This window comes from Pelotalea chapellei, from assembly GCF_018531195.1.
GTDB lineage: Bacteria > Desulfobacterota > Desulfuromonadia > Geobacterales > Pseudopelobacteraceae > Pelotalea > Pelotalea chapellei.
Genome location: NZ_JAHDYS010000003.1, coordinates 230,686 through 288,356 on the forward strand (window position 1 = coordinate 230,686; position 57,671 = coordinate 288,356).

The following is a 57,671-nucleotide window of genomic DNA, read 5'->3' on the forward strand; positions in this document are numbered from 1 at the left end:
ATGCAGCCCTAATTTATTAACAATGATAAATTCCTTCTGGAGCATGTATTACCGGTTCCTTTGGATTTAAATAGCTGCGTCGAAGCAGCTCTATTTACTATCATGACATTATCATGCCACGTTCGACACGAAAATTAAAGAAAGCCTTCAGAGCAGCTCGTACTCGGAAAGCTTTACAAATCTGAATCCACGCCGCCTTAACTCGGGTATGGCTGACATCACTCCATCAGCAGTTTTACCTGCAGGATGATTCATGTGCAGGATAGCGATATCTCCGGGTCGCGCCTTAAGCAATGCTGATCTTACCTGATCCTTGGTATATGTGGCCCCAGCATCCCCTAGAATGGAAAACCCGATCACTTCATGCCCAAGGCTACGGGACACCTCAACAGCTACCTCATCATAATAAGCGGTACCTGAACGGTAGTAGCGTGTTCGTTTTCCGGTGAGAGCAGCAACTTTGCGAGCATTCTGTTCAATTTCATCCACCAGTTCTGCAACATCCCTGGTACCATCAATACCATAAACCCTTCGACCGGTGATGGATGCAGGCTTGTGCAGCAAACCGTGATTGGCTATCTCAAACAATGGATTTGCAGCAAGTTTTTTGAAAATTTCCGGATTTGCATCTATCCAGCGAGCGTTGATGAACAAAGTGGCGGGAATACGTTCTTTTTCAAGATAAGTGATCAGGGCTGCGTCATAGCCTTTTCCCGAGCGACTGCCACACGCATCCAGCGTCAGTGCAAGAACATTTTCTCCGGTATTGAGCCTGGTCCGGACACCAGTAGCAGTTTCAGACCATTCCAACGGGGTGCGTGCTGTGGCGGCAAAACGTTGCCGCAGAACTTCCAGTGATTCCTCCCTCTGGTCACCCAAAGCCTGCAACGTCCAAACACCTAACACCATCAGCAGTGCTGATAAAAAACATTTCATATTGTACTTTTCCTGAAAAAACTCCGCGTAAATCAGCTTAAAGTAGGCCTATCGAAGAAATTCTCCTGCATTAATAATTCCATCCCTGCCGTTCTTTTGCAGTTCTACCGCCAATTCCGTTACTCCCATGCGTCCTCGCTTTGAACAAAATTCAATAACCATGGGAAGGTTAACACCTGTCAGCACCTCTACTTGACCGTCTTTGAGAAAAGACATGGCCATGTTGGAAGGAGTGCCACCGAAAAGGTCTGTCATGATGATGGCGCCATCTGCACGTGCCTTTTCAACAGCAGCAACTACTCGTGACATGATGTGGTCCGCAGACTCGTTGGGAGCTACCTCCACTTGTTCACATCCTTCAATGCTGCCTATGATCATTTCAGCCGAACGCATGAGCGCCCCGGCCAATCCTGCATGTGTAACCAGAACCAAACCTGTCATTGTTGCCCCTTTTCTATATCCCGATGTGAAACGCGCACTATCGCCCCTGTAGATTGCAAATGCATGGCGGTAGCCTCTGCAATTGCAACGGAACGATGCCGTCCTCCGGTACAGCCTATGGAAATTGTAAAATATGCCTTCCCCTCCTGACGGTGGGCAGGTACAAGCATATCCAGTAATGGAAAAAAATGATCGAGGAACTGGGCGGTCTGCAGGTTATCGAGTACATACTCACGAACCTCGTCGTCACGTCCGGACCCTGGTTTGAGTTCAGGCACAAAGTAAGGATTGGGCAAAAAGCGCACATCCATGACAATGCTTGATTCCAACGGAATCCCATAACGAAAACCAAAGGACTGCACATCAATGACAAAGGGTGCGTCGCGACCATTCCCCCTGACTATGTTCAGGATATAATCTTTGAGCTGATGAACATTGAACTCAGAGGTGTCAATAATGCGTGTCGCCAGTCTCCGGAGAGTAGAGAGCTGGTCTCGTTCTACGCGGATTCCTTCGCTGACGGTGCATGTTTCGCTGACAGGATGGCGTCTGCGAGTTTCAGAGAATCGGCGGATCAAGGTTTCATCAGCAGCCTCGAAGTAGAGAATTTCCAAGCTATGGCCATGTTTGTTGATCTGACGGAAAACACTCTCATACCCTTTGAAAAACTCCCGACCACGAATATCGGCAACCAGTACGATACCTTTAAAGTCCTCACCCGATTTTTCTATGAGATCAATAAATCGTCTGAACAGGCGCACCGGCAAATTATCTATGCAATAGAAATTTTCATCTTCTAGAGCACGAACAGCTGTTGATTTGCCGGAACCGGACATTCCGGTGATAACAATGATTCTCATGATCTTACTCTACCTCATTGCCAAGGGGCCGTACTTCCATGCGTGAAAGCAAACGTTCCTGGAAGTCCCGGGCAGAGTGGTAGCCCATTCCTTTGAGGAGAAAATTACGTGCTGCAACCTCAATAATTGAACCAAGGTTACGACCCGGCCGAACCGGAATGATAATGTGCGGAATATCAACTCCCAGGATAGTAATATGCTTGTCATCAACTCCCAAACGGTCATATTCCTGGGCCGGATTCCATTCCATCAATTCCAGCATCATATCAATGATCTTTTTTTCGCGGATGGAAGAGACACCATAGAGATCTTTGATATTTATGATCCCCAAACCTCTAATTTCCATTAAGTGCTGGATAGCCTCCTCAGATTGTCCCACCAGTGCAGCCGGCACCTTTTTCTTGATAAACACCATATCGTCAGCAACAAGACGATGACCGCGAATAATCAGGTCGAGAGCGCATTCGCTTTTGCCGATTCCGCTTTTTCCGACCAAAAGGATTCCGACTCCCAAGACATCGACCAGTACACCATGCATATGGGTAGTGGGAAGCAGCCGTTCCTCAAGAAATCTGGTGATAAGAGAAATAAATGTGGAGGATTGCAGAGGTGAGCTGAGTGTCGGAATACCGGCCGCTTCGGCCGTTTCGAGAAAGAAAGCTGGGGGAACAAGGCCTTTTGTGATGATGAAGCATGAAACGGGAAACGAACAGAGGTTTTTGACGCATTCCAGGGCCAATCGATCATCGATCTGATTGAGGTAGGAAATTTCTGTATTGCCAAGCACCTGAATCCGGTCGGGATGCAAATGCTCTGTGTAGCCTGCCAATGCAAGACCAGGTTTTTGAATGCGCGAGCTAAAGATACGGTTAACCAACCCGCGTTGGCCGGCCAGCAGAGCCAGACCTAGCCCGTACTCATTGTCGTCTAATAATTCCTGTATGGATAAACTGATTCCGTCCACGAAAGGCCTCTTATAGATCAGGGCGAAGAGTTGAGACTGGAGTTACCCGGCCTACAGAACTCCAGTCTCAACTTCTTCTCTATTAGCCCCTCTGAGGCTCAATCAGGCCGTAATTGCTATCCTTACGGCGATAAAGCACATTAATCTCATTGCTGACTGCATCAGTGAAGACGATGAAATCCTTGTGCAGCAGATCCATCTGCATGACCGCTTCTTCAACTGACATTGGCTTGGCTGTTTCTGTTTTTGTTCTGATAACAACAGGTTCAACACTGGTTTCAATGCTTTCAGCCTGATAGATTATTTTAGAAATCTGTCGTCCGCGCTCATCCCCATTAGGTTTGTGGGCTTTGATTTTTTCTTTGTAGCGCTTGAGCTGACGCTCGATCTTGTCGATAACAGCATCCACTGCAGCATACATGTCATTTGTTGATTCGGAAGCTTTGGTGCTGATTCCTTTAGCAGAGATAACTATCTCTACGATATGACGGATTTTCTTTTCCACCGTGAAATAAACCTGAGCAACAACTGGCTCATCAATATATTTCGCTACCCGGTCAAGTTTTTCCTCAGCATAGGACTTTAGGGCTTCGCTTTGTTCCATGTGCCTGAAAGTTGTTGTTACTTGCATACCTTCCTCCTCGTGTTGTTGTCGTATTCACATTTATTATGACATACCGGGACTATAAAGCCCCGCATGGTTGTGGCTGTGGCTACCACTCCCTAATTTAATTAAAAGTGTCGCTTTCGCTCAGAAGATGACCCTATCCGCAACACCTCTCGATACTTGGTGACCGTGCGACGCGCAATGTTAACAGTTTCACCGGAAAGCATTTCAGCAATTTTCTGATCAGACAGCGGCTTTCGAGGATCTTCCTTATCGATTATTTCTTTAATACGGCATTTCACACTCTCAGATGCTACAAAATCGCCGCCACTGGTTGATAATCCACTGTTAAAGAAATATTTCAGCTCGAACAACCCCTGGGGAGTTTGCATGTATTTATTCGTTGTGACGCGGCTTATGGTGGATTCATGCATACCAATATCATCCGCAACATCCCGCAAAACGAGTGGACGGAGATGTTCAACCCCCCGATCGAGAAAATCACGCTGAAACCTGATGATGCTTTTGGAAACCTTGTAAATGGTACGCTGACGTTGTTGAATGCTTTTAATAAGCCACATTGCAGAGCGCATTTTTTCACCGATATATTCCTCGGCGCGTGAATCTACGGAACCATTGGTACGTGCGTCGGCATAAAAGGGACTAACCTTAAGGTTAGGCAATCCCTCTTCATTTAGCATGACTACATATTCATCCCCCACCTTGGACACAAAAATGTCAGGTGAAATGTAATGAACATCTTCAGATCCAAAGGTTCTGCCAGGTCGTGGATCCAACCCTCCGATAATCTTGGCGGCGACTAACACCTGATTGATATCGATAGCAAGGGCCCGGGCTATTTCCTTGTATTTGCGGGTTTCAAGATCCTTTAGATGGTTGAGGAGGATCTTTTCGACCACACTATCCTCCATCCCTAGAAAACGTGCCTGAATCAAAAGACATTCGCGCAGGTCACGGGCACCAACACCTGTTGGGTCAAATTCCTGAATGTGTTCCAGCACAGGCAAAACCGATTCCTCGGGAACTGTACACGCCTGGCTTATTTCCTCAATAGAAGCACGAAAGTACCCACCTTCGTCAATGTTACCAATTATTTCTTCACCAATATGAACTTCTTCCCTGGTAAAGTGCCCCATATGGAGTTGCCATAGGAGATGATCAATCAAGGTATCTTTACGAGTCAGAAGATTTTCAAAGGAAGGCCGTTCGTCTTCGCCGCTGTACTGTTCTCCGGAGCTATAGTTGTAACCGTCAAGATAGCTGTCCCAGTCTCTCAAAGTGTCGTCGCCTGTCTCCACCTCGTGAAACTCTTCGTTCTTATTGTCAGGTTCTATTTCTTTTTCGGTTGATTCCAAAGATTCGCTTTCACGAATCTCATCAGCTTCCACAGCCTCTTCCAAAAGAGGATTTTCCTCCAGTTCCTGGCGCACCACATCCTGAAGCTCAATGCGGGTCAACTGGAGGAGTTTGATGGCCTGTTGCAGCTGGGGTGTCATTACCAGTTGCTGGGTCATCTTCAGTTGTTGGCGCATCTCCATTGCCATGCAAAATCCTTGTATTCAGCAGATAGAAAGATCAGAGACGGAAATCATCTCCCAGATATACTGCCCTGGCTTTGGTACTGGAAGCGATTTCATCCGGAGTACCATATTCAAGAACCTCACCGGCTGACAGTATATAAGCCACGTCGCATACTCCCAGTGTCTCACGCACATTGTGGTCGGAAATCAATACACCAATATTTCTCTTCTTCAATGACACAATCAAGCTCTGAATTTCTGAAACAGCTATTGGGTCAATTCCCGCAAAAGGTTCATCCAACAGAACAAAGGATGGACTCGTTATTAATGCGCGCGCTATTTCCACTCTGCGCCGTTCGCCACCAGAAAGAGCATATCCCTTTGAACCCGCAATATGAGTTATTCCAAACTCCTCAAGCAACCGTTCCATCCGGGCTTTACGAAGAGTGCGATCCGGTTCGACAGTTTCTAAAATAGCAAGCAAGTTATCAGATACCGATAATTTTCTGAATACAGAGGCTTCCTGAGGCAAATAGCTAATGCCTCGTCGAGCACGCTGGAACATAGGCATTGCTGTTATATCAGTGTCATCTATAAACACCTTTCCTCGATCCGGCTGGGCAAGTCCGACAACCATATAAAATGTGGTAGTCTTCCCCGCACCATTCGGGCCCAGCAAACCTACTACTGTCCCAGCCCGTATGGATAGGTCCACCCCGTTTACCACTTGACGACCAGCATAACTCTTTTGCAGGCCTGCGGTCCAGAGTCGTGTTTTTTCAGCGTGAACCATTAGCCTTCCGAGATGGCGATTGAATGACCGCCTCTACACGTTTGTTGGCCCCACCTGTGACGATACTTCGATCTTCATCAATAAAATAGGTTATAGTTTCTCCCGAAATGGTATCAGATCCTTGGACAACCTGGGGATTACCGGTAAGGGCAATGCGCCCTTCCTTGCTATGATAGATCGCATGGGAAGCTATACCAGTGCGATTTTGTTGCACAATACGAACATTTCCCTGAGCCTCAATTTGTTCTACCTCGCCCTTTGTGGTTCCATAGTTAATGCTGACCCTGTCGGCATAAATAGTAATGTCACCTTGTTTGGCTACAACTTTGCCAGTAAAAATCGCTGTCTTGCCCTTATTATCTGCAGCAAGTTCATTGGATTTGATGGTGATTGGCAGACTGGAGCGGTCCTTTTGCAGAGCAGAGGCTGAAATTGCGGGAGCAACTGTGCCGCCAAATAAAACACATAAAGCAACTGCAAATACTGAAATATAACTGATTTCTCTCACGCTACAGACCTTTGACTGTTGCATCAACTGTCTCTTTAAAATGAGCGACCTGTTTTTTAATGCTCATATCCATTCCCCTGGCCTTCAATTCAAGTCGTTGATGCTGAAATATCACTAACTCAGAAGTTATTAGTTTCGAACTTGATGCTACATAGTTTATAGATTCAGTCGAAAAACGCGCACCTGTCTCGGTCTCTACTTGAACATTTCCAACAAGTCTCACATTTTTTTGTTTGCTCGAATATTGACCTTTTAGGGCAGTAACCATAATCTTTCCGGCTGAAGGTGTTTTTGCAAATTCCATTTTCACCCCGGAAAGGTAGATCATCTCTCCGCTCTTATCGTACTCGGCACGCTCGGCATCAAGCTGCCACACAATATCTTTGTCACGCATTTCAGTGAAATGTGCTTTCTGCAAAGCTACATCTATATTCTGGGGAATCTGCCGGGAAACAGGTCTCGGCGAGGCCGAGTTTTTACTCTTCAGGAAGATGGCAGCCACGATACCAACAGCCGCAACCAAAACTGTTGCGACAAGCGCAAATCTAATGTACCGAGACCATACCATATAGTGTGTTACTATAACACTGCGACCAAAGGCTGTCCAGCAAAAGGTCTAACAGGCTCAAGTGTTGGCATAAAGATTGAATGCACTACAACTCATATCGGGCGACCACTTCTTCCCACCCGCCACGCGCCTTGATTATCATATCGCACACTTCACGCACTGCGCCTTTTCCACCCGCACAAGATGTCACATAATCTGCTAAATTTCGCACCTCCTGGAGCCCATCTGAAGGGGAGGCAGAAAATGCAACACGGCGCATAACCGGCACATCGACAATATCGTCACCAATATAAGCAATTTGATCATCAGATAAACCGGTTTTTAGTTTAATTTCATTATAACATTCAAGTTTTTTCAGCGCCCCTTGATAAACGATAGAGATTCCGAGTTCACGGGCGCGAATATCAACTACAATTGAGGTACGACCAGTTATGATACCTATTTCGACTCCATGTCGTTGTAACATTTTAATGCCATGGCCATCCTTGACATTAAAAAATTTGCTTTCAAGGCCATTACCATCATAAATGATACGACCATCAGTCATAACACCATCAACATCAACCAGTAACAAACATATATCCTTCAGTTTTGCATTCATCAGGCAATCCCCGCGCGAAGAATATCATGGAGGTGAACTATACCACATGGCGTACAGCAACTATCATTTTCGAACACAAAGAGGGATGTAATGGAATGCTGTTCCATCACCTGAAGTGCTGCTGCCGCCAGTTCGTCACGCTTTATCCGGCGCGGATTAAGTTTCATTAGTTCACCTGCTCGCTGTCCAAATATTTCGAGGCCTTTTTCCAAGGCTCGTCGCAAATCACCGTCAGTAATTACTCCACGCAAGTATCCTGCTCCATCAATAACTCCTGTCACTCCCATGCGCTTGGCGCTGATTACAAACAACACATCTTTCATCAAAGTATCCTCGGCAACCAACGGAAGAGCATCACCGCTATGCATAAGATCTTCGACCCGCAAAAACAATTTTTTACCCAAAGAACCACCAGGATGAAAAATAGCAAAATCTTCAGCCTTGAAACCGCGTTGAACCAAAAGTGAAACAGCAAGAGCATCCCCCATAGCGAGTGTAGCAGTGGTAGACGCAGTAGGAGCCAAGCCGAGGGGACATGCTTCTTCTTTTACGGACACATCAAGAAACACATCACTGCTTCGCGCCAAAGTAGAAGATGGATTTCCACTCATCCCAATTAAATGGGCACCTAATCGCTTTATTACAGGAAGAATCCGCAGCAATTCTTCAGTTTCACCACTATTGGAAATGGCAATGACCACATCGCCCTTCATGATCATTCCTAGATCACCATGAATGCCTTCGGCAGGATGGAGAAATAATGCCGGCGTACCCGTTGAAGCCATGGTCGAAGCTATTTTTTGGCCAATCAATCCGGACTTACCCATACCACTCACCACCACACGCCCTGTGGCTGCCAATATAAGCTCTACCGATTTTTCAAAAGATGTATCGATTCTATCTGCCAAAACCAGAAGAGCTTCCGCCTCGGTTCGAATAACCCGCCGTGCCTCATCTGCAATCATGTCTACTCCGATATGATAAATTTGCGACTTGCATTTTACAGCATGCCCTGTTTATGGCTAAAGAAGCTGTATAGTAAATACTAAAATGTGAAAAATAGCAACCCCAAGAGGAACCCAAGAACAGGCCGGACGCCCATCAGCTCCGCTTTTGATGCTCAAAATGATCCGGTGGGGACAGCCAGAAAAACTTTGCTATAGTTTCGGGAGAAGACTCTTCAATGGGTATTAACAGAAAGGCAATCCATGAAATCTTATCTCGAACTACTTACCGTTTTTGTCATTCAGCTTTTCATAATCGTCGACCCTTTGGCCTGTATTCCCATTTTCCTTGCCATTACCTCAAGCCGGACTAAAAATGAACGCCGCATCATGGCGCGCAGAAGTTGTTTCATAGCCTTTATTGTTTTAGCTTTTTTTGTGGTGGCAGGGAATGCAATATTAAGTTATCTGGGCATAACCACCTCTACCGTCCAAATCTGCGGAGGAATTCTACTCTTTATCATAGCCCTTGAATTCCTTCGGGGAAAAGCGACAACAACAGAAACCAGCACCCTTGAGGAACAACTTGCCGAAGAAAAAGAAGACGTTTCCGTTACCCCCCTTGCCATACCGTTACTGGCCGGTCCGGGAGCCATTGCTACAACCTTCGTGTTTGCAGGCAGGGCAAATGATGTTCTTGCCTATATCACCCTTGTAGCTGGTTCAGCCCTTGTTTTCTGTGCAGTGTATTTCTGCCTCTATTGGGCTGACGATGTGGCCAGAATTTTCGGCACCCTTGGAATGAAAATAATAACTCGGATAATGGGTTTCATACTGGCCTTCATAGCTGTACAGTATGTGGTCGATGGGATCCTCAAACTGTTTTTTCACGCTCCATAACGGAAAAGGGACGAAGCTGGCGCTTCGTCCCTTCCTGACATCATGTACTAAAAAGGATTATTCTCCGCTGGTACCTTCTGCCGGTGTGCCATCGGGGTTGAGGCCAAGCGCCTCTTTGCGTGAAAGCTTGATCTTGCCATTTTTGTCTACACCGATACATTTGACAAGAACCTTATCCCCTTCATTAAGCACCTCAGTTACCGTTTTAACGCGCTTTGTGTCCAACTCTGAAATATGGACCAAGCCATCCGTACCGGGCATGATTTCCACAAAAGCACCAAAATCCATGATCTTCTTGACGGTACCCATGTAGAGACGACCTTCTTCAGCTTCGTCAGTAAGACCTCGGATCATCTGAATTGCCAAATCACAGGCTTCTTTGCTGGTGGAGGCAATATTGATGCGTCCGGTATCGTCGATATCGCAGGTAACGCCGGTGGTTTCGGTAATATTGCGGATGTTCTTGCCGCCGGTTCCGATGACGTCACGAATTTTATCAGTTTTAACCCAGATTGTGGTGATGCGTGGCGCAAAGGACGACATCTCGGGCCGGGGAGCAGCCAAAGTTTCGGCCATCTTGCCAAGAATATGCAAGCGCCCCTCACGCGCCTGCTTGAGAGCCTGTTGCATGATCTCCTTGGTGACACCACCAATTTTGATATCCATCTGCAGTGCGGTCACTCCGTCGACTGTGCCGGCAACTTTGAAATCCATGTCACCCAGATGATCTTCATCACCGAGAATGTCGGACAAAATTGCAACCTTGTCTGCTTCTTTGATCAGACCCATGGCGATACCAGCCACCGGTGCAGTAACGGGAACGCCGGCATCCATCAAAGACATACTGCCACCACAGACTGAGGCCATTGAAGAAGACCCGTTGCTCTCAAGAGTCTCGGATACTATGCGAATTGTGTAAGGAAAATCATCGTGTTTGGGAAGAACTGCTGACAATGCCCGCTCGGCCAGCATCCCATGGCCAATTTCACGACGGCCAGGCCCCAGACGAAAACTGGTTTCGCCAACGGAGAACGGCGGGAAGTTGTAATGCAGCAGGAAGCGCTTGCGGTACTCGCCGTAGAGCGAGTCCATGCGCTGCTCATCGCTGGAGGTTCCCAGGGTAGCAGTAACCAGCGCCTGCGTCTCACCACGGGTGAACAGCGCCGATCCGTGGGTACGAGGAAGCAAACCGGTTTCAGTGGTAATGGGACGGATAGTGGTTGTGTCGCGGCCGTCGATACGAATGCCGGTTTCAAGAACATCGGTGCGAACACGTTCATATTCAAAATCACCCAGGAAAGCCTTGATCTGCTTGCTGCTCCCTTCAAACTCTTCCTTGAGTGCTTCAACAGTTTCAGCCTTGATCAGGTCGATCTGGTTATGGCGCTCCTGCTTGGATTTGATTTTGACTGCTTCAGAGATGCGGTCATAGGCGAGTTCGCGCACCCGGGCCAGCAGGACCTCGTTTACGGTTGGAGGCGCTATCACGCGCTTTGCCACCCCAGCTTTTTTCTGCAGTTCTTCCTGGGCCTCAATCAACGGCAACATGGCTTCTTTGGCAAAAAAGATAGCATCCAGCATGTCTGCCTCGGACACGAATTTCGCCTCTCCTTCGACCATGATGACCGCATCACGGCTGGCAGCCACTACGATTTCAAGATCGCTTTTTTCGAGCTCTTCGGCAGTGGGGTTGCAAGTGAATTTACCATCTACACGGCCGACTTTGACACCGGCAATCGGACCCTGGAACGGAATGTCTGAGATCATCAGGGCTGCAGATGCGCCAAGCATCGATAGAATGCCCGGATCGTTGTCCTTGTCGGCAGACACGACCGTTGCCATGATCTGCGTATCATTGAGAAAGTTTTCGGGAAAAAGCGGACGGATCGGACGGTCGATCAGACGACAAATCAGAGTCTCGGGATCTGAAGGACGAGCCTCGCGCTTAAAAAAGCTGCCAGGAATTTTTCCGCCAGCATAGGCCTTCTCGGTATAATTAACAGTCAGGGGAAAAAAATCCTGACCTTCCTTGGCTTCTTTCTGGGCCACCGCGGTCACCAGAACCATCGTATCGCCGCTTCGTACCATTACTGCGCCATTAGCCTGTTTGGCCATCTTGCCGGTGGAAATGCTGACCATTCTGCCACCGAACTCAACACTTACAACGTGTTCCATAATCATCTCCTGTTGTCTGTTGTGTTGGGGCCGTCGTTACAATCTCTCTGCAGGTACATCGTTAAAACGTTGCTTCGTACAATGACTGTTCCTGTTTTCTGCAAAGAGACTCTACCCACGCCCCCAACGAAAATGAAAAAGGGCCGATAAGCCCTTTTGGAATACAGCATACTGAAAAAACAAATGGCAATATACCCCATAGCAAGGGCATATTGCCAGTCATTACCTGCGTATGCCGAGTCGTTCGATAACCTTCTTGTACCTGTCGAGCTCCTTGCCTTTCAGGTAGTCCAGAAGGCGCCTCCTCTGGCCGACGAGCTTCAGAAGCCCTCTACGGCTGTGGTGGTCCTTTTTGTGAATCTTGAAATGCTCGGTCAGATAGGTGATCCGCTCCGTGAGAATTGCAATCTGCACTTCGGGAGAACCTGTGTCGCTGTCATGTTTTTTAAAAGAATTGATTATTTCCTGTTTTTTTTCGGTTGCCAGCACTGCCAACACCCCCTTTCGATGGTTCGATAAATATATGGGTTACAGCATAATTTATGTGCAATCCGCAAGCTGAAATTAATAGCATACCAGCATCTGCATGTAAAGCATTAAGTCAATTGAAGACCCTCTTCAAAATAAGATGCACTGTACCCTCTGATGACAGTTCACAGTTCGCGACAGCAATGAGCTCCCCATTTCGGGAAAGACGCACCAGAGAGCCGATACTTACGGCAGAGGTACCAGCAGCCTGTAAATCCGGCCATGTTGGAGAACGTCCATGCCTGATCTTATCGCACTCAGAAGCGGTCAGCACCACGTCAGCAAGATGCCCGAGCGCGGCATGAGGAGAAAGGCACAGCTTTTCCAGCGAATCATCACCAACTGCATTTTCCAATTGTTCCAAAGTGACTGCTGCTTCAATGGTAAAAGGTCCGCTTGCGGTTCGCCGCAATTCCTGGAGAGCAGCCCCACATCCGAGACTTGAACCGATATCGTCAGCAAGAGAACGAACATAGGTTCCGCGTGAACATTTCACATCAAATGCGGCATAGGGCTGATCAAACAAAGTAAGTTCAAGAGAAGTGATTTCGATCTGGCGCGCCTTCCGCTCGACCTCTACTCCTTGGCGGGCAAGTTTGTAAAGCGGCTGGCCGTTTTGTTTAATAGCAGAAAACATCGGGGGGGTCTGGCTGACACTTCCTGTAAAATGCATTAGAACGTTTACAAGGTGTTCCCGGCTGACCTGACCAGGATCAACTTCAGCCAGTACAGTGCCGGTAGTGTCAAGGGTATCTGTAGTTACACCCAATCGCATGACAGCTTCGTATTGTTTTACACCTTCATCAAGAAAGGGAATTACTTTGGTGCCATCATTGACGGCAATTGGCAGGACACCTGTTGCAAAGGGATCAAGTGTACCAGTATGACCTACTTTACGAGTGTCTAGAATGCGTCGCACACGACTTACAACATCATGTGAGGTAATTCCAGCAGGTTTATCGATTACAAAAAAACCGTTGATCAAAGACTGGCTTCCACTGTCCGGTAAACTAGTTCCTTAACTTCTTCGAGGGAACCGTCCAAAGTGCAGCCAGCCGCATTGTGGTGACCTCCGCCCCCAAGAGCGGCCGAAAAAGCAGCTACATTCACCTTCCCTTTTGAACGGAATCCTACCTTGAATTTTAATTCCTCAATCTGCCGAAAGAAAACTGCCACTTCAACACCCTTGATAGATCTGGGGTAATTAACAAAACCATCAGTAAATTCGGCATCAGCAAAGGTATTCTTATACATGTCAAGGGTAACAGTAACCGAGGCAGCTAACCCGCCTTTAAACAACTCAAGAGTGGCCAGTGCAAGGGATAAGAGCTCAAGACGTTTCTTAGGCTGATTTTCATAAAGCTGCTCAGCAACATCCCAGGCATTGACACCACAATCAATCAGTTCACCGGCAATAGTGAAGGCTTCACGATTGGCGTTGGAGTACCGGAAAGAGCCGGTGTCAGTAATAATGGCCACATACAGACAAAGAGCTGTCTGAAAATCAAGTTCAAAACCGTACGCCGAAACAATACGATGAACAAGTACACCGGTTGCGGCTGCAGTACTGTCAATAAGGTTAAAAGCGCCAAAATTTTCACACGAAAGATGATGATCAAGATTGATCATTTTCCCAATACGGCTAAACCGGCAAAATTCTTCTCCCGCACGGCGAAGCTCACCTATATCGAGAACAAAAGCTACATCAAAATCCTGATCGGGAATGTGGGGTTGAACCGTTGCTGCGCCAGGCAGAAAGGAATAGAGATCCGGAACCGGATCACGGTAATGAACGCAGACTTCTTTTCCAATCTGGCGCAGAAAAGAAGCAAGAGCAAGTGTGGAACCGACCGCATCACCATCAGGTCCTTCATGTGTGGTCAGCAGAAAAGATTGATTGCAGGAAATTTCATGCAATATATTATGAATCGTCTCCGTCATGCTCCCTGCCGATTTCTCTGAGGATAGAGTCTATCCGGTTACCATACTCCTGCGAATGATCATATTTAAAAATGATCTCGGGAATATGGCGGATAGTTAATACGCGACCTAACTCTTTGCGAATGAAACCTTTGGCACTGTTAAGGCCGGCTTCACTGCTCTTTCCGGAAGCCTCATCGCCTATAGCGGTAAAATAGATGCGTGCCAGACTCAAGTCTTCCGTAATGTCAACAGCAGTTATGGTAACAAAACCGATCCGGGGATCATTCAATCCTCGTGACAAAAGAGATGATACTGTTTCGTGAATCGCCTCGGCAACTTTTTCCGAACGCTTGCTCATAAAAAACCTCGAAGGGCAAGGACGGAAAATCTTTCAGATTAACCTGTCCCGCCCATGTCACAGCTTGGTAGCTATCTTTTCAATCTCGAATGCCTCAATCAGATCACCAATCTTGACATCATTATAGTTTTCCAAACCAATTCCGCATTCATAACCGGTGGCAACCTCTTTGACATCATCCTTGATGCGGCGCAATGAAGAAAGTTTGCCCTCGTAGACTACAACATTGTCACGCAGCAAGCGGGCCTGACCGTTTCGCACCATCTTCCCGTCAAGCACATAACAACCGGCAATATTACCGATTTTGGGAACAGAAAATACTTCGCGAATTTCTGCTCTTCCCAGGTACTTCTCCCTGAGAGTCGGTGCAAGAAGGCCTTCCATTGCTTTTTTCACATCCTCAACTGCATCATAAATAATACTGTAAAGCCGGATATCAACGCCTTCCTTCTCCGCCATGAGCTGAGCCTTGACTTCGGGCCGAACGCTGAAACCGATGATTATGGTGTTGGACGCGGCAGCAAGATTCACATCTGTTTCGGTAATGGCACCAACTCCGGAGTGGATAACATTGAGACGAACAGCATCTGTTGACAGCTTACGCAAAGACTCACCGACTGCTTCGACAGAACCTTGCACATCACCTTTGACGATGACATTAAGATCCTTGACTTCCCCACTCTGGATCTGTTTGTAAAGATCCTCAAGAGTAATTTTAGAGTGTTTTGCCAATTCGGCCTCACGCTGCTTGATCTGGCGCAGAGTGGCAATTTCCTTGGCTTGTTTCTCATCCTTCAGCGAAACAAATACGTCACCGGCATCTGGTACGCCAGACAAACCGATAACTTCGACCGGCCGGGAAGGTCCTGCTTCAAGAACCTTTTCTCCACGATCATTCTGCATTGCTCTGACACGGCCAGAATGAATACCCACAACGCAGAAATCACCAGTTTTAAGGGTACCTTCCTGCACCAGGACCGTCGCAACAGGACCACGCCCTCTGTCAAGCTTTGCCTCGACAATGGTACCTTTGGCAAGTTTGTCAGGATTCGCCTTCAATTCCATGACGTCAGCCTGAAGCAGAATCATTTCCAGTAGTTCTTCAAGGTTAAGACGTTTCTTAGCCGAAACCTCAACCATGGTCGCATCGCCTCCCCATTCAGAGGCAACCAAACCAAACTCCATCAACTCTTGCTTCACTCGCTCGGCGCGAGCATCAGGTTTGTCTATCTTGTTAATAGCCACAATGATTGGAACTCCAGCTGCCTTGGAGTGATTGATGGCTTCGCGGGTCTGGGGCATGACGCCGTCATCGGCAGCAACAACAAGAATAACTATATCGGTTACTTTTGCCCCGCGGGCACGCATGGCGGTAAAAGCTTCATGGCCAGGAGTGTCGAGGAACGTGATCTTACGACCATCCAGTTCAACATCATAGGCGCCGATATGCTGGGTGATGCCTCCTGCCTCTCCGGCAATGACGTTTGCTTCTCGAATAGCATCCAGTAGAGAGGTCTTGCCGTGATCGACGTGACCCATTATGGTTACAACGGGAGGACGCTTTATCAGTGTTTCCGGTGCATCAGGAGCAGATTCATGAATTTCATCAAGGTCAACAGCAACGTTTTCAACTTCATAACCATACTCAGAGGCAAGAATTACAGCAGTATCAAAATCCAGCGCGTGGTTGATCGTAACCATCATACCCATTTTCATGAGGGACTTGATAAGGTCGGTGGCCTTTATACCCATACGTTTGGCCAATTCCCCTACACTGATGGTTTCTGTAATCTTGATAATACGTTTGATGGCCTTGGGAACGGTTATTTCAGTCTTACGAGTTTCTACCGCACGTTCCTTGCCCTTTTTCTTTCCCTTGTAAACAGGATCAAATACCCGCTCACGTTTTTCAAGGATCTCGTTTTTACGTGGTTGCTCCTTCTTTTTTGCAGGTGGAGCACCTTTCTTACCTTTATTTGCATCAGCATACCCACCATTACCCTTACCGCCGCCAGGCTTGCGGCGATCATCAGCAGCAGGCGGTGCTGCCGGAGCAATCTGCACCTGTTTCATGCGTGAGCGATCCGGCTCCGGTGAAGTCGAAGCTGGTGCAGGCCTTCTCTGAGCTTGCTGATCAGGGCGAGGCGCAGCAGGACGCTGGGTCTGTGATGTCGTTGCCGGGGACTCTTTGGTAACAACCCTGGTTGGTCGTGTAGTTACGCCAGGTATTTCCATGCGACCGAGAATTCGTGCCTGATTCGGATTGGCCTTAACCGGCTCTACAGCTGGCTTGGGCTTTTCAACAACAAGCTCTTCCTTTGCAACGACTGGCTGAGGGATGTCCACTACAACCGGAGCCGACGGTTCCTGTATGACAGGTGCAGGAGCAACTTTAGCAACCACAACTTCAGACTCAACCGGGGCAGATGGAGCAGGCTGCGCAGGGGGTGCGGAAACAACTGGTGTTGGCGGAACTTCGACGGGCGCCTCATGGACGACCATGACTTCCGGGGTTTCTTCCACAGCCGGTGCAGCTTTTGCGCGACGACGGATTATATTGGTGGTGACCCTGACCTCTTCGGTGCCGCTGTCTTTCGACTGGGGTACGGACAGCTTCTTGACCACATCTTCATCAACCATTGATGTGGCTGTTTTCGCATCAACACCGATTTCTCTGAGACGGGTAATTACTTCCCGACTCTCCAGCCCCAGCTGTTCTGCCAGGCTGCTCACTCTAATTTTTGTCATAGGCCTACACCTCCCCCAGGAAGTTTCTGTATCGTTTAATTTCATTAGCAAGTTGGATAACAAAACCACCCGGCTTGACAGCGATCGCGCTGCGTGGTGCCTTACCGAGTATTGCACCGAACTCATCCTTCGTCAGCAGGCACTCGCATGGTATGCCGTGCACTCTTGCCAACACCACAATCTTTTCACCAATGTTTTCAGAAACATCGGATGCAACTAGTACAATTCCGGGTTTAATCTTTCCACGTATGGCATCACTGACAAGAGAACCACCAGAAATGACTTTACCAGCCCTATTTGCCAATCCGAGGAATCCAAGGATACGGTTGCGCATCAACCGACCAACCAAAGCAACCATATCAGCCGGAGGTAACAGATTTACCTCTTGCTTAAAGGATCTATTGAATGTGCGAAGTTTTGCTGCAGTAGCCAGACATTCCGCTTTAATGCACGTATAGGAGCCACGACCTGGCAAACGTCCGTCGATATCCGGCACCACTTCGCCTTGAGGAGATAATACAAAGCGGATCAGTTGTTCCTTATCATGAACTGTTCGACATCCCAGACAACTACGCTGAGGCTTTTCTTTCTCCTGCGCTCGGGACATACTCTCCTGCTACTCCGTTTTTTCTTCAGATGCAGCTGCTTCAGTGACCTGCTCAACTTCCTGCACATCCGTCTCATTAAACTCCTGCCCAGGAGTTTCTGTCCCGTCATATGAGGAAAATTCCTGAAGCTCAGCCTCAGCTGCCTTAGCTTCGCTCTTGATGTCAATGCGGCAACCAGTGAGACGGGCTGCAAGGCTCACATTCTGTCCTCGTTTGCCGATTGCAAGCGACAGCTGATCCTCAGCCACAATAACTTCCAATGCACGGCTATCTTCATCCACAAAGACCTTGGAAACTTGCGCTGGTGAAAGGGCATTACACGCAAAACGTGCGATATCTTCTGACCACGGGATAATATCGATTTTTTCACCGCGCAGTTCGGAAACAACATTTTGCACCCTGGCTCCTCTCATGCCAACGCATGCGCCCACAGGATCCACATCGGAATCATTAGAGGAAACTGCAAGTTTGGCTCGGCTACCTGGATCACGCACCACAGCGTTAATTTCGACAATTCCTTCGGCAACTTCAGGCACCTCAGCCTCGAATAATTTTGCCAGCATACTTGGATGGGTACGTGACAGTATTATCTGTGGACCTTTGGTTGTCATGCGAATATCCGTGATAAGAGCCCTGATCCGGTCCCCGGGACGATATACTTCGCGAGGCATCTGTTCCTTGGAAGGAAGAACAGCTTCAGCACGTCCCAAGTCCACCAAGAGATCACCTTTTTCAAAGCGCCGTACCATACCGGTTATAATTTCCCACTGACGATCACTGTATTCGTTAAAGATCGTCTCACGCTCAGCCTCACGCACTTTCTGAATAATGACCTGCTTGGCTGTCTGCGCAGCAATTCGGGTAAAGCCGCTGGCGTCCAGTTTTTCTCCTAATGAATCTCCTATTTCAACATCAGGATCGACCTCGCGGGCTTCTTCTATATCTATTTCTTTATAGGAATCCACAACTTCCTCGACAACAGTCACAAACTCGAACAGTTCCACCTCACCTGTTTCGGGGTTGTAATGGGCCTCAAGGTCACGGGTATTGCGATACTTCTTATTGGCTGCGGTCAAAACCGCCTGTTCCATGGCCTCCAGGACCACCTGGCGGTCAATTCCCTTTTCCTTGACGATCTGCTCAATGGCATGTTTGAGACTGATGCTCGTTTCCACGGTTGCTCCTTGCTGACTATATAAATCAGATCAAAATTCGAAATCCAGGTTTGCCTTGGCAACCCGTTCCAACGGTATAGAGGCAGCCTGCCCCTCAGTAAGCTTCATAATTACATTTCCATCCTTCAAACCCTCGAGATGGCCGAGAAACGTCTTTCTCTTGTTTCCAGCATCGTCCTGAAAGGGTTCATAGGTGCGTATCTTTATCAAGCGGCCTTTAAAGCGCTCATAATCGGCTGCTGACTTAAGCGGGCGATCAAGTCCCGGAGATGAAACTTCAAGGCTATATTCACACGGGATGAAATCTTCGACATCAAGTACAGCTGACAGCTCACTACTGAAGACGGCACAGTCATCAAGAGTAACGCCTCCCTCTTTATCGATGAACAGACGAAGTATGGCATCCCTACCGCTCCGTTTGTATTCGATATCAACCAATTCCAGCCGAAGCGATTCAAGTATCGGCTGTGAAACCAGCCGTACACGTTCGCATATGTCTTCACGCTGAAGAGCCATAAAAAAACCTTTTTAGACAACAAAAAAGTGAGCCTTTCGAGCTCACTTTCCAGGTGAACAATAATTTTAAAAAAATTACCATGGTAAACAGTCGATTGCAAGCGTTTTTTCAGTTCTGGCGCGGATTACTTGATACAGACCCTACGCACCTCATGGATATCCGTCAGGGTTTGAAAAATCTTCAAAATACCATCCTGCTTCAATGTAGTCATCCCATCCAGAACAGCCTGTTCATGAATACGATCCGTATCAGCCCGTTTCTTGATAAGGCTTTTCTGCTGCGGTGTGCAATCGAGGATTTCATGGATTCCGAGGCGCCCACGATAACCGCTCTGACCACACCGTTCGCATCCAACTGCTCTGGCCATGACCAAATCAGAACTCACCAAACCGGTATTCTGGAAACATTCTCTGCCATACTCGTCAATGATCTCATCCAGCTCAGAGGAGTCAGGTTGATAGATTTCTTTGCAATGCGTGCAGAGACGACGAGCCAGACGCTGAGCAAGCACACAGACAAGGGAATCTGAAAAGCTGTAGGGATCAAGTCCCATTTCCAGAAGCCGGGTCAACGTTTCCGGAGCGGAGTTTGTATGCAGCGTGGAAAAGACAAGATGCCCCGTTAGAGACGCTTCGACCGCGGTGGTGGCTGTCTCCTCATCACGCATTTCACCGACCATGATTACATCAGGGTCCAGACGGAGAAAAGAACGCAATGCTGTGGCAAACGTGAAACCAATCCGTGGATTGATCTGCACCTGCCGTAATCCAGCCTGTGTAATTTCAACCGGATCTTCAGCGGTCCATATTTTGCGTTGGGTAGTATTAATCTGAGCAAGACCGGAATGAAGGGTGGTTGTTTTTCCTGAGCCAGTAGGACCAACAACCAATACCAGCCCATAAGGACTCGCAAGAGCTTTTCTGAAAATCTTCAAATTACGCTCTGTCAGTCCCAGATCATCGAAAGACAAAGGATCGCCGCTTGCAAGCACCCTGATTACAACATCCTCCAACCCACCTACAGTCGGCATGGTTGCAACTCGCAATTCAGTATTCAGCGGACCGAACTTCTTAAAATCTATCTTGCCATCCTGAGGCTTACGGCGTTCAGCTATATCCAGATCAGCCATGATTTTAATTCTTGAAGGTATTGCGAATTTGTACTTATAAGGAATGCGCTGATAGATTGAACACTGCCCGTCAATTCGGGTACGGACCACAACATCTTTTTTGCCTGGATATGGTTCTATGTGAATATCTGAAGCCTTATCTATGCAGGCATCATAAATGATCTTGTTAACCAGCTTAACAATGACACTATCTTTCTCAGTGACTTTTTTGGTCTCTTCCTCAACTTCCGGCTCATCCGTGACAGAAGTTTTACTTAAGAGTTCAATGATGCTGTCAGGAACAATATCAAGATTGACTTCATCCTGAGCGGTAACAGCATTTGCGATATTCACGTTATAGAGACGCTTGAGCACCTGATCAATATTGGATTCTGTAGCAATGGCAGAGATAATCTTCAAACGGATGCTATCTTCCAGTTCCCGGATTTCGTGCTGGCTGAGAGGGCGCGCCATTGCAAGAGTAAGAGTATTGCCAATTTTGAAAATAGGAGCTATCCGCTGTTTCTGGGCATACACGGCACTAATGTAGCTTGAAAGAGAAACATCGATGTCAGCAGCATCAATTTGAATGTAGGGAAGATCATATTGGTTCGCAAGTGCCTTAGAAAGTTGCGCTTCGTCAACATAACGTAATTTTAATAGAGTTTTTTCTAGTGAAAGGCCGTTCTGTTTGCTTATCTCTCGGGCATGGGAAAGTTTCTGCTTATCAATATAATTGCCATAAAGAAGGATATCGACCAGCTTACGGCGTTTGTTTTTTTGATCAAGGATAAAACTCAAGTCACTTTCGGTCAGAAATCCCAGCTTGCGAAGCAACTGGCCGAGGGTCTGGTCCTGAAAAACTTTCTGTAACTCAAGAGCTTCAGTCAGCTGTTCTGGAGTAATCAGTTGCTGCTCTATTAAAAGTTCACCAATTTTTTTTGAGCTCATATTTCTCTCAGACAGCAAAGGATCGGAAAAGATTCAGTAGAAAACCACAACAACATTACAACAATCATTTGTGCTCGTGCACCTGATAACCGTTTTCTCTTAGCATGTCACGGACAACCTGGTTCAATTCTAAATCCGTAAGGAAAAGAGAACCACCGGGAATATCATCACCTTCCATTTTGAAACCAGAAACCTGTAAGGAATAATTCAAATCTTTCCGTGATAAAAGAGCGTTTTGGACAAAGCTGCCACGTATATTCATACGCGAAAGAATTTTTTCAGAGATTTTTCGAAAGTTATCCTGAGCTTCAAGGATTACCACTTGATATCCCTTTGTTTCAAGGATACGAAACAGAGTATATGTTACCGGGTCACCATCAAAACGGGTAATGACATAGCGTCGACCGCCTCGTTCAAAATAACGTTCAGCCAGTACAGAAAGGGAAATACCATTATTATCCGCTGCAAAGACATCCAGTGTTCGATCAACATGATTGTTTATCGACAGAGCCTGAAGAAGTGCATCAACAACATCAGACTGTTTCTTTGCCGTCACCTGATGAACCTGTAACCTGGATGCAGATGAACTGAATGTTTTCGAAACTGCAAAAGGTTCGTGAACAGTAAAACCTTCTTTTTTAAGAAAGTGCGTCAGGCTGTCGGGTAAAGGACTTTCTGAGCTATTAATCAAAGCAACATCTTGCCGAACCAGACTTTCCGGCGTTTTTTCCACCTTGAAATCTGCTTTTACAGTCAACTTCGGATCACCCCCGAACACTACACTGAAATCTTCTTCCACCGAATAAAACTTTGCCGACTTCAGCATATCGGCCAGAAATTGTCTGTTGTCGGATGAACCGGAAACGATACGCACAGTCGGATCTTTTTCAGTAATTAATGAGCGAACCAATGGCGGGATAGAAGCAGTGGGATCCACTACTATTTTGGCACCGTCCATAGAGGCATAAACAGGGTATCGTCTCGAATCCAGCGTCAGTGAGAAAGAAGGAGATTGGACTGAAATGGGACTTTGAAGATCCGTTCCACTCGGCACCAATTTATCCCACACTTCCTTGATTTGAACCGCTGCTTCCCGGCCCACAGGTGCAGAGGGAACATCGAGTCTCAAAGCCTGACCGAGGCTGCCACTACCTTCCTCAGTGCGCAACCCTTCATTTTCCTCACCAGGCTGGACATTAGGCAGAACCTTATCCACAGAGCGTCTCACATCGGGTATGGTTATTTTCTGCCCAATCCTCAGCCGCTTGATGTCATGGATATTGTTTTCACGACAGACTTCATCAATGAAGGCTTCGGCCTGATCGTTACTTAATCCGTAGTCACGCATAAGGATTTTGAAAAGATGATCACCAGGCTTGATCGTATAGACGGTGCCATTTTTTCCGCTAGATTTCGAGAAGTGATGTACCTTGCGCTTAGCAGCTTTCTTGATTGTCCTTGTAGCTGTAGAAGCACCTAAAGCTTGAGGGTCAAGCTCGAATTGAGGATCCATTGCCGCCTCCGCCAAACAGCCCCCCCCCAAAAAAACAGCAATCAGAAAAACAACAATTTTTTCAGTTCTATAGCAACATGATCTCATTACAGCTCCGCAAGAAGTCTTGACAAGTGACTTTAGAGTTTAATCAAGTGAAACAACAAAAGCCACTATTGCATCGGATGTTTTTTTTCGGTAAACGATCAGTTCAGCTTTATTGCCAACCGTGCCATGCTGAACCAGATATCCCTGATATCCCTGTTTACGTTCCCTTTGTCCGAGGGTGTAGGTATTGGTACCAGCTAACTCTTGAAGTACTGATTCCAGAAATGTCTTATCAATTGTCTTTCCCTTGCCAGCCATAATCTGAACCGCTTTAATACGGTCACCCGTCCGGAAAATTCGTACTTCGCGGGAGGGATCAACAAATCGTTCCCATCCTGGTTTTCTCGTCGTATATGTCGTGTCCTTAGTCTTTTGGGATACAAATGAAGGCAAACCCGCACCACCTGCGGGAGCTGGTTTGGAAACAGCAGTGTCAGCCCGGGGAATTGCTACCGGTGAAGCAGCTGTTTTGTCTTGGAGTGGTCTGACACCAGTAACAACAGGTTGGGGTACTTTTTTTTGTATAAATTTCAAGTTACCCGGTTTGGTCGAGAGTAGGAACCAGCCAGCCGCTCCTAATACGCAGACTGCACCCACAGCCATCGCCGTATTACGCCATAAACTGGATTGAGAGCGATAATTTGCTTCAAATGCCAGCAACAGTTCCTCAGGAATAGGATCATTTACTGGTGTAGGCTTCCCACTGACGTTAAAGTTTGCAGGGGAAACCGGAGCATTCGGAGATGAGGGACGGGACGATATCGAAGATTTCTCGCCTTGTGAGGCTGTTGCAGCAGGAATAAGGGGTGCCTTAAGCTGAACTGGTTGTGCCGTAGAAGTGGTGACATTCGACCCGCCAGGATCAGAACCGGAAGTGGTGGATGTGACAGGCTTTTGTTTGGGAGAACCCGAGGAAGCGGGCCTGGCCTGAGTAAGTCCCGTGTCTTTCATCTTAACATCTGCCACCTCAGGAGCTTTGGCCGGGGATGACGTGGGCTCTATAGCTGACAGATCAACTCTTCGTGTAGCTTCAATCAGCATGGCAGCCATTTCATCTGTGGTGGAAGTGACGAGAGCTTCAGATTTATCAACCTGCTCGGATTCAGCCATTTCCGGTAATTTTTCAGGACCATTCATATCGGAAATGAGGTCATCCACCATTTTATTGGCGACTTCACGTTCTTTTGACAAAACGCTGACAGATGCAGCCACGGTTTCGGCATCCATTTTTGGAAGAACAAATACTTTCTTCCATTGCTCACCAAGGATAGTTTTGAGGGCAGAAAGAATTTCTTCAGCCAACTGTTTCTCAGAATGAGCCAGATCAATGCATTGTTCGAAAAGCGCTTTTCCATCCGCCTTCACATCCCCTTCATGAAGCAGGATAAATTTAGGTGCCTCTTTTCCTAGCAACATCTGGATGTGACGGACAACATTTTCCCCTGCAACATCACAAATATGATCCTGAATGACAACTGCGGCAGGACGTTTTTCCAGTACTTCTTTAAGTCCGAGATCAAAGTCATCTACAACATCAACTTTTGCCTTCAGCTGTGGCTGCAAAATATTTTTGAGCTTTCCTATTTTAGGGTTACACGATATGAAGAGCAGATTGAGCATGAATCACCTTCAGCGAGATTTTAGATTATTGACATAGCTTGGAGAGGCTTGTCAATGTCCGTAGGAAGATTGTGTTTGGACAACATTAATTAGATAGAGTCAAAAGCAGCATGAACAATGGAAATCTGTTCTTGTGCATGCAGACTGTGAGAACCTGTAGCCGGAGCACATCCCTCCGGACGGCTGACATGTCTTATGACATTACAGCAATCCGACAATTTTTGACGAAGATACGGCAATGGCCCCATATTTTCCGGTTCTTCCTGTACCCACACAACGGAGGCATCGGAAGGCAATCGCTGCAGAAATTCCTGAAGCAGATCTTTGCGAAACGGATATAGTTGCTCTATTCTGATAATGGCAACATCATGCGCCTGGCGCTTATCACGCTCCTCCAGCAACTCATAGAAAATCTTTCCGCTGCAGATTAAAATTCGCCGCACACCTGCCGGGTCATCTGCATCCATGATCACCTCGGAGAAATGTCCGCCGCAGAAATTATCAAGGCTTGAGATGCAGCGTGGATGCCTCAATAGACTTTTGGGGGTAAACACTATCAGTGGCTTGCGAAAAGACTGTTTTACTTGGCGGCGCAGGAGGTGAAACATCTGACTGGGAGTGGAGGGGGTGGCAACAAGCATGTTCTCCCGGGCACAGAGTTGCAGATAACGTTCGATCCGAGCACTGGAATGTTCCGCCCCCTGGCCTTCGTATCCGTGAGGCAACAGCAGTACCAATCCGCTTGCCCGCTTCCATTTACTTTCACCACTGGAAATAAACTGGTCAATGATTACCTGCGCACCATTTGCAAAATCACCGAACTGAGCCTCCCACAGTACCAGTCCTTGTGGACTTTCCAGCGAATAACCATACTCGAACCCAGTCACAGCGAACTCCGAAAGCAAACTGTCCCAAGCTTGAAAACTGGCGATTCCTGTGGAAACAGCGGTCAGTGGTGCATAGGTATTTTCACTGTTCACGTCATGCAGGACCGCGTGACGGTGATTAAAGGTTCCTCTTCGTGAATCCTGCCCTGAGATCCGCACCGAGATTCCTTCCTCCAGCAATGTGGCATAGGCCAAAGTTTCGGCAGTCCCCCAATCAATAGCTTGTTCTTTTACCACTGCATCATGCCGTTTTTGCAGCAACGTGCTGATCTTGGGGTGCAGAGAAAAATCGGGAGGTATCACTGCCAGTCTATCTGCCAGAAGATGCAGTTTTTCAGCAGTTACGCTCGTCTCCACGCGCATCGGTAAATATTCTCGCTCAATTTGGCTCCAATTATCCAGATAACCACCATCTTCTGCCTGTGGTGGTTTTACATAGGAGGTTTCCAACCGATCGTTTACCTTTGTTTCGATTCCACGCACCACATCAGAAGGAATTCCCTCCTCAACAAGCATCTCAGCATAGATTCTGCTGGCAGGCGGTCGATCAACAATCTGGCGATACACCAGCGGCTGAGTGAAAGCCGGCTCATCCCCCTCGTTATGCCCACGCCGGCGATAGCAGATTAACTCCACCACCACATCCCGGTTAAATGTCTGACGGTATTCAAGAGCCAGCTGCATGACATGCACAGCAGCCTCGGGTGCTTCGCCTTGCACATGAAAAATGGGACATGCTAACATTTTGGCAACATCGGTAGCGTAGTGAGTCGAACGAGCATCCTTGGGAAGAGTGGTGAAGCCAATCTGGTTGTTAAGTACGATGTGGAGGGTCCCGCCAGTGCCATATCCTTCCAATTGGGACATATTCAAGATTTCCATGACACTACCCTGCCCCGCAAAGGCTGCTTCGCCATGAACCAGTACCGGAAGAACCTGTAACATCCCATGAGAGCCAATTCTGTCCTGAATGGCGCGGCACTTGCCTTCAACCACAGAATTAACAGCTTCAAGATGGCTGGGATTGGCGGCCAGAGTCAAATGTACCGTATGATCACCCAAAAGCATATCTTTGGAATAACCACGATGATACTTGACATCGCCATCGCCTGGCAAACCGACCGAATCGGTGTCCCGAAATTCTGCAAAAATATTCTCGTAAGGCTTGCCGAAGATATGAGTCAGTACATTCAAGCGTCCGCGGTGGGACATCCCCATCACCACATGTTCGATTCCATGGCCAGGACACCACTGCACCACTGTATCAAGTGCAGGAATAAGTACTTCACCACCCTCAAGAGAAAAACGTTTCTGGCCTGCAAACCGTCGATGCAGGAATGATTCGAACAGTGTGGCCTCCTGAAGTTTTTCCAGGATATGAAGTCTGTTCGCTACAGAGAAGGTGGCGCGGTTATTGGACGGCTCCATCCGATCAATCAGCCACTGCCGTTCATCCGGATCCTGAATGTGCATGAACTCAACACCGATTTCCCGACAGTAGGTTTCGTGGAGGGTAGAGACAATTTCACGCAATGTGGCAGTTGGGTTCATGAAGCGGCGGGTGGCAAATACACTTTCCATATCGGATTCATTCAGACCAAAAGCCTCTAGAGACAGCAAGGGATGGCTCAGCAGGCAAGGGGAAAGGGGATCGATACAGGCCAGTAAATGACCTATATCTCGATAGCGATATATGAGGGATTGTACGGCAGAATGCTTCAGCGCCTGCTCTTGGAGTAACGATTCTGAACATTCGACTGATTCAGCAAGGTGGAACCCACAAAAAAAAGCCTGCCAATCCGGAGAAACAGATGCCGGATCTTTACACCATTCATTGTAGAGAGACTCAATCCAGTCACCGGAAAGGTTGGCAATAAATGCACTATCTATGGGTGTACTCATGGAAGACCTGCCATAGCGTATTTAACTGATTTCCGTCCGGAGTTCCGGATGGAAACTAACTAACGAGACTATCACAACTAGAGTTTACTCTGAAAAAAAATATGGGCAGCAGGCAAGATGACCAGGCAGCGGCACAGGCATTGTTCGACATGTTGACATTCCTTCGCCCTCTTCTATGCTTTTATAAACACCAACCATATAAAGGGAGGTCTGACATGACAGAAAAACTGAAAACAAAGACTATGATCTGATCAGCGTCATCTACAATGCCTCACAAGCTACAGAAACCTGTAGCCAATACATCAAGGATGCTGAAAAAGAAAGGGATCAGGAGGTAAAACAGTTTTTCAATGAAGTAATGGAAACCAACTCCAACCTGGTCCAGCGCGGCAAGCAACTGCTGAAAAACCGTCTGCAATAGAGATAGTAATGTAGTAGCAGACTCTACTTGCAGATAAAAAAAAGGGCTTACAGATTTATTTCTGTAAGCCCTTGTTTTTTATGGCTGGGGTACCAGGATTCGAACCTAGAGTGACGGAGTCAGAGTCCGTTGCCTTACCATTTGGCGATACCCCAATAAAGTGAACCGGTTTTATAGCAAATCATGCTGATATTCGTCAAGCTCTTTTAGACCAACGCCGCAGCGGCGCCCGCTTCCATGGCTTTTATATTTGCCGGTATCAGCCGATGATTACGTTCTGGAAGCGCTTTTTTAAGCGCCTCTCCCATAGAGGCGAGCGACAGTGCGCCAGTTGCAGCACCATATGCGCCACAGGCGACCATATTGACCATGCGCACATCTCCCAGATCGAGGGCGATCTGGTTCATCGGAACCTTGATGATCCGGACATCTGGAAGGTCGAGAGTCGTACTGTCAACGAGGGTCGAATTAACAACACAGACACCACCAGGCTTTATTTTTGCGGCATATTTATCGAATGAAAGCTGGTTGAGAATCAGAGCGACCGAGGGATGACCCACAACGGGCGAACCGGTGTCGCCTTCGGCAAAAACTATCGTGCACATGGCTGAACCGCCACGCTTTTCTACACCGTAGGCAGGAAAGAACGAGACGTTGTTGCCTTCGTGGATAGCAGCGTAGGACAGCAGGTTGCCGGCAAGCAGAACTCCTTGGCCGCCGTAACCGGATATGAAAACATCATGACGCATGGGAGACTCCTGATCTACAGATTTGCAGTGTTGCGATACACGCCCAACGGGAAGTAAGGAACCATCTCATCTCCAACCCGTTGATTGGCTGCCAGCGGATTCATTCCCCAATTGGTGGGACACGCGGCCAGGACTTCAATGAACGCAAAGCCCTTTTTCTCCACCTGATAACGAAAAGCAGTCTTCATCAACTTCTTTGCCTGCATGACATTTTTGGGGCTATTCACTGCCACCCGGGCAGAAAAACCGACTCCTTCCAGCTGAGCCAATAGTTCTGCCATGCGAATGGGGTAACCATCCTTGCTATGATCTCGGCCATAGGGGGAGGTGGATGTTTTCTGCCCGACCATTGTGGTGGGCGCCATTTGTCCTCCGGTCATGCCGTAGGTCGTGTTGTTGACGAAAATGACGGTAATGTCTTCACCACGGTTGGCAGCATGTATGATCTCCGCAGTGCCAATAGCAGCCAGGTCACCATCACCCTGATAGCTGAACACGATTCTGTCGGGGCGGGCACGTTTGGCACCCGTAGCAACAGCCGGGGCCCGGCCATGGGGCGCTTCGATCACATCGACATCAAAATAGCCGTACAGAAATACCGAGCAGCCCACGGAAGCCACTCCGATCGTCTCCCCACGCACTCCGAATTCATCCATGGCCTCGGCCGCCAACCGGTGAACACTGCCGTGATGGCAGCCGGGGCAAAAATGGGTTTGAATGTCTTTCAGGCTCTCGGGCCTACTGAATACCTGTTTCATTATAAAACCTCGAAATGGGGACCAGGGACGAGGGATTGGAGACTAAATCTTACCAACAGCCTCAATTTACCCCGATCCTGAATCAACGTCTGTAGTTTTTGGCAATCTGCTCGAACAATTCTTCCGGGGTGGGCAGGGAGCCGGCTCCCGGAGGGCGGCCATAGAAATCAACCTCAGTATCACGTGCCACGGAGAGGCGCACATCATCCACCATCTGGCCTGTACTGAGCTCAATGTCCAGGAAGCGTTTACAACGTGTGGACAGATCGGCGTAGGCTTTAGACGGAAACGGAAACAGTGTAATGGGGCGCAACAGGCCCACCTGCATACCCTCGGCACGCGCCATAGCAACGGCTGTACGTGCGATACGGGCCACGGAACCGAAAGCGGTTACAATAAGAGTTGCATCGTCAGTCTGCAGCTCTTCCCAGCGACACTCTGCATCAGCCAGTTCCTGATAGCGTGCATGCATCTTCCAGTGATGTGCCTCCATCTCACCATCTCCCAGTTTGAGAGATTTGACCACCTGTTGCAGTTGCCCCTCCCCTCTTCCACGAACCGCCCAATCCTTGGCGGGGAGTGTGGCGACAGGGCGTGGATTTGCAACCAGGGATTCCTTCATCTGCCCGATCACAGAGTCTGCCAGAACCATGGCTGGGATGCGGTATATATCAGACAGGTCAAAGGCCAGCATGGTAAGGTCGTACATCTCCTGCACCGAAGCCGGGGCAAGCACGATAATGCGGTAACCGCCATGTCCGCCGCCACGGGTAGCCTGCCAGTAATCTGCCTGGGAAGCATCGATACCGCCAAGCCCGGGACCCTGGCGCATGATATCGACAATCACGCCAGGCAGTTCCGAACCGGCCATATAGGAAATACCCTCCTGCTTCAAGGAAATGCCCGGACCCGATGAAGAGGTCATGCAGCGCACTCCGGTGGCCGAAGCCCCCAGCAACATGTTGATCGCGCCAATTTCGCTTTCAGCCTGAATGAACTCACCACCCAGGCGAGGCAGCTCACGAGAGAGGTACTCGGGAATATCGCTTTGTGGGGTAATTGGATACCCGAAATAATAGCGGCAGCCCGCCTCGACCGAGGCCATGGCAACTGCTTCGTTCCCTTTGACAAAAAGTTTCGTAGACAATCCCGCCTCCATCTGAATACTCATTTCTATTTAGTTTCCATCCGGAAACTCCGGATGAGAAACTATTGGTTTCCGATTCGGAAAAGAGAGATTTTTTGTCCTGGCAAGGAAATCGAGGGATTGCGCGGAGGCGTACATCGGTACGCCGCACAAGTAAGTCCGAAGATTGACGCCGCCAGGGCGAAAAAGAACCCTTTCCGGACGAAAACTATTTAAACACAGTAATGGCCACGTCCGGACACATCTCCGCGCACAATGTGCAGCCGGTGCATTGCGATGCATCGGAAAACACAGCAACTGTAAATCCCATGCTGTTGGGTGAATCACTCAACGCGACCAGCTTTTTGGGGCAGGCGATGGTACACAATCCACACCCCTTGCAGCGAGCTTCATCTATCACGATATGCGGCATAAATGGCCATTCCTTGTCGAAAATTTAAAGAGGTGTTTATATCAGGTTCATCTTTTCAGGTCAACACGCGGAGGGCTATTCCCAGAAAATGCCGGTGGGATCCTTCGTAACTTCATCTACCAGCTTTTCTAGTACATCCCTGTTTCTTCCGGTGGGATAAGGTTGTCGCCTGTTTTTCCTGTCATACCAGTACAGGGTCCAGGTGCAGGCTGTTGGTGAAAATTCGAACTGTGCCACTTTGATATGGTTCCACACCCCAGGATCCACAAAAAAAGGCCTCGATTCCACCAGTGTCACTTTGTTGCCGCTGACCGCATATTTCAGTTCAACATTCTCCCCTTTATAAAGGGTGATCCTGTGACTGCACAGCCGCTTCAGCAATGTGTTAACGCTCTCTCTCTCGTTGTCAGGCAATGCCATCTCTTCTCACAATCAGCACCGTTCGGTGATGGAATTCACATCTTTTCCCTGACACTGTTAACTTTATCTTCCATTGTCTGATACCGATCAGTCCTGGTTCCCAGCTTGATGGTCGTAGTTATGCGTGGACTGCCCATTTCGTGCAAAGCCTGATGACACCGCTTAATCGCAGCAAATACCTCATCCCAGTTCCCTTCGATATTGGTCCCATATGAATGCAGCGCGACTTTAAGGCCAGCATCAATGAGAATTTTTTCGCATGCTGCTATATATGGAGACAAGGAAATCCCCACACCTAGGGGAACTATGCATAAATCAACAAGAACCTTCATCTGAACAACTCCTTCTGATATGTTATTGTGTCTCATTAAAGCAGCAACACGCCGTAAAACACTACATCACCACAAAACACACTCAAGATCAACCATTTCCAAAAAATGAAAAAGCCCACCGTACGATGTCGTACACTGGGCTTGATAACCACCTCCACAATCTTCAGAAAAACAGCCAGTTTTTACGTAATCTGTTCAGGCCTGTCGAAAGAAACCGCAAAAGCATCTTCCATGTCCGTGGTATAGCAGGAAAACTGAAGACCTATTTGGGTGGAATGATGTCGGGATACGTTGCACCTGATTTCCCGCAGACAGTGATTGATGGTATCAAATAGTTTGATGGTGCATGAATCACCCAAATCAAGGGCATCACCCAGAGAATCGTAGCAGTTGATCATAGCGCCCGATGGAGAAATATCCTCCAGAAAGCAGACTGTACTTCTTCCATTATGACTCAAGACCAATTTCTCGTAACTCTTGATCCTTTCACCCTGTCTGCGCGAACAGCTCATGTGAACCTCCTGTGGTGCCTGAACTAACCGCTATCTCCAGTGCTGCCGTCTCAGGCAATTATCCCACACTGCGGTGCAAAGGCAAGGCTCACTGGCCCATCAACAGCACACTCACCCTACCCTTTGCCCATTAGACCGCGAATGGCGGCCGGCAGATCTGACGGCAAAATTACCAGTTTCGCATTCGGGGATGTGGCAATCTTCTGCAAGGTATTGATGTAGCGATCCCCCAGCAGGAACACAGCCGGAAGATCTTTGTCCTGAATCGCTTCGCTGATATCTCCAATAGCCTTGGCTGAAGCCTCCGCTAGCCTGATCTGCGCCTCTGCCTCACGCTTGGCAGCCTCCAGCCTTCCCTCAGCCTCACGGATAGTGGCTTCGCGCTTACCTTCCGCTTCCAGAATGGTGGCCTGTTTGAACCGATCTGCGCTGGCCTGCTGCTCCATGGCCCGCTGCATTGATTCCGATGGCTTGATATCCTGAATTTCAACGGACTGTACGTAGATACCCCAGGCAGCAACCTCCTTGGAGATATTGTCCTGCAATTTGGCCTTGATGTGCTCTCGCTCGGAAAGGGCGCTATTCAGGTCCATCTGCCCAATGATGGCACGCAGCGATGTCATGACCAAGTTCTGGATGGCATACTCGTAGTTCTGGATTTCATACACCGCACGGGTCGGATCGGTGACTTTGATGAAGGCGATGGCGTTGGTGATGATCACGGCATTATCCTTGGTGATCACCTCCTGTGCGCCAACGGACAGCACATCCCCCTTGGTGGAAACGCGATAGGCAACAACATCGATGTACGGAATGATGAAATTAAGTCCCGGCTTCAGGGTTGAGTGATACTTCCCCAGTCGTTCGACAATCCATTCCTGACCCTGGGGCACTGTCTTAACCCCGGCAAAAAGAGTTGCGGCAACAACAACCAATAAAACACCAAAAATTATTATTCCCGGCATATGCCTCCTCCTGTGGACCTCATCATATTTTTACAACCTTGAGCATCTGCCCCTCAATATCAACAACACGTACAGAATCCCCCACCTGCAATATCTGCTCGGAATAGCAGCTCCACTCATCTGCCCCCAGCACCGAGATGCGAAATCTAACAGTACCCTTTCCGTAACTGTCGTCCGTACCACGGATGATGATACCTGTTTCGCCGACAATCCCCTCCTTGGACATTCCGGCATGAGTTCTGTTTTTTTCAGGCCGGAGATATTTGAACCACATCAGGGTAAAAACTATGGAAGCCACACTCCACAGAAGAATCTGCCCCGCAACAGGGAAGCCTGACCAGACCAACACAAGCACACCAACCACCAAAGCACCCATGCCGAACCAGATAATCGTAAACGAAGGCACAATCAGCTCCAGACCGATTAGACAGAAACCGGCGATAATCCAGTACCACCATTCCAATTGCATAGGATTCCCCTCACGATTTCAAGCTTTGAAGCGCCACAAAGAGTACGAGAACAGCCCTTCATACCAGTAGTATGTAGCTTGCAGTCGCGAGTGTAGCATACGCCTTACAACTTCAAAAAGTTTTACTTGCAAAACATCATGGATTCGCGGCAGTATTCTTAATTAAAGGAGGGAAGACAATGGACACAGTCAGCATAGCAGGAGCGGCACAGTTGATGAAAACTGCCCAGACGCAGCAGGTACTTTCAACCACCTTGATGAAACAGGCCGCTGAACAGCAGAACCAGATAGTGAACATACTGGCCCAGAATGCACAGCAAACCCCGCAACCAGCAGCCGACAGCAATTACAACTTCTCCACCTACGCCTGAATCTGTTAAAGCGAGCAAAACGAAAGCCGGCCTCATCTTTGAGGGCGGCTTTTTTGTTGCCAACACTAGAAGCCTGTCGAACTTAGGGTAAATCTACTACTACGACTTCCTAAGTCCGACAGACGCTTAGCTGATTCAATTACAGCACTTTCTGTTCTTTCATCGTTTTAACCATCCTGCCGATAAACGACTTGATCATCTTCTCATCAGAACCTCTGATCTCAGTCTCGGACGATGCTGACCAGATCAGTCTGTTATCACCAGCAGCATAGAGATTGGTTTCCATGAGAGCATATTCGTCCTCATCCACATAGCCTGGAGTATAGACCATCTGAGAACCATATCCATAATAGTCCGGCCAAGTTCCATAGTAGGCAGGATAATGGTCCCGCCATGCCCCATAGTAAAATGAACTGGGTGTATGGGTCATGGTTCCCGGCACATAAGTTCTGACTGTCTTCCTGTTTCCAAACCGTGTGATCAAAACAGCATCAGCACCCGATTCCTTGACCTTTGCGGCAATAAGTTTCTCATTGCCCTGTTTCTGATCCGGAATAATGGGATAGCTGGCGATGGCATTGATGTCCGCTTCCCTGAGCCGCCTGACAAACTCATCTTCAAAAACCCTCCTGTTGCTGGGCTTTTTCGCTACTCCCACCACCATAATCTTGCGTGGTGGCCCCTGATAAGACTGGTCTTTCCAGTGAGAAGTTATTGTTGTCGAGCTGCAGCCCCCTGAAAAGAGAGCCACTACCAGTCCTGAAATTACTGTCGCAAGCAGAGATCTGTTCATGGTGTTTCTCCAAATCGCATAGTGGCATCCGCCGAAGAGTAAATTTGTATCACTGCCGAACCGACTTGATCACTTCCGGACCGGCGATGGAGCTGACTGTGGCAATATCCACATCAGGCTCAACACTTAACAGGCTGAGAGCACCTATAAGCACTCCGAAACGGTCTGATCTGAGATGATTATCCAGATCCGCCCTTGTTCTCCACGCCTCCCGAAAGCAGAATTTGCTTTCGTCTTCTACATCAGAGTAATAATTGCAGCGTATGCAGCCTCGTTGTCGGCGGATCGGCCCAAGAATAACCTTGACAGTCTGAAGCACCTCCTTGCGCTTTTCAGGCGGTACGTTCATGGTAATAGTGACGTCAAGCATGGTCCTTCTCCTTGCACTGATAAAGCAGTTACTCTCAACTTTGATGGTAAGGATTCGCGCGAAAACAGCCCGGTTTAAAGCCGGGCTGCTTTCTCTGCCGTTTCCAGCATCCTACCGTGGTGAACCAGGAGTCATTTCAGCCTGAGTCCGTTGGATTGCAGCCTGAACCGGACGAATTACCTCTTTCAGCTTGTTTCCCTCCTCTTTGGCTCTCTGGACAACCGGAGTGATAGCCTCAACTCCCTTGGGAGTCATGTCCGTGGAAAGATACTTTTGAATTTCTTTAATATCCTTCACATATGCATCCAGTGCTCCCCTCATCCCCACACTGGAAGCAGAAATCTGGGAATATGTCTCACGCAACTCAGTGCGCCGCTGCTCGCTGAGCGCCTGAATCTGAGGATTGGTATAACGATTTTCCTGCTTGTCCCATTCCTCAAAATAATTATTGCCACGGGATTTCATCTGCTCTGTATGCCTGTCGAGGCGTTTGGCAGTTTTATCCATTTTAGCGACATTTGCAGAATATTTCTTGAAGCTTTCAGTGATGTTAGGTTGCCCGGGATTGACAAGATCATCCAGTGATGCATTGGTTGCATCTACCTGCATGGCGGCCTGGTCAATGTCGGTTTGTACATCCCGCATGCTGGTAGTTGTTTTTGCCGCCCGGTCCGCACCGGTTGTTGCGCATCCGCTCATGATCGAGAGTGAGCCGGCGATGCAGGCCATTGCCAGGAAAAGAGGTAGTTTCTTGAAGTTCATAGTGATTTCCTTTCTGGATGTGAGATAGACGGAAAACTCCGGTCACAAGAAATTTTACAACTTACGTGCCACGGTTCTGATGCCGCTTTAAGTCACTTAAACTGCAGACTAATCTGTAAAAAATGTTATGCGGGAAACTAAATTCTGTCAGCGAAGTCCATCACATGCAACAGAACTGCGACATGTGATGGTCCCGAGGAAACCGGGTTGACGATATTTTTGTCATCCAGAACTCGATAAGCTCAAAGCCCTGTGGTAAAAGGATATCATCAGCAGTCGGCTTAAAAGGTATCGTGAGAGGGAAAATGGCTAAGAAGCTTTTCATAGCCGCCATGGATAAAAACAGCGGCAAAACCACCACCTGTATCAGCTTGATGCATCTTGCCCTGAAGAAATACCGGCGGGTAGGCTACATCAAACCTTTTGGCGGCCAGACCCTGACCTTCCGAAGGAAACTGGTTGACAAGGATGCTGCACTGATGGCCCAGGTCTTCGAACTGACCGGAGATATCGAGATGATATCACCAGTAGTTATCCGTCCTGAGACAACTCGACAGGTTATTGACGGGAAAATATCACCCGCCGCTCTTCAAGAGCGGATTCAACTGGCTTTTGAGACTCTTCAACAAGAGTGTGATTTTATCATTATCGAAGGATCGGGACATCCTGGTGTCGGCTCAGTGATGCAACTGTCGAATGCCCGCATCGCCAGACTACTGGATGCACCGCTGCTGTTGGTAACAGGAGGCGGTCTGGGAAGCGTGATTGACAGACTCTCGATGATTCTTGCATTCTTCGAGAAAGAACAGGTCGATGTGCGCGCCATACTCGTAAACATGCTGCTTGCAGATAAACGAGAGCAGACCCTCGATTATTTGAGACGCGCCCTCAAGAATGAAGGCTTTCACGTCATTGGCGGGTTTGACTACCATCCATTGCTGGCAAACCCGACCCTGCGCCGGATTTCGACCCTGCTTGGACTGCCCCTGCAGGGTAACAAGCGAGAGCTGCAAAGGATCATCTACAAGGTGCTTGTGGGAGCAGCATCAACCCAGCGTGTAATGGAACTGCTTACTGAGCCCTCCTTGATACTGGTCACCAGCAGCCGGGATGAGTTGCTGGTAACTCTGGCCCACCTCTACAAGATGCCGGAATATCGCTCGCTGGTTGTTGGCCTGATCATCTCCGGCTCCACCCCTGTCAGCCCGATCACCCAACAGATTCTGGATCGCAGCAAAATCCCCTACATGCGCAGCGTGCACAAGGTCAGCACAGAGCTGTACCAGATTATCAGCAAAGACACACCCAAGCTGATTCCGGAGGACCGGGAAAAACTTGATCTTATCCGGACACTGGCTGAGCAGGAAATTGATTTTGACGCTATTGATGAACTGTTTGCCCCAAATGAATTGCAGAACAAAGGAAAGAGAGGTTGACATGTCAGGTACGAATCCGATGCATTGCGTGGTAGTGGGAGGGCTTATCAGAAACAGCGAAGATAAGGTCCTGCTTATAAAACATCACAAAAGAGGATGGGAAATTCCCCAAGGCAGGCTGGAAGAAGGAGAAACTCTGATCGATGCGCTGCATCGCGAAGTCCTTGAAGAAGCTGGTGTCGAGATTGAGGCAGGCTCTCTGGCAGCTGTCTGGTCCATGATTACGCCCCCCTCTGCTCTTGTTTTCACCTTTCTGGGCACCTACAAAAGCGGTGATTTAACCCCCTGCGAGGGAGACAGCACAGAAGCCTGCTGGGCGTCGGAAAGCGATGCTTTGGAGATGGTAACCGGCACAGTCATGAGGGAACGACTCAGAGCGCTGCTGGACTATGACGGCACCCTCATGTATCGGGCATACACAATAAAACCCTACCAGCTTCAGCTCGAACAGAATTTTTGTTCAATCTGAAGTGCAGCACCGGGGAACGTTTCCGAAAACCTTGTTTCACGCAGCGGCGCAGAGTTTCGCAGAGAAAGACATACAAATTCTTGGTTTCATCCAACCCCTCTGGTTTAGATTCTCTCTGTGTTCTCTGCGCCTTGCCTAGAGGCACCTACTTCCGGCTACGCAAATCGATTCTAAAAAAACGGGCCACTCTAGCCAAAGAGCGGCCCATTTTCATCACAGACTGTTGTACCTGCTTCAGCTCCTACACCGCAGCTGAGCTCAGCTTCCTGCCGCAGAAGATATCCAGCGCGGTCACTCCAGCCACAGCGGCTGCGGCCACAGCGGCATTTTTCCTGTAGTGAGATTTAGCTTTGCGCGCCTGCCCCAAAGTTGCCAAATCAGCCACATCTCCCACCACTCGAGCCCATACCCAAGGCCCCTTGTTTTTCCGCGACAGCAGCCCTATTCCAGTGGCTACCTCACGCAGGCCATACAATTGAACCAGTTTGGTTCTTTTCTTCATACCCAGCGCCTTGGCCAGTTTTCCAGGCGCCACCAATTCGGTCACTCCCAGCCCGATGCTGAACACTCCCAGGCCTAGTGCCAGATTACGTACGTTCATGGTCTGTTCCTCCCGGTGAAATGAGTGTTACTGCTTCCGTGTGTACTGCTCCTTAAAGTATAACAGGCCTGGAAGATCAGTCACTGAGTCAACACGAATGCGAGAGGTCTAGGGCGACCGGCCGGACTCCCCTACCCGGAGACTTTATCTATTCTGCTTCCCGCGGATATATCACCAGGTGCCGACCAGGCTCGCGCCCTTCGCTCATGGAGAGAAAACCATGGCCGGAGATGATGCGGTGCTGCATTTTGCGCAACAGCGGCGGACGCGGAGACAGTTTAACCTCCACCCCTTCGCTGCTCACTTTGGCAATAGCGGCATTGATTTCCTCCACCAGTCCGGCAGCTTCATCTTCAGCCTCATCATCAAACAGGTGGAAGACCCGCTCAATCAGCCTGCGCATCTCATTGGCCGTGTTGCGCTTGATGAAATGAAGCTGGACATGGTTCCCTGCCACCAATTTCTTCAGTCGCTGATCATCGCTACGCGAGCGCAGCGCAATCACGATATCTGCCTGTTCCGGCCCTCCCACACTGCGGGCGTCCAGATGCAGACTGCGGATCACCCGTTCCAGCAGATCGCGGGAAAGCGCATAGGGATAGATTCGCAAAGGACCTTCCCGAACCGGCTCTCTTTCCGGTATTGACGCCTGAGGGGGAACAAATGAGGCTGAAGATTGCGCCTCGATTTCACGCACATGGATCTGACCATTGGCAGCCTGTTCGCGGTGTTCGCCAGGCATCGAAAAACCACGCAAAATCGCATCCACCGCCGCTGCAGTATCTCGATGCACGATCAACTCGTTCCGATCGACCATCTCCACCAATATCTCGAATGTCGGAGGTGAGCGCCGCTCGCTGACCGTCTTGGTGGTTCGACGGCGACGGGCCTCTTCGTCACTGAGAGTCACCACCTGCACACCACCCACCAGATCGGAAAGAGTCGGGTTCTTGATCAGGTTTTCCAAGGCACTGCCGTGGGCTGTACCAATCAGCTGCACCCCGCGCTCGGCGATGGTCCGGGCTGCTGTCGCCTCGGCTTCGGTGCCGATTTCGTCAATAACAATTGCCTCGGGCATGTGATTTTCCACTGCCTCGATCATCACCGCATGCTGGCGTTCCGGGCGAGGCACCTGCATGCGTCGGCCCGAGCCGATACCCGGATGGGGAATGTCACCATCACCGGCAATTTCGTTGGAAGTATCGATGACAATTACCCGCTTTTTGAGATCATCCGCCAGCACTCGAGCCATCTCCCGCAGCTTGGTGGTCTTGCCGACACCGGGACGTCCCAGGATCAGGATGCTCTGACCGCTTTCCACCAGATCGCGCAACAGTTCAATCCCGCCAAAGATTGCCCTGCCGACCCGCAAAGTCAGACCAATGATCTGTCCCTTGCGATTCCTGATGCCGGAGATACGGTGCAAGGTGCGCTCGATCCCGGCACGATTATCATCACCGAACTCCCCGACCAGGGCGGTTACGTGTGACAGGTCCTGCTGGCTGACCGGCCTTTCGGAAAGACACAACACCTGGTCCAGAAAACGCGCCTCCGGCAGACGTCCCAGGTCCATGACCACTTCGATCAGATTTTCCAATGGCAATGATCGCAGGCCAGCCTGCAACTGCGCCGGCAGGGTCGCGACCAGCAGCATGGTATCGTCCTGTTCTTTGATACTCTGTTTATGGCCGTTTTTCATCTCATCCCCTTATAAAAATCAGCCATTCACACTTCAATCCGGAACAGTGCGCCATCTTTAACATTACAAACACTCAAGGTTCCATTCATATTCTTCTCTATGATGGTTTTACACATGAACAAACCAATTCCGGTTCCCTGCTCCGGCCCCTTGGTCGTAAAATAGGGCTCAAAGACTTTATCTATGATCTCTTCAGGGATACCGCCGGCATTGTCGATAATAGTTACCACTGTCTTGCTTCTCTCCTCGAAGACCTTGATGCAGATTTTAGGACTATCGACATTGCGAGCTATCAATGCGTCTCTTGAATTGATCAGGATGTTTAAAAGGACCTGGGTAAACTCGCCCGGATAACCAATCACAACGGGATCTCCGGTCCTTTCTACGTCCGTTTGAATCAGATCCTTTTTAAAACGTTCCTCAATCACAGACAAAGTTTTATCCAGAGCTTCCAGTACTTTAAACTCAACTTTCTCCTTGTCAGGTTTAAAGAAATTCCTGAAATCATCGATGGTCTTCGACATCTGCTGAATTACTTTCATCGTCTTGTTAACATTTTCGTCGATATGCTCGCTGTTCAAATCCCCCAGCTGCTTGATCATCTGCAGTTCCTGTGCAAGAAGTCCCAGTATGTTGAGCGGCTGCCTCCATTGATGAGCAATATTGCTGATCATCTCCCCCATGACAGCCTGACGACCCTGGACAATCAAAATCCTGTCCTTCTCACGCAACTCCTTCACGGCATCCCTGACCCGCTGTTCCAATATTTCGTTCAGGTGCCGGTATCTGGCCTCACTCTCTTCCAGCTGGTGATAGGAAAAATAATTTTCAATTGAAGAAGATACCAACCCCACGAAATTGCCCATGCTGAGAAGCGTGCCGTTGCTGTCGTCCACTTTCCGATAGAATTCGGAGTTCGCAGCCGTGTTACCGACCGCAAGCAGTGCCACGGGACGTGGTCTGTGAGCACCCAATGGGTAAACAAAATACTCGTGCATGTGCAACGTGGTCAGACATTCCAGCCCCTGCGTTTCCGTTCCTGCCTTACACAGCAGATATTCGCTTCCCGCAAACAATGGCGCCAGAAACGGATCATCCTGTTCTATGCTGAGGCCCGCCACCTCGCTATCCTCCGCTTCTTCGTAATAACCATCCAGGGAACAGACCTGATATGTGCCGGTTGGCCCCTGCACAAAAAAAAGTGCCCGCTCGTAATTCAAGTTCTGAATGACATAATCAATTGTAAGCCTGCAAATTTGCCTCATATCGAGGCGAGCATTGAGTTTTCTGTTCAACTGGTAGAGATCTTTATATTCCTTGAGCTGAGCATCCAGCTCCTCCTGAAATTCATAGAGCTTGCTCTCAGCTTTGACCAGCCGCTTTACCTGCTGGGCAAGGATCTCGTTCTCCCGCTTCAGTTCATCTATCGCTTGATTGCATCGCGGGATATCGCTAACTTTTTTTTCGTTCATATAACCTTCAGAAGATCGCAGCCACTACCGCCGTGAAGTTGTGAAAACAATTACAACCAGAGACAGGTCCGATCTCACCATAAGTATAAAAACCGATCCAAGGGACATCTCCTCCGATCTGCTCCTGAAGAGATCTGATCAATTCTGTCTTCTCCTGCTCCCTGAAGACCACTTTTCCCCGCCCCATGCATTCGAACTGCAGAACGAACTTGGGATTACCGGTTCCCTCTTTCGCCATTATCTGGCGTGAGATATCCTGCAGTCCGTTGCGAATCAGCTCCTTGTCACGGCGAACTATCCAGAATTCATTACCATCCTGAACATCCGATTGGATCTTTACATATCCTTCCTTGTCCTCCTTCTCAATCATGTACCGTACAACATATTCCCCATATTCCTTCTTGATGGTATCCGGAGTTTTGAAACCGAGACACAGGTTCAGAGACATCTTGTTCCATTGATCTCTCCAGCCATCCTCAACGTAATCCTCAAGCGCATTCAGGGCCGGAATGCCGTCAATTTCATAGATAATGTTACCTTTGCTGCGGGTAATCGTGTGTCTGGTCCCGATCGGGACACAGCCATGACTTATTCCCGAAGCAACCATTCCAGGACCCGACATGAGAACGCTGGATATACCCTGGGAGAACACCTGATCGTCATGATACTGATAGGTTCTTCCGAAAGTCCAGTTATCGGCAGCCAAACCGCCAAACAATGGAAGATGGACTTCAGCACCAAGTGCTGTTTCGAATGTCCTGCAAAATGGATCGAAATCAAAAAACAGGCCATCTGCAAAGATAAAACAAGCTTGAGTGTCAGCTTTCAGTAGCGGCTTTATTTCTCCCGCCAGCCGTTCTCCTGCGAAATCCGTCCCTCTGCCTATGTCCCTGACATAGACATTGTCAAACCTCATTTCATCTGAACTGATCACCATTACGCACACACCAAAATTTGTTTCTGCAACCATTGCCTGGGTTATGATTCCCTCTCCGGAACAACCGCTTAAAGGGGCGCCTGAAGTTGTCTCCCTGATCGCCTGAATAAGTAGTTGTTGATCATAACCGACTGTAGCAAAGACAAAGACAAAATCCGGTAGGGAAAGACCTTGCTGCTCAAGCGCCTTCCGGGCCGCTTCTCTGCCCGCCTCTTGCGGATTTCTGCTGAGGCTGTACCCTACTCCCACCGATGTTCCCATGGATTCTCCTTCCCTGGCGCCAAAGACGCTATATGACCCTCCTTGCTCAAAGCAGGAAAACAAAATACCCAAAATACCATTTAATATTATAGCGCCGAATGCCCCTGGTCATATCCATGAAAATGCCAGTCCAGTCCACCAGAATTCTCAAGCGAAATAGCCGGCAATGGAAACCCTTATAACGCCCATGATGGAAAGATTGATGGTTCGGTCCAATGTCAGGTTTTCAGTTAGATTATATCCCCGCCCAAGATGGTTCCGGCAGAACCGGGTATTGCCTGGCAGGTCAGAGAAATAGAGAATAACAGAGGGAATTGGTCAATGTTACGCAGACTGATATTGCACCGTTTTCATTGACACTGAAGGTATGGCTACCGCCGGAATAGGTAAAGAAAAGACGAGGAAGAAGAAAACCCCGAGCAATCATGCACGGGGTTAGTTGGCCTCTGAAGATGTAAAACTTTACAATCTGATTCGACGGATGGAGCCGCTCCCATCGGTCACAAAAAGACTGCACATTTAAAAATTATATATTGAAATCAAGGGCATCTGCCACTGCTGGCCCACTCGGCTTGCGCCTACGGCGGCGTCGTTTTCTCCTTCGCTGCGGTGCCTCATTTTCTTCGATAAATCCGGATGGCGGCGGCAGCGGCTCCTGCTGTTCTGCCTGGGCCAGCCACCACTCTAGCTGTTTCGTAACACCCTTCTTGCCCCCTTGGGTAATGCGGTAATATTCAATAATGTCGTTAAAATCACGACGTGCGATGAATGTTTGCGGTCGGCGACCGGGAATCTTGTTCAGGCGGGTCTGCTGGGAAATTATGTCCCGGAGGGCGAGCCCCACACGATTGGTGATCGCTACAATCGGACAGACTTCTCCCATGAATTCCGCGACAGCGGCATCAATGCTCTGCTGCCACGGCGCTCCTTTGCGGCGGAATTTTTCCGCCTTCTCATTGAGATAATCCCCGAATAGAAGCGCAAAGAGCAGGGGCTGAGAAACCTTGTCCCGCTGCTGGAAGCGCGAATCCACATAGGAGATCATTTCGCCGAAACGGGTATGGGGGAAGCCTTCGCTTTCTACACCGAGCCAGGCAGAAAAGTTGGGGAAAAGCGCGGCGAAGAGACCGGTCTGACGGAGAAGTTCGCAACATTTAGCCCCCTCCCCCGAGAGAAGGAGTTTGAGCATCTCATCATAGAGGCGTGGCGGTGCCGCCCTGACAATGGTGCCGGCAGCGGCGACCAGCGCCTTGCGGGTATCGTCCTCCATCATGAAGCCGAGCAGGGCGGCAAAGCGCACCGCTCGCAACATCCGCACCGGGTCTTCCTGAAAGCGGACCGCCGGATCACCGATGGTGCGGATGATGCCGGCGTTGAGGTCGGCGAGGCCGCCGGCATAGTCGATAATCGAGAAATTGGCAATGTCATAGGAAAGAGCGTTGACGGTAAAGTCCCGGCGCAGGGCATCCTGTTCGGGAGTACCATAGACATTGTCCCGCAGGATCATGCCGTCCTCATCCATCAACATCCGCGGGCGCCGATGCCGATGCTCCGTCTCGCGCGCTACTTCCGTCTCGGGCTCCGGCTCGTCAGGCGCCTGAGTCCGAAAAGTTGCTACCTCGATGATCTCATCTTGAAAATGAATATGCGCAAGACGGAACCGCCGCCCGATCAGGCGGCAATTACGGAACATCCGCTTCACTTCGCCAGGGGTGGCATTGGTCACCACGTCAAAATCCTTCGGTTCCCGCCCCAGCAGAAGATCGCGCACGCATCCACCAACCAGATAGCCGACAAAACCATTGTCCTTCAGCCGGTAGAGGACACGCAGAGCATTGGGGCTCATCAGCTTGCGGGAGATTCCATGCTCCTGCCGCGGGACAACCATAATCCCGCTTTCTTGCAGGCTCTTTTTCTTCTTCATCCTGTTATCACCACTTCCAACACTTAATCAGGGCTGCTTTAATCATCAATAAGCGGGCGAACAATATATACTAATGAGGTCTGGTGCCCAAACAAAAACCCCGCCTGCCAAAATGGAGTATCTGGTTGGAGACATTTTCTCCCCTTTTAGATCACTCCTGTAAAACGAGTGGTTTCTATTCATTGGATGGCAAAGATAACCTTATAACTGGTGTGATTGATACTTCGTTGTATGGATTATAATATTAAAGGGATGAGAGAGTATGAAACTGCTCGGAGCAAAATATGGAACTCAATCACCGGCAGCACTTTGGCATGGAAACGGTAGTGCCAAGATGAAACTTTAAAGTAACCGGGGGGAATAATCTATGAAAAGCTACGTCAAATCGCTGCAGCTTATCGAAGGGGTGACCCTATCCCATTGGGCGGAACTACTGCGTCTCAGGCGACTTGTGATCAAAAAGGGCGAGCATGAGGATATTCATGATCTGAGAGTGGCTTCACGCCGTTTCAGGTCAGCCCTAAAAATACTGGCTCCTGTATGTGGCAGAATGGAAACTGGAAAACTTTCCCGGAAAGTACAAAAGCTCACTCGAACACTGGGAAAGGTTCGCAATCTGGATGAAGCCTTATCTTTTTTCGGATCCAAGGCTGGGGAAAGCGATCTGACCACCCTTATAAAAAGACTCGCTGACAGCAGGAGTAGCGAAGAAGACAGGATTTTGAAGATCCTGAAGCATTTCAAGGTGGATAAATTGGACAAGCGCGTGCATCAATTGGTTAGAACAACAGAGGAAAAAACGCGAAAGCAGGATACTTCTGCACTCCAATCTCATATTCGCGCTGCTGCGATCAGACTGTATGACAATGTACAGGAGTCATTGCCGCCAGCACTTATTCCTGAAAACGCCGAAGAGCGGCATACGCTGAGAATCTCCATCAAAAAATGGCGCTACTTTCTTGAAATCCATTCCACAATAACGGAACAAAACCATGACGAAGTTCTTAAACAGCTTAAATCTTACCAAAGCCTTCTCGGCAGCATGAATGATATGACCGTGTTTGCTGGAATGTGTCGCGAAGCAAAGGTTTCGAAAGATGTTCTTGCTGATGCGGAACAGTTGATTGCTTTAGAAAACAATAAGCTTTTTGATCAGTTCATTACCCTCGTCAATGCTGAGCCTCTAAAGTACGATGCCTGACAACCACTTCTGTCTCGCTATACAGTGGAATGAACCAGGCATATCACACCAAGAGGGGCTGGATTCATCCAGCCCTCTTGGTTTTATTTTGGATCGGCTCTATCTCCCCCACCAAAGGGTGAAGGCTTATCAGCAGTCTGAGGCAGGGGAATAACCCCTGCCCTTTTTAAAACTGCTGTCCATAACACCTACATCTTCTTGTGCTCCTGGCGCATCCGACGTGCATCCTCCTGGATGCGGGCGGCCGCCTCCTTGACCTTGGCCCAGCCGTACCAATGCATGTAATCCGGATTCATGTGGAAGGCCCCTTGGAAAGCCCGCTGCCGATATTCAAGGAAGATCAGGTAGAGTTCCTGCTCGACTGCACTTTGAGCTTCATAGAACTGCAGCAGGTCGGGAGCGTATTTCCATCCCTTTGGTTTCACCAGAATGCCATCATCATACAACCCCTTGACGGTTCGGATCGAATCGGCAAAGACCTGGTCCACCTCCCGGATCACTTCATCACCTGCGTTGAGATTGGTCTCGGCATAACTGCGGGAATGACATTGGGTGCAGGCATCGATCATTTTTGCCCTGGCCTTATCAAAGCTGGCCTTGTCCAGCCGGGCAACCTTGGCCGCTTTAATGGCATCAAGCCGCTCAGTCGGTTTACCTGCTTCATCCAGCACGCCAATCGCCTTCAGAATCGTTACCCGGTTTTCCATCCACTGTTTGTCATCCTCGGGCAGGCGCAGGGCCAAAAAACCCCAGGAGGTGATCACATCATGTTTGCCGTCGGGCATATGACAGTTCTGGCAGGTAGGGGCACGGCCGGTGGTCGGTTCGATCTCCCAAATGCTGCCATGTTTTGAGGTCTGCCACATCTCCCACTGGGGATGATCGAAGCCCATGTGACAGGTTCGGCAGGCACGGGGGTCTTTCGCCTCGGCCCTGGAGAAACTGTGACGGGTATGACAGGAATCGCAGGCGCCTGAACCGTAGCGTTTCAGCTCGCTGGCTGCTTTTTCTCCCACCTTGTGACAAGCCGAACATCCTTTCAAGTCGCCGCCACCCACGGCCATCGGCTGATGGGTGATCATCGGCATCGCCTTCATGGCGGTCCAGGCCAGTGCATGTTTTCCCTCACGATACTCTTTGACCCTTTCGGCATGGCAGGTTGCGCAGGTGTCGGGGGTCGGCAGTTTTACCTTGGCCACATCATTTGCCGACATATGTTCCTTCCCATGACAGGATGAGCAATCCATGGTCTTGCCCATCTTCCCGGAAAGGAACTGTTTCACAATGCCGGGAGTGACCTTCTCGTGACACGTAATACACGCGGACTTTCCGCCCTGGGTTTGCGCAGCATTCACCGGAGAAAAGATCAGAGCGACCAGTGTGACGGCTGCCATTACTGATAACCAACTCGCGATTTGCCTTGCCATTGCCATGTGTTTCTCCTTTCAATTTGATGTGTGGCGTTTTTTCCACCATTCCTTTGTCGACCAGCTTTTCGGAGTGAAGAATTCATCATAAGCTTACTGCCAAACCGCGGGCCGTCAAAGCACAGGCCCAAAATTACATATTTTAAACCTAATCATGAACAAAACCCACAAAAGCAAAGGACTTAACCGGCTGTTGGTTAAGTCCTTCGTATAGCCTGGCAATCAATGCACCCATCGTATTGGTCTGGTGCATGCAAAGAATCTTCAACAGGCACCATTCGTCACCATATTTATTCGGCTTCCTCAGATCCTCTCTCTCCTGACTGCTGGTTAAATGATGGCAGAACCTCGATTGTGGTCAGATTATAGCGGTCAGTAGTGGGTGCCGAATCGTTGATAGTAACAATAGTACCGGCAAGCGGTGTCGTATTGTTCATCCGCTGAACCCAATAGGTATCCTGTGTGGCAGAAAGATATTGATGCACCAGTACCTGGACCGGCCCCACCGTGCGCGCCGTGGCACTGTCCCAATCGTTGCCGACACCTAAAACCCAGGAATGTGCACGCGTCGTCACCAGAGATGCCGTGGGGGCACCTTTCAGGCTGTTTGCACTCCCCGTCGCACCGATCGCTCCGGAACCATTTGTGCCGGTAGAATCGGCTCCGATAAACGACACTACGGTGACAGAAGCAGACGAAACCGATTGATTAAAAGTCGCGGTAACCCTGCTGCCGGAAATCCGTGATGTAGCATATGCCCTCCACACCTCGGCGGTACCATGTTGCACGTTGGTACGGCGAACAAGGGTCCAGGTAAGCCCACCACCGCTGACACCTGTGACGAATGCTGCTGGTGCAGTTTCGGTAGGATTGGCTCCCGCGACAAATGCAAGAAGCAGCTGGTTTGACGTGCCGGTGGAGAACGAAGAGGTTGTGACCGAGGCACCTCCTTTGGATACATCTCCACTAACTATTACATCCATCACCAGACCAGCAGATACACTTATGGTAACGGTAGCGGAGTTTCCGGCAGATACATTTCCTGCGGCATCCTTTGCCCAGGCATAGAGTATTTTGGCACCGGCAGAGCCGAAGGCATAGGAGGTTGGAGTAGTCGTTGACCAGCCGCCGACTGTGGGTGAAGGGACATTTGCCGTTTCGGTGAGCAGATAGCCGGAAACGGCCACATTATCGCTGGCGGTAAGGGTCTGAATCGGCACAACAAGTCCAGATGATGTCGCCGGAATAACGAACGCAGTTACGACCGGAGGCGTCGTGTCGGCAATGGCAGTTGCATCGAAGACCACGTCCACCCAATAGTTACTGCCATTATAGGAATTGCTCGGAAAACCGCTGTTGCCATATTTGTATACACCGTTGCCACCGTCGGTACCGTCTGCCAGAGCATGGAGTGGCGCATTGTCAATTGCCCGCGTGAAGTACCAGTCAGTGGCGGCATAATATCCGGAGGACGAGTGGTACGAGGCGACATAGGTCTTGTTGGCGACGATCGGAACCGGAACGGGGAATGAAACCTCCTGCCAGCCCGAAGCGGTTTCATTTTTGAAGGGCACTGTGGCCAGCAGGACACCCTCGCGGGTCCAGAGATTGGCCGTGTGGGTGCCGGTGTTAGCTGCCCCTTTGTAAAATCGCAGACCGGTAAGGTTGCCGTTCACATCCGAACGGAATTTAAACCCCACCTCGATAGGAACGCCATCGGTGATCGCCAGGATGGCGGGCACTGCCGTATTCGGCCAAAGCGATGTTATCGGCAATGCGATGACAATGACTGCACTTTTGCTTGCGGAAATATTACCTGCCGTGTCCTTCACCCAGGCATACAGCGTCTTGGTGCCCGCGGAAGCGAACGTGTAACTCGTTGGCGTGGCAGCACTCCAACGCGGATCGGCCGCCAGGGGAGGATTGGCACTCTCGGTGATAAGATAGGCAAAGACACCCGTATCATCAGCTGCAGTGAATGTAAGGACGGGTACTGTCAGAAGCGAAGAGTTCGCCGGCACGGAAAAGGCTGTCACCGTTGGCGGGGTAACATCCGGAATGGATATCGTAACGGTAGCGGAGTTTCCGGCAGATACATTTCCTGCGGCATCCTTTGCCCAGGCATAGAGTATTTTGGTACCGGCAGAGCCGAAGGCATAGAAGGTTGGAGTGGTCGTTGACCAGCCGCCGGCTGTGGGTGAAGGGACATTTGCCGTTTCGGTGAGCAGATAGCCGGAAACGGCCACATTATCGCTGGCGGTAAGGGTCTGAATCGGCACAACAAGTCCACATGATGTCGCCGGAATAACGAACGCCGTTACGACCGGAGGCGTCGTGTCGGCAATGGCAGTTGCATCGAAGACCACGTCCACCCAATAGTTGCTGCCATTATAGGAATTGCTCGGAAAACCGCTGTTGCCATATTTGTATACACCGTTGCCACCGTCGGTACCGTCTGCCAGAGCATGGAGTGGCGCATTGTCAATTGCCCGCGTGAAGTACCAGTCAGTGGCAGCATAATATCCGGAGGACGAGTGGTACGAGGCGACATAGGTCTTGTTGGCGACGATCGGAACCGGAACGGGGAATGAAACCTCCTGCCAGCCCGAAGCGGTTTCATTTTTGAAGGGCACTGTGGCCAGCAGGACACCCTCGCGGCTCCAGAGATTGGCCGTGTGGGTGCCGGTGTTAGCGGCCCCTTTGTAAAATCGCAGACCGGTAAGGTTGCCGTTCACATCCGACCGGAATTTAAACCCCACCTCGATAGGAACGCCATCGGTGATCGCCAGGATGGCGGGCACTGCCGTATTCGGCCAAAGCGATGTTATCGGCAATGCGATGACAATAACTGCACTTTTGCTTGCGGAAATATTACCTGCCGTGTCCTTCACCCAGGCATAGAGCGTCTTGGTGCCCGCGGTAGTGAACGTGTAACTCGTTGGCGTGACAGTACTCCAACGCGGATCGGCCGCCAAAGGCGGGGTGCTGTTTTCACTGACAAGATAGCCGCCTAGTATGGTGTTATCGTAGGCTCTGATCTCGATTGGCACACTCAATGATGAAGCGGTAGAAGGAACGATGAATGTGTAAATAGATGGGGGATAGTTATCAACGATGGTGAAGGTGGCGGAAAGATAATTTTCTGAAACGTTCCCGGCGGCATCCTTGGCCCAGGCGTACAAGGTTTTCGTACCAATTGAGTTGAAGATATAATATGGAGCGGCGAAAAAATGCCAACCCGAATCCGTTGCTAATGGTTTGACAGGATCTTCACTGATGTAATAGCCGGTAACGGCAACATCGTCTGTGGCCGACAGACTGAAATACACATCGAGAGAAATCTGGGTAGGTGAAACGAAAATTCCCGTCATTTTCGGTGGAGTTGTATCGACAAACAGAATGTTGGTCGTGGCGGATTTGACAAGGGAGACGTTCCCTACCGTATCCCTCGCCCATGCGTAAAGGGTTTTGAAGCCGCCGGTTCCGAAGGTATGGTTCGTCGGCGCGGCCACGAGCCAGACCGGCCTGTCCCCCAAAGGGGGCGTAGGGTCTTCGGTTACAAGGTATCCGGTGATACCTAGGTTATCGGAGGCCGTGAAGGTCAAGATCGGCACGGTTAGCGATGTGACCGAGACAGGGAGAACAAAGTCCGTGACAACGGGCAAAACTTCGTCCGGAGGGGTGTAGATCGCGCTCATCGTGCTAAGGGGAGCAGAGATGGCCGTCATGCTGAAACCTGAAGGAAATGTACTGTAATAGTTTGAATTTGGAGTGGTTGTCTCGTTCCAATCGGTATTGTTGCCCTGGTAAAAAAGAGTGGTTTTATGCCCAGTACATGTTGAACCCTCTCTCAGCATGGAACAGAACCCGGTGCTGGCCTCCACAGGCACAACCTTCTGATGTTCCCCCGGACCAAAATAATAATTATTGAAACGGTTGCTATCAATATGCAGAATCAGCAACCCGCCCGCCCAATCGGATCCGAGCCAACTCCTCAAACCCTTGTTCCAGCCTGAAGGCTGCAGATTCTCTAGGAGAAAATATTCATTTTCGCTTACGAGCGGACGACTCAGCTTGAAACTGGCCGCGGGCGAGGAAGAGGAAGAAGGAAATTCAAGCGAACCGGCCGCCGGTTCGATCGGTATCGTCCACCCCAGGAATTCCCGTGACCATGCATCCAACGCAACAGGTGTGGTGCCCTGATATTCGCCAATATCAGCGCCCCAGCAACCGTAGGCCATGGTAGAGAACATGCCCAAAGCTGCATTGGTATAACTTGAGTCATAAAGGTCGGGTAAACCGAGCAGCGAATGTCCCAGTTCATGAACGACAACTCCAACCGGGTGCTGCACATCCTGGTCGTTTAATTCTCCACTGAGCGCCCATTCACGCACCCGTACATTTCCAGACTGGATATCTCCAGACTCCGCATGCGCCCAGACACTCGGGATTTTGACGGAACCGGACTGTTCATATCCCGCATATACCATATATATGCTCAGTTCCGACCCATCAAGCATGCCATCCTTGTTAATATCGCAACTTTCCAAATCTACATAATATGCCACCTGATCGAGTATGTGGGTTGCCAGGGTAGCGCTGTCCCCTGAAGTACCTCCGTAGGGATGCATGTCTGCAATATTGACGGATACTATTCCTGCAGGGGAGCCGGGTTGGGTATGTGATGCAGGGGAAATGGTCACGTTAGCGGATGAATTTTCATAGAAAAAATTGACCATGGATTTCATTCCGGGTGTTGTTGAAAAGAGAAGGTTATGCCAGTCGTTTGCCGATGTAATAAAAGAGCGGTCAGCAAAATTCACCAGCACTACCAGCACCTTCCGGATCCCAAAAACGTGGGACCAACTGCTGGCGGATGGCACAGCCAACATATCCTGCTGTGGCGACAATTCCGCTACATCGACCGCAGTTTTTTGGGGCGGCTTGAAACCTTTGGGGATACTCGGAGGGGCATTGTTGCCCTTCGGCTCCACCTTAATACCTGACGGCACAAAGATGCCCTCTGACGTGGGCTCGGCATATTCCCATAAACTGCTCTTCTTATTCTGGATGATGGCGTGACCTGTCTCGGCCAGTTCCAGCCAGTGCTGACGTTCATCTCCCCGTATCCTTACCTTGAACCTTGTTGTATCGGGCTGGGTTGCGTCCACGGGGACCGGTATGGCGGGGGAGGCAAAAACCGGAATACCTGTGAGCAAGCAGAATCCTATGGCGACACATGCGATGATTCCACGCTTCATGTTCCCTCCGAATATTGCAGATTGTAAAACTGCGTATATTTCAGCAATATATATGCCTAATGTAAGTTATTTAATTTTTAAGAATTTTTAAACTTTACTGTGATTTTGTGTAAACAGGAACGACAAGGAGGGGTCAAGATCGACGCTACGATCTATGGGTGCTACCAAGATCAAGTCCAATAAAGTGGCTGGAGGCATAGAGGCCCTGCCTACGGTTTTTTATTCCAGCCAACAGCTGGGCCCACAAAAAGTTAAAGGGGCTAGACAAATTGCCTAACCCCTTGATTTTTTTTCCAGAGCAGGAAACTGGATTCGGAAACTGTTTCTGAACCACTTCCACTCTTTCCATTAAAATACTTAAGCATCTAGCCCCACAGCAAAGTCCATTAAAGTCCAGCAAATCCCCGGTGAAAGCTGCCCAATTGGTGAAAGCCGAGTGAAAGTTTTTCTACGCAATACCTTCGATTTATAGTTCATCTAGCCGCCACGACTACTCCTAACAGATCCTCAATCAGCCGGAGACCTGCCGCTGACTCCTTCCTTGAAACGGATCGTATCGCTGTTCGCCATACCGTAATTTCTGTTGTAGATGGTGTCATGGCCGTCACCCAGTCCAAACAGATATACATCGTTGTCGTTCGTCAGGCTGTAAAAGCTATTACCGGCAAAACCATAAAGAATGTCGTCACCATGGCCTCCGTCAATAACATCATCTCCCAGGCCCGCTTGAATAGTATCGTTGCCATTACCACCACGGATCATGTCAGGGCTCGGGGTCAGGACTTGAAGACCTGAACTTCCAGGCAATCTTCAAAGCCTGACCCTACAGCCTCCTCCTACAGCCTCCTCTACAGCCTCCTTTGCTCTGCCTGTGGTATAATGCCTTCCGGAATTTTACCACCAGCTTCACCGATAAAAGTGCCTGTATTTGATGTTGTTTCTACAATCAGATCCAAAAAGCTTTTCAATGTAACTCCTTTAGACATACATCCTCCTCCTTCATTAAGTAGTCAATCAATGTCATCAGTTGTTAGAATTGATTTTTTCTATAAACTCTACTACGAATGTTATTATCAACATAAATGTGAAAACGCTTTGCAAATAGATAACTAATCCCCATATAGCAGATGTTATAGTTCCACTATTTAGTAATGAATAGACAAATTTACTTATTCTTCCAGCCTCAGGGTGTGATGGCGCATTCAAGTAAAAGGCTGTGACAATTGAGCAAAATAGTACTAATGACATAAGTCTTGTTTTCAAATTGCAATTTGATGGAAAAATTACTGAGTTAGTAATTGGCTTTTTGATTAGCCAATTTGACAATATAGCAATCATTAATATTGACATCGTCCAGGAAATGGCGAGTATCAAACATGTGTTGTTTGGGTCTTTAGATATAATCGTTGTATTTTTAAGTGATGGAACCAATATTTTTACTACTTCACAAAAGTTTTTTGATATTACAAGGTTGCCAAGGTCAAATATTGAAATCATTACAGCAAATAACAAGTAGAAATAAACAGTTTTAGTTATTTTATTAAAGACCTTCTGCATTCTTGGATCGAATAAATTTTTAGTTTGTAATCCGTAATCCAAAATAGTTTTATTTTTGTTTAATTTACTTGAATTACTATTTCTGATGAGTTTTGATTTGTAATATTTATCAAAGATTAAACCACACTTTATGCAAACTTCATTGGACTCTTGCACTTCCAAACATTTAGGGCATTGACAAATATCATTATTCAATTTGGGATAAATAGGGACATTTTTTAAATTACGGCCTGATGTGCCATTTGTTTCAGTATTCCTTGTCGCATTGCCACCCATCCCCCCCCCCTCTGAATTCAGAATCTTCATTTTTGTTCCAGTTCATCGGATCAGGTCACCTTCTTCCAGCGGAAACCCCTCCCACCAGCCAGGCCGTCAGCTCTCAGGTCAACCAACTTAACTACTGTCAACGGCAACCGAAAATTGACCCACTTTACCGTTGATCGGAAATTGAAAAATGACCTTTAAAATTACTAAAAGCTTGTTATTGAAGTTGCTTTCTCCTTGATTATTTTTGTTGCTTGTGAAATTGATTCAGAATCTTCAACAACCATATCTGTAAATGTTACGACGATTCCGTCCCAATATATTGACTTCCAATAATTAAACAAATCTTCTGTCCATAGTGGTGGCTTACTATTTGTTAGAAACATTGCTCGATCACCTCGCACTTTTACATGCATGGATTCGTAATATATTGTTCTTTTCTCGAAAATTCGAAGATATGGATTTACCTCAACACAGGTTTTATAAAATATAACATCACCCATACGATATATTTGAATGATCGTTGGAGAGTAAATTACGAGTATCCATGACAATATAAAAAGTATTGATTTTGTTGCCAATGAGCCCTCATTTGTTGGCCAGATTGCCGCAAGATTGCCTGTTGACAAATAAGGAATAATTGATCCGAAAACTGCAAACACATAACATCCAGCAAGTGCAAACATAACAAAGAAATAAAATAAATGTTTGTACTTCAATACGATAGGATAAGCAGGATTTTTTTCGGAAGGGACATTAAGGGGACAGACTACCTTTCCCCTTCCCTCTTCTTCAGTCGTCCTCTTGGATTCATTGTTGACCCCAGACCAAGTTTGTTGCTTATTCGTTGCTGCCATTCTTCCCCTCCACAAGATGTCTGATGGTTTAAGCTTCTTCTACACTTTTTAAACTCCCTGCCCGTCTGGATAGAATTAGGGACACTTCCCGTATTCTTCCGGATAGAATTAGGGACACTTCCCGTATTCTTCCGGCGGAAACCCCTCCCGCCAGCCATTGCCAGGCCGTCAGCTCTCAGGTCAACCAACTTAACTACGTCTCCAAAGGGATACCTATTCTTAAATCTCCGACACAAACTCCTCGAACTTCCCATTCGGCCCTACCGGCAGATCCGGCAAACAGACAATTGTCATTTCAAAGTGATGGCCTAATGATCGCCTGACAATTGCACACAGAGCATCTTTTTCCGAAGTTACAAGTGGGCGATCTACAATAAGACGCATTTCAATAGTTGAGATATTTTTCTGGATCAGCTGATATTGACGCACCGGCGCAACTGAGCGATATTCGGCGAATCCCACCAGGGGCCAGTGTTTCTTACCATCCGGCATGGTGACCATATTTCGTACACGTCCATATATCTTGGAGAGTGTGGGAAGTCCCCGGCCGCAGGGACAAGGCGGACCGACCTCGGCAAAGTCGCGTAGTTCCTAGCGCAGCAGCGGCATGGCAAAACCGTGCAGCGTGGTGACAATGATTCTGCCGGTTTCTCCCGGGGCACAGGGGCGGCCCGAATCGTCCACAACCTCAACCAGAAGGCTTTCCGACTGCACGTGGCAAAGGCCCGACTCAGGGCACTGGAGAGCAATATTTCCCACCTCCTGTGAACTGTAGAGATCAACAGGCTGTATACCAAACAGCTCTTCACACTCCATCCTCACGCAGGAAGGGAGAACCTCGCCGATAGTCTGAATTCCTTTAAGCCTCAACGGAATCGATCCATGTTCACGGAAAGACCGCATGAGCGCGCCGAGATTGGAAGGGTAAGTAAGCAGATAGTCTGGCTCATGGCTGACCAGCCAGGCTGCCTGACGACAGATGTCCGTGCCGATGGAAAGGGACGCACTGGGGCCGGTTGCAAACAGCCTGCTCGTTGCACCTCCCCAATCTTCACATGTCACACCATCATCAGCGGCAGGCACTCCAGCTCGAATGACGCAGAGCTTGCCGGACAAATCACGCTGATGCCAGCTGTGGTTACGCAGGGTTACCGCCTGCCACATAAGGATGTCATACCTGCTGCGCAGTACCTCCACCGGCTGACCGGTGATCAACGGCCTCTGTGAGCTTTTTGACGATGTGGAACTTGTCGAAGACTATTGTTGCTTGAGGTGCTTTTACCTTCACCGCTACTTTGGCAAAGACTTTATTGCTCCGGAAGTAAAGCAGGATGCGATGATTACCATGCAGCAAGCCTTGATACCACACCTGGCCTGGCAGATGCAGCAACCGGTTTATCCGATAGCAATTCCGTGAAAAACAAAAAGCCCCATCCTTCATTGCAACTTTCTTAGTGAAAGTCCTGGTGAAAGCCGGGGCAAAAAGAAAGGAAATCACGAATGATTTCCTGTAGTTCTAATGGAGCGGGAAACGGGATTCGAAGCCCTTTAAAATCAAATAGCTATATAGCTATGCAGGCGATATCAAAATAATATCAGACAGTTACTATTTCTTTCGGTGTGTCCAAAGTTCAATTGAATTCAAGCAGATTCGTGTCAATTCAGGCATCACAGGAACAGTTTAGTTACAGCTGTTCCTAGGCCTCGAAGGCTCCCAAAATTTAGAAATGTTCAGAGATAAAATCATGGAAACTCACAAAGGATGGACATTTTATAGATATTTGCGAAACATCTATTTTTTCAACGATTTTTGAATTATGTTTTGTATTTATATAAACCACAGTATCGTCAGAGCACTTTTCAACAATGCTTCCTAAATGTTCTTTGGGTGAAATGACGGTTTCCGGGTGATGAATATTATCAGGCATCTTTCTTAACTTTAAAGCATCTTTGATTGCATTTGAATCAGACAATAACCATGCTTCCAGTTCTTCAGTAGGGATACTAACAAGCCATTTACTGAATGGATTCGGAACAAGTGAATCAATTATTTGCTTCCTT

57 protein-coding genes and 1 tRNA gene (2 of these 58 only partly in view) are annotated in these 57,671 nt (G+C 48.8%); 5 read left to right on the plus strand and 53 right to left on the minus strand.

The window, feature by feature from the left end:
* The 12 genes from KJB30_RS04420 to KJB30_RS04475 all read right to left on the minus strand — a co-directional run.
* Positions 1-45 carry the beginning of an HPr family phosphocarrier protein gene (locus KJB30_RS04420; protein ID WP_214296723.1) on the minus strand. 222 nt of this gene lie to the left of the window's left edge, so 45 of the gene's 267 nt are visible here — the first part of the coding sequence; the start codon lies at positions 43-45; the stop codon falls past the left edge of the window.
* Positions 46-147: 102 nt separating this feature from the next.
* Positions 148-936, minus strand: coding sequence for a polysaccharide deacetylase family protein (locus KJB30_RS04425; RefSeq protein ID WP_214296724.1), 789 nt, complete (start codon positions 934-936; stop codon positions 148-150).
* Positions 937-984: 48 nt separating this feature from the next.
* On the minus strand, positions 985-1,377 hold the full coding sequence (locus tag KJB30_RS04430) for a PTS sugar transporter subunit IIA (RefSeq protein ID WP_214296725.1): 393 nt from the start codon (positions 1,375-1,377) through the stop codon (positions 985-987).
* A complete protein-coding gene (gene rapZ, locus KJB30_RS04435; protein WP_214296726.1) occupies positions 1,374-2,237 on the minus strand; it encodes an RNase adapter RapZ in 864 nt (287 codons plus the stop codon). The genes KJB30_RS04430 and rapZ overlap by 4 nt, the downstream gene beginning before the upstream one ends.
* Before the next feature lie 4 nt (positions 2,238-2,241).
* Entirely contained in the window at positions 2,242-3,201 is a 960-nt protein-coding gene (hprK, locus tag KJB30_RS04440) for an HPr(Ser) kinase/phosphatase (protein ID WP_214296727.1), read from the minus strand.
* A gap of 82 nt (positions 3,202-3,283) precedes the next feature.
* On the minus strand, positions 3,284-3,832 hold the full coding sequence (gene hpf, locus KJB30_RS04445; protein WP_214296728.1) for a ribosome hibernation-promoting factor, HPF/YfiA family: 549 nt from the start codon (positions 3,830-3,832) through the stop codon (positions 3,284-3,286).
* Between the two features lie 101 nt (positions 3,833-3,933).
* The gene (gene rpoN / locus KJB30_RS04450) at positions 3,934-5,373 is read right to left on the minus strand and encodes an RNA polymerase factor sigma-54 (protein ID WP_214296729.1); all 1,440 of its coding nucleotides are present in this window, start codon (positions 5,371-5,373) and stop codon (positions 3,934-3,936) included.
* 31 nt (positions 5,374-5,404) lie between these two features.
* A complete protein-coding gene (gene lptB / locus KJB30_RS04455) occupies positions 5,405-6,142 on the minus strand; it encodes an LPS export ABC transporter ATP-binding protein (protein ID WP_214296730.1) in 738 nt (245 codons plus the stop codon).
* The gene (gene lptA, locus KJB30_RS04460) at positions 6,129-6,674 is read right to left on the minus strand and encodes a lipopolysaccharide transport periplasmic protein LptA (RefSeq protein WP_214296731.1); all 546 of its coding nucleotides are present in this window, start codon (positions 6,672-6,674) and stop codon (positions 6,129-6,131) included. Before lptA ends, lptB begins: the two co-directional genes overlap by 14 nt.
* Positions 6,652-7,152: an LPS export ABC transporter periplasmic protein LptC gene (gene lptC, locus KJB30_RS04465; RefSeq protein WP_214296732.1), complete on the minus strand. Its 501-nt coding sequence runs from the start codon at positions 7,150-7,152 to the stop codon at positions 6,652-6,654. The genes lptA and lptC overlap by 23 nt, the downstream gene beginning before the upstream one ends.
* Positions 7,153-7,303: 151 nt before the next feature.
* Positions 7,304-7,819, minus strand: coding sequence for a KdsC family phosphatase (locus KJB30_RS04470; protein WP_214296733.1), 516 nt, complete (start codon positions 7,817-7,819; stop codon positions 7,304-7,306).
* Complete coding sequence (locus tag KJB30_RS04475; protein WP_214296734.1) at positions 7,819-8,784, minus strand: KpsF/GutQ family sugar-phosphate isomerase; 966 nt, start codon at positions 8,782-8,784, stop codon at positions 7,819-7,821. The genes KJB30_RS04470 and KJB30_RS04475 overlap by 1 nt, the downstream gene beginning before the upstream one ends.
* Positions 8,785-9,027: 243 nt before the next feature.
* Here KJB30_RS04475 and KJB30_RS04480 point away from each other — a divergent pair, with 243 nt between their 5' ends.
* The gene (locus KJB30_RS04480; RefSeq protein ID WP_214296735.1) at positions 9,028-9,663 is read left to right on the plus strand and encodes a MarC family protein; all 636 of its coding nucleotides are present in this window, start codon (positions 9,028-9,030) and stop codon (positions 9,661-9,663) included.
* A 57-nt stretch (positions 9,664-9,720) separates the two neighbouring features.
* Here KJB30_RS04480 and pnp read toward each other — a convergent pair whose 3' ends face one another.
* From pnp to KJB30_RS04595, 23 genes are all read right to left on the minus strand, one after another.
* On the minus strand, positions 9,721-11,838 hold the full coding sequence (gene pnp / locus KJB30_RS04485; RefSeq protein WP_214296736.1) for a polyribonucleotide nucleotidyltransferase: 2,118 nt from the start codon (positions 11,836-11,838) through the stop codon (positions 9,721-9,723).
* Between the two features lie 222 nt (positions 11,839-12,060).
* Positions 12,061-12,327, minus strand: a complete 267-nt coding sequence (gene rpsO / locus KJB30_RS04490; RefSeq protein WP_214296737.1) for a 30S ribosomal protein S15 — start codon at positions 12,325-12,327, stop codon at positions 12,061-12,063.
* Positions 12,328-12,439: 112 nt separating this feature from the next.
* On the minus strand, positions 12,440-13,348 hold the full coding sequence (gene truB, locus KJB30_RS04495; RefSeq protein ID WP_214296833.1) for a tRNA pseudouridine(55) synthase TruB: 909 nt from the start codon (positions 13,346-13,348) through the stop codon (positions 12,440-12,442).
* Positions 13,348-14,307 (minus strand): DHH family phosphoesterase, encoded by a 960-nt coding sequence (locus tag KJB30_RS04500; RefSeq protein ID WP_214296738.1) that lies wholly within the window; start codon positions 14,305-14,307, stop codon positions 13,348-13,350. The genes truB and KJB30_RS04500 overlap by 1 nt, the downstream gene beginning before the upstream one ends.
* Positions 14,288-14,647 carry a ribosome-binding factor A gene (locus tag KJB30_RS04505; protein ID WP_214296739.1) on the minus strand — a complete coding sequence of 120 codons (360 nt, stop codon included), beginning with the start codon at positions 14,645-14,647 and terminating at the stop codon, positions 14,288-14,290. The genes KJB30_RS04500 and KJB30_RS04505 overlap by 20 nt, the downstream gene beginning before the upstream one ends.
* A 57-nt stretch (positions 14,648-14,704) precedes the next feature.
* Positions 14,705-17,395: a translation initiation factor IF-2 gene (infB, locus tag KJB30_RS04510; RefSeq protein WP_214296740.1), complete on the minus strand. Its 2,691-nt coding sequence runs from the start codon at positions 17,393-17,395 to the stop codon at positions 14,705-14,707.
* A 4-nt stretch (positions 17,396-17,399) separates the two neighbouring features.
* On the minus strand, positions 17,400-18,002 hold the full coding sequence (locus KJB30_RS04515; RefSeq protein ID WP_214296741.1) for a DUF448 domain-containing protein: 603 nt from the start codon (positions 18,000-18,002) through the stop codon (positions 17,400-17,402).
* A gap of 9 nt (positions 18,003-18,011) precedes the next feature.
* The gene (gene nusA / locus KJB30_RS04520) at positions 18,012-19,178 is read right to left on the minus strand and encodes a transcription termination factor NusA (RefSeq protein ID WP_214296742.1); all 1,167 of its coding nucleotides are present in this window, start codon (positions 19,176-19,178) and stop codon (positions 18,012-18,014) included.
* Between the two features lie 30 nt (positions 19,179-19,208).
* Positions 19,209-19,694 (minus strand): ribosome maturation factor RimP, encoded by a 486-nt coding sequence (rimP, locus tag KJB30_RS04525; RefSeq protein ID WP_214296743.1) that lies wholly within the window; start codon positions 19,692-19,694, stop codon positions 19,209-19,211.
* A 125-nt stretch (positions 19,695-19,819) separates the two neighbouring features.
* On the minus strand, positions 19,820-21,754 hold the full coding sequence (locus KJB30_RS04530) for a GspE/PulE family protein (protein ID WP_214296744.1): 1,935 nt from the start codon (positions 21,752-21,754) through the stop codon (positions 19,820-19,822).
* A 64-nt stretch (positions 21,755-21,818) separates the two neighbouring features.
* On the minus strand, positions 21,819-23,267 hold the full coding sequence (locus tag KJB30_RS04535) for a LysM peptidoglycan-binding domain-containing protein (protein ID WP_214296745.1): 1,449 nt from the start codon (positions 23,265-23,267) through the stop codon (positions 21,819-21,821).
* Between the two features lie 126 nt (positions 23,268-23,393).
* A complete protein-coding gene (locus tag KJB30_RS04540; RefSeq protein WP_214296746.1) occupies positions 23,394-24,974 on the minus strand; it encodes a hypothetical protein in 1,581 nt (526 codons plus the stop codon).
* Positions 24,975-25,063: 89 nt separating this feature from the next.
* Positions 25,064-27,763, minus strand: coding sequence for a 2-oxoglutarate dehydrogenase E1 component (locus KJB30_RS04545; RefSeq protein WP_214296747.1), 2,700 nt, complete (start codon positions 27,761-27,763; stop codon positions 25,064-25,066).
* Positions 27,764-28,265: 502 nt separating this feature from the next.
* Positions 28,266-28,339 (minus strand) — tRNA-Gln (locus KJB30_RS04550).
* A 51-nt stretch (positions 28,340-28,390) separates the two neighbouring features.
* Entirely contained in the window at positions 28,391-28,933 is a 543-nt protein-coding gene (locus KJB30_RS04555; protein ID WP_214296748.1) for a 2-oxoacid:ferredoxin oxidoreductase subunit gamma family protein, read from the minus strand.
* Between the two features lie 14 nt (positions 28,934-28,947).
* Complete coding sequence (locus KJB30_RS04560) at positions 28,948-29,691, minus strand: thiamine pyrophosphate-dependent enzyme (RefSeq protein ID WP_214296749.1); 744 nt, start codon at positions 29,689-29,691, stop codon at positions 28,948-28,950.
* 82 nt (positions 29,692-29,773) lie between these two features.
* Positions 29,774-30,850, minus strand: a complete 1,077-nt coding sequence (locus KJB30_RS04565; protein ID WP_496198526.1) for a 3-methyl-2-oxobutanoate dehydrogenase subunit VorB — start codon at positions 30,848-30,850, stop codon at positions 29,774-29,776.
* A 196-nt stretch (positions 30,851-31,046) separates the two neighbouring features.
* Positions 31,047-31,250 carry a 4Fe-4S dicluster domain-containing protein gene (locus tag KJB30_RS04570; RefSeq protein ID WP_214296751.1) on the minus strand — a complete coding sequence of 68 codons (204 nt, stop codon included), beginning with the start codon at positions 31,248-31,250 and terminating at the stop codon, positions 31,047-31,049.
* 75 nt (positions 31,251-31,325) lie between these two features.
* Positions 31,326-31,670, minus strand: a complete 345-nt coding sequence (locus KJB30_RS04575) for a DUF3024 domain-containing protein (RefSeq protein ID WP_214296752.1) — start codon at positions 31,668-31,670, stop codon at positions 31,326-31,328.
* A 35-nt stretch (positions 31,671-31,705) separates the two neighbouring features.
* Positions 31,706-32,002: an MTH1187 family thiamine-binding protein gene (locus tag KJB30_RS04580; protein ID WP_214296753.1), complete on the minus strand. Its 297-nt coding sequence runs from the start codon at positions 32,000-32,002 to the stop codon at positions 31,706-31,708.
* 182 nt (positions 32,003-32,184) lie between these two features.
* Complete coding sequence (locus tag KJB30_RS04585) at positions 32,185-32,514, minus strand: PilZ domain-containing protein (protein ID WP_214296754.1); 330 nt, start codon at positions 32,512-32,514, stop codon at positions 32,185-32,187.
* Between the two features lie 116 nt (positions 32,515-32,630).
* On the minus strand, positions 32,631-33,479 hold the full coding sequence (locus KJB30_RS04590; protein ID WP_214296755.1) for an SPFH domain-containing protein: 849 nt from the start codon (positions 33,477-33,479) through the stop codon (positions 32,631-32,633).
* Between the two features lie 22 nt (positions 33,480-33,501).
* Positions 33,502-33,948 carry an NfeD family protein gene (locus tag KJB30_RS04595; RefSeq protein WP_214296756.1) on the minus strand — a complete coding sequence of 149 codons (447 nt, stop codon included), beginning with the start codon at positions 33,946-33,948 and terminating at the stop codon, positions 33,502-33,504.
* A gap of 179 nt (positions 33,949-34,127) precedes the next feature.
* Between KJB30_RS04595 and KJB30_RS04600 the strand changes: the two genes are divergently transcribed.
* Complete coding sequence (locus tag KJB30_RS04600) at positions 34,128-34,319, plus strand: hypothetical protein (protein ID WP_214296757.1); 192 nt, start codon at positions 34,128-34,130, stop codon at positions 34,317-34,319.
* A gap of 139 nt (positions 34,320-34,458) precedes the next feature.
* Here the strand turns inward: KJB30_RS04600 and KJB30_RS04605 are convergent, their stop codons facing one another.
* From KJB30_RS04605 to KJB30_RS04615, 3 genes are all read right to left on the minus strand, one after another.
* On the minus strand, positions 34,459-35,112 hold the full coding sequence (locus KJB30_RS04605; protein ID WP_214296758.1) for a hypothetical protein: 654 nt from the start codon (positions 35,110-35,112) through the stop codon (positions 34,459-34,461).
* Between the two features lie 49 nt (positions 35,113-35,161).
* Positions 35,162-35,482 (minus strand): putative quinol monooxygenase, encoded by a 321-nt coding sequence (locus tag KJB30_RS04610; RefSeq protein WP_214296759.1) that lies wholly within the window; start codon positions 35,480-35,482, stop codon positions 35,162-35,164.
* 111 nt (positions 35,483-35,593) lie between these two features.
* A complete protein-coding gene (locus KJB30_RS04615) occupies positions 35,594-36,244 on the minus strand; it encodes a DUF2959 family protein (protein WP_214296760.1) in 651 nt (216 codons plus the stop codon).
* Positions 36,245-36,549: 305 nt separating this feature from the next.
* Here KJB30_RS04615 and KJB30_RS04620 point away from each other — a divergent pair, with 305 nt between their 5' ends.
* Together KJB30_RS04620 and KJB30_RS04625 are read left to right on the plus strand one after the other, a co-directional pair.
* The gene (locus tag KJB30_RS04620) at positions 36,550-37,680 is read left to right on the plus strand and encodes an AAA family ATPase (RefSeq protein WP_214296761.1); all 1,131 of its coding nucleotides are present in this window, start codon (positions 36,550-36,552) and stop codon (positions 37,678-37,680) included.
* A gap of 1 nt (position 37,681) precedes the next feature.
* Positions 37,682-38,149: an NUDIX hydrolase gene (locus KJB30_RS04625; RefSeq protein WP_214296762.1), complete on the plus strand. Its 468-nt coding sequence runs from the start codon at positions 37,682-37,684 to the stop codon at positions 38,147-38,149.
* Between the two features lie 241 nt (positions 38,150-38,390).
* Here KJB30_RS04625 and KJB30_RS04630 read toward each other — a convergent pair whose 3' ends face one another.
* The 5 genes from KJB30_RS04630 to pcnB form a co-directional block, all read right to left on the minus strand.
* Positions 38,391-38,750 carry a hypothetical protein gene (locus KJB30_RS04630; protein WP_214296763.1) on the minus strand — a complete coding sequence of 120 codons (360 nt, stop codon included), beginning with the start codon at positions 38,748-38,750 and terminating at the stop codon, positions 38,391-38,393.
* A gap of 148 nt (positions 38,751-38,898) precedes the next feature.
* Entirely contained in the window at positions 38,899-40,449 is a 1,551-nt protein-coding gene (locus KJB30_RS04635; RefSeq protein WP_214296764.1) for a R3H domain-containing nucleic acid-binding protein, read from the minus strand.
* A gap of 26 nt (positions 40,450-40,475) precedes the next feature.
* Positions 40,476-41,921, minus strand: coding sequence for a sensor histidine kinase (locus KJB30_RS04640; protein ID WP_214296765.1), 1,446 nt, complete (start codon positions 41,919-41,921; stop codon positions 40,476-40,478).
* Between the two features lie 7 nt (positions 41,922-41,928).
* Complete coding sequence (locus tag KJB30_RS04645) at positions 41,929-43,119, minus strand: FIST signal transduction protein (RefSeq protein WP_214296766.1); 1,191 nt, start codon at positions 43,117-43,119, stop codon at positions 41,929-41,931.
* Positions 43,120-43,645: 526 nt separating this feature from the next.
* Positions 43,646-45,043, minus strand: a complete 1,398-nt coding sequence (gene pcnB, locus KJB30_RS04650) for a polynucleotide adenylyltransferase PcnB (protein ID WP_214296767.1) — start codon at positions 45,041-45,043, stop codon at positions 43,646-43,648.
* 367 nt (positions 45,044-45,410) lie between these two features.
* Here pcnB and KJB30_RS04655 point away from each other — a divergent pair, with 367 nt between their 5' ends.
* Positions 45,411-46,244: a CHAD domain-containing protein gene (locus tag KJB30_RS04655; RefSeq protein ID WP_214296768.1), complete on the plus strand. Its 834-nt coding sequence runs from the start codon at positions 45,411-45,413 to the stop codon at positions 46,242-46,244.
* Positions 46,245-46,432: 188 nt separating this feature from the next.
* Here the strand turns inward: KJB30_RS04655 and KJB30_RS04660 are convergent, their stop codons facing one another.
* From KJB30_RS04660 to KJB30_RS04705, 10 genes are all read right to left on the minus strand, one after another.
* Positions 46,433-47,677 (minus strand): multiheme c-type cytochrome, encoded by a 1,245-nt coding sequence (locus KJB30_RS04660; protein ID WP_246545495.1) that lies wholly within the window; start codon positions 47,675-47,677, stop codon positions 46,433-46,435.
* Between the two features lie 284 nt (positions 47,678-47,961).
* Positions 47,962-52,932 (minus strand): DUF4082 domain-containing protein, encoded by a 4,971-nt coding sequence (locus KJB30_RS04665; RefSeq protein WP_214296769.1) that lies wholly within the window; start codon positions 52,930-52,932, stop codon positions 47,962-47,964.
* A 507-nt stretch (positions 52,933-53,439) separates the two neighbouring features.
* Positions 53,440-53,694 (minus strand): calcium-binding protein, encoded by a 255-nt coding sequence (locus KJB30_RS04670; protein WP_214296770.1) that lies wholly within the window; start codon positions 53,692-53,694, stop codon positions 53,440-53,442.
* Positions 53,695-53,780: 86 nt separating this feature from the next.
* Positions 53,781-53,918, minus strand: coding sequence for a hypothetical protein (locus tag KJB30_RS04675; protein ID WP_214296771.1), 138 nt, complete (start codon positions 53,916-53,918; stop codon positions 53,781-53,783).
* Between the two features lie 37 nt (positions 53,919-53,955).
* Complete coding sequence (locus KJB30_RS04680) at positions 53,956-54,795, minus strand: CHY zinc finger protein (RefSeq protein ID WP_214296772.1); 840 nt, start codon at positions 54,793-54,795, stop codon at positions 53,956-53,958.
* Between the two features lie 164 nt (positions 54,796-54,959).
* On the minus strand, positions 54,960-55,610 hold the full coding sequence (locus KJB30_RS04685) for a hypothetical protein (RefSeq protein ID WP_214296773.1): 651 nt from the start codon (positions 55,608-55,610) through the stop codon (positions 54,960-54,962).
* A 219-nt stretch (positions 55,611-55,829) separates the two neighbouring features.
* A complete protein-coding gene (locus tag KJB30_RS04690) occupies positions 55,830-56,111 on the minus strand; it encodes a hypothetical protein (RefSeq protein ID WP_214296774.1) in 282 nt (93 codons plus the stop codon).
* A gap of 90 nt (positions 56,112-56,201) precedes the next feature.
* The gene (locus tag KJB30_RS04695) at positions 56,202-56,825 is read right to left on the minus strand and encodes a phenylacetate--CoA ligase family protein (protein ID WP_214296775.1); all 624 of its coding nucleotides are present in this window, start codon (positions 56,823-56,825) and stop codon (positions 56,202-56,204) included.
* Complete coding sequence (locus tag KJB30_RS04700; RefSeq protein WP_214296776.1) at positions 56,782-57,108, minus strand: transposase; 327 nt, start codon at positions 57,106-57,108, stop codon at positions 56,782-56,784. The genes KJB30_RS04695 and KJB30_RS04700 overlap by 44 nt, the downstream gene beginning before the upstream one ends.
* Positions 57,109-57,331: 223 nt before the next feature.
* Positions 57,332-57,671, minus strand: the 3' portion of a protein-coding gene (locus KJB30_RS04705; RefSeq protein WP_214296777.1) for a DUF4276 family protein. It continues 239 nt past the right edge of the window; only the last 340 of its 579 coding nucleotides appear in the window; the start codon falls outside the window, past its right edge — the gene reads right to left on this strand; its stop codon occupies positions 57,332-57,334.

Coding starts and splice junctions, on each gene's coding strand:
- KJB30_RS04425 (WP_214296724.1), bottom strand. CDS start 936: ATGAAATGTTTTTTATCAGCACTGCTGATGGTGTTAGGTGTTTGGACG.
- KJB30_RS04430 (WP_214296725.1), bottom strand. CDS start 1,377: ATGACAGGTTTGGTTCTGGTTACACATGCAGGATTGGCCGGGGCGCTC.
- rapZ (WP_214296726.1), bottom strand. CDS start 2,237: ATGAGAATCATTGTTATCACCGGAATGTCCGGTTCCGGCAAATCAACA.
- hpf (WP_214296728.1), bottom strand. CDS start 3,832: ATGCAAGTAACAACAACTTTCAGGCACATGGAACAAAGCGAAGCCCTA.
- rpoN (WP_214296729.1), bottom strand. CDS start 5,373: ATGGCAATGGAGATGCGCCAACAACTGAAGATGACCCAGCAACTGGTA.
- lptB (WP_214296730.1), bottom strand. CDS start 6,142: ATGGTTCACGCTGAAAAAACACGACTCTGGACCGCAGGCCTGCAAAAG.
- lptA (WP_214296731.1), bottom strand. CDS start 6,674: ATGCAACAGTCAAAGGTCTGTAGCGTGAGAGAAATCAGTTATATTTCA.
- KJB30_RS04470 (WP_214296733.1), bottom strand. CDS start 7,819: ATGAATGCAAAACTGAAGGATATATGTTTGTTACTGGTTGATGTTGAT.
- KJB30_RS04475 (WP_214296734.1), bottom strand. CDS start 8,784: ATGATTGCAGATGAGGCACGGCGGGTTATTCGAACCGAGGCGGAAGCT.
- KJB30_RS04480 (WP_214296735.1), top strand. CDS start 9,028: ATGAAATCTTATCTCGAACTACTTACCGTTTTTGTCATTCAGCTTTTC.
- pnp (WP_214296736.1), bottom strand. CDS start 11,838: ATGGAACACGTTGTAAGTGTTGAGTTCGGTGGCAGAATGGTCAGCATT.
- KJB30_RS04500 (WP_214296738.1), bottom strand. CDS start 14,307: ATGACGGAGACGATTCATAATATATTGCATGAAATTTCCTGCAATCAA.
- KJB30_RS04505 (WP_214296739.1), bottom strand. CDS start 14,647: ATGAGCAAGCGTTCGGAAAAAGTTGCCGAGGCGATTCACGAAACAGTA.
- infB (WP_214296740.1), bottom strand. CDS start 17,395: ATGACAAAAATTAGAGTGAGCAGCCTGGCAGAACAGCTGGGGCTGGAG.
- KJB30_RS04515 (WP_214296741.1), bottom strand. CDS start 18,002: ATGTCCCGAGCGCAGGAGAAAGAAAAGCCTCAGCGTAGTTGTCTGGGA.
- rimP (WP_214296743.1), bottom strand. CDS start 19,694: ATGGCTCTTCAGCGTGAAGACATATGCGAACGTGTACGGCTGGTTTCA.
- KJB30_RS04530 (WP_214296744.1), bottom strand. CDS start 21,754: ATGAGCTCAAAAAAAATTGGTGAACTTTTAATAGAGCAGCAACTGATT.
- KJB30_RS04535 (WP_214296745.1), bottom strand. CDS start 23,267: ATGGATCCTCAATTCGAGCTTGACCCTCAAGCTTTAGGTGCTTCTACA.
- KJB30_RS04540 (WP_214296746.1), bottom strand. CDS start 24,974: ATGCTCAATCTGCTCTTCATATCGTGTAACCCTAAAATAGGAAAGCTC.
- KJB30_RS04545 (WP_214296747.1), bottom strand. CDS start 27,763: ATGAGTACACCCATAGATAGTGCATTTATTGCCAACCTTTCCGGTGAC.
- KJB30_RS04555 (WP_214296748.1), bottom strand. CDS start 28,933: ATGCGTCATGATGTTTTCATATCCGGTTACGGCGGCCAAGGAGTTCTG.
- KJB30_RS04560 (WP_214296749.1), bottom strand. CDS start 29,691: ATGAAACAGGTATTCAGTAGGCCCGAGAGCCTGAAAGACATTCAAACC.
- KJB30_RS04565 (WP_496198526.1), bottom strand. CDS start 30,850: ATGGAGGCGGGATTGTCTACGAAACTTTTTGTCAAAGGGAACGAAGCA.
- KJB30_RS04570 (WP_214296751.1), bottom strand. CDS start 31,250: ATGCCGCATATCGTGATAGATGAAGCTCGCTGCAAGGGGTGTGGATTG.
- KJB30_RS04575 (WP_214296752.1), bottom strand. CDS start 31,670: ATGGCATTGCCTGACAACGAGAGAGAGAGCGTTAACACATTGCTGAAG.
- KJB30_RS04580 (WP_214296753.1), bottom strand. CDS start 32,002: ATGAAGGTTCTTGTTGATTTATGCATAGTTCCCCTAGGTGTGGGGATT.
- KJB30_RS04585 (WP_214296754.1), bottom strand. CDS start 32,514: ATGAGCTGTTCGCGCAGACAGGGTGAAAGGATCAAGAGTTACGAGAAA.
- KJB30_RS04590 (WP_214296755.1), bottom strand. CDS start 33,479: ATGCCGGGAATAATAATTTTTGGTGTTTTATTGGTTGTTGTTGCCGCA.
- KJB30_RS04595 (WP_214296756.1), bottom strand. CDS start 33,948: ATGCAATTGGAATGGTGGTACTGGATTATCGCCGGTTTCTGTCTAATC.
- KJB30_RS04600 (WP_214296757.1), top strand. CDS start 34,128: ATGGACACAGTCAGCATAGCAGGAGCGGCACAGTTGATGAAAACTGCC.
- KJB30_RS04605 (WP_214296758.1), bottom strand. CDS start 35,112: ATGAACAGATCTCTGCTTGCGACAGTAATTTCAGGACTGGTAGTGGCT.
- KJB30_RS04610 (WP_214296759.1), bottom strand. CDS start 35,482: ATGCTTGACGTCACTATTACCATGAACGTACCGCCTGAAAAGCGCAAG.
- KJB30_RS04615 (WP_214296760.1), bottom strand. CDS start 36,244: ATGAACTTCAAGAAACTACCTCTTTTCCTGGCAATGGCCTGCATCGCC.
- KJB30_RS04620 (WP_214296761.1), top strand. CDS start 36,550: ATGGCTAAGAAGCTTTTCATAGCCGCCATGGATAAAAACAGCGGCAAA.
- KJB30_RS04625 (WP_214296762.1), top strand. CDS start 37,682: ATGTCAGGTACGAATCCGATGCATTGCGTGGTAGTGGGAGGGCTTATC.
- KJB30_RS04630 (WP_214296763.1), bottom strand. CDS start 38,750: ATGAACGTACGTAATCTGGCACTAGGCCTGGGAGTGTTCAGCATCGGG.
- KJB30_RS04635 (WP_214296764.1), bottom strand. CDS start 40,449: ATGAAAAACGGCCATAAACAGAGTATCAAAGAACAGGACGATACCATG.
- KJB30_RS04640 (WP_214296765.1), bottom strand. CDS start 41,921: ATGAACGAAAAAAAAGTTAGCGATATCCCGCGATGCAATCAAGCGATA.
- KJB30_RS04645 (WP_214296766.1), bottom strand. CDS start 43,119: ATGGGAACATCGGTGGGAGTAGGGTACAGCCTCAGCAGAAATCCGCAA.
- pcnB (WP_214296767.1), bottom strand. CDS start 45,043: ATGAAGAAGAAAAAGAGCCTGCAAGAAAGCGGGATTATGGTTGTCCCG.
- KJB30_RS04655 (WP_214296768.1), top strand. CDS start 45,411: ATGAAAAGCTACGTCAAATCGCTGCAGCTTATCGAAGGGGTGACCCTA.
- KJB30_RS04660 (WP_246545495.1), bottom strand. CDS start 47,677: ATGGCAATGGCAAGGCAAATCGCGAGTTGGTTATCAGTAATGGCAGCC.
- KJB30_RS04665 (WP_214296769.1), bottom strand. CDS start 52,932: ATGAAGCGTGGAATCATCGCATGTGTCGCCATAGGATTCTGCTTGCTC.
- KJB30_RS04670 (WP_214296770.1), bottom strand. CDS start 53,694: ATGATCCGTGGTGGTAATGGCAACGATACTATTCAAGCGGGCCTGGGA.
- KJB30_RS04675 (WP_214296771.1), bottom strand. CDS start 53,918: ATGTCTAAAGGAGTTACATTGAAAAGCTTTTTGGATCTGATTGTAGAA.
- KJB30_RS04680 (WP_214296772.1), bottom strand. CDS start 54,795: ATGAAGATTCTGAATTCAGAGGGGGGGGGGATGGGTGGCAATGCGACA.
- KJB30_RS04685 (WP_214296773.1), bottom strand. CDS start 55,610: ATGGCAGCAACGAATAAGCAACAAACTTGGTCTGGGGTCAACAATGAA.
- KJB30_RS04690 (WP_214296774.1), bottom strand. CDS start 56,111: ATGGTCACCATGCCGGATGGTAAGAAACACTGGCCCCTGGTGGGATTC.